Origin of the sequence: Klebsiella sp. Ech2A, assembly GCF_030078455.1 — a bacterium.
GTDB lineage: Bacteria > Pseudomonadota > Gammaproteobacteria > Enterobacterales > Enterobacteriaceae > Klebsiella > Klebsiella terrigena.
This window is the reverse complement of record NZ_JAQGFU010000023.1, coordinates 1-40,694: the sequence shown is the minus strand read 5'-3', so window position 1 is coordinate 40,694 and position 40,694 is coordinate 1. Positions and strand designations below refer to the sequence as shown.

Here is a 40,694-nt window from a genome sequence, read left to right as displayed (position 1 = left end):
GAACGCGGTCGGCAGCCAGCTGAAGGCGGGTAACGACGTGGCCCTCTCCGCCAGCCGCGACCTGAACCTGATCTCTGCTGAAAACACCTCGCTGCTTGAAGGCAAAAACGAAAGCAAAGGCGGCACGGTCGGCGTAGGGATCGGCGTGGGCTCCGGCGGCTGGGGGATCAGCGTCTCCGCCAGCGTCAACAAGGGCAAAGGCAGCGAAAGCGGCAACGGCACCACCCACAGCGAAACCACCGTCGATGCCGGCAACAGCCTCATCCTCAACAGCGGACGCGACACCACCCTCACCGGCGCCCAGGTCAGCGGCGACACGGTTATCGCCGATATCGGCCGCAACCTGACCCTCACCTCCGAGCAGGACAGCGACCGCTACGACTCCAGACAGCAGAACGCCAGCGCCGGGGGCAGCTTCACCTTCGGCTCAATGAGCGGCTCCGCCAGCGTCAACCTCAGCAAGGACAAGATGCACAGCAACTACGATTCCGTGGTGGAGCAGACGGGCATCTTTGCCGGCAAAGGCGGCTATGACATCACCGTCGGCGAGCATACCCGGCTGGATGGCGCGGTGATTGGCAGCACTGCCACCGCAGATAAAAACCGACTCGACACCGGCACGCTGGGCTGGGGCGATATCGACAACCGCGCCGATTTTAAAACCGAGCACCAGAGCGTCGGCTTCAGCAGCGGCGGCAGCATCGGCAGCCAGTTCGCCGGGAACATGGCCAACGGTCTGCTGACCGGCGGGAACAACGAAGGCCACGACAGCAGCACCACCCACGCGGCGGTGAGCGATGGCGACATCGTCGTACGGGATAAGGATAAACAACAGCAGGACGTGGCGAACCTCAGCCGCGACGTGGAGCATGCCAACCAGACCCTGTCGCCGATATTTGATAAGGAGAAGGAGCAGCAGCGCCTGCAGCAGACCCAGCTGATTGGCGAGATTGGCAACCAGGTGGCGGATATTGCGCGCACCGAGGGACAGATTAACGCCATCAACGCAGGTAAGGCCGAGCTGGCGAAGGAAAAGATCAACGAGCCGGAAAAAGGCGCCAGCAAGGAGGACTGGGTGCAATATAACGCTCAGCTGGCCGCCACCGACGGCTATAAGGCCGCGCAGCAGCAATGGGGTACCGGTTCAGCTATTCAGCAAGGTATCCAGGCAGCGACGGCAGCAGTCCAGGGGCTGGCTGGAGGTGACATGGCTAAAGCTCTGGCTGGCGGCTCGGCCCCCTATCTGGCAGAGGTGATCCATAATATGACCACCGATGCCACAGGAAAGGTGAACACAGAAGCCAATCTGATGGCGCATGCGGTACTGGGCGCGGTGATGTCGACAATTAATGGAAACACGGCGCTGGCTGGCGCATCCGGTGCGGTAATGGGAGAATATATTGCCCAGCAGATGTATCCGGGTGTAGATCGAAAAGACCTGACGGAAGAGCAGAGACAAACCATCAGCGCGTTAGGTACACTGGCAGCCGGACTTGCAGGCGGTATTGCCGGTAACAGTACGGCGGATGCAGTAGCTGGGGCACAGGCAGGTAAAAACGCGGTTGATAATAATGCGCTGTCAGCCACAGATGATAAGAAACGACAGGATGCGAAGTGGTCGCTGCCGTATCTGGAAGGGGATAAAAAACATCAGGCTGAGAAACTTATCAGCGACCTGAACGCCAAGGATAAGGCGTTCGATGCGAAGCTGGATGCAGCGTGCAAGGGGCTGTCATCAACCGCCTGCCAGGGAATGCGCCAAGAACTGACAGCGATGGCGAAAAGCTACGACGAGAAACTCGACGGCCAGTATGTCGGTAATATGGGTAATGTTTACAAGGAAGGTAAAGGTCAGGTTGACGCCCTGATGTGGCAGTATGCCAGCGCGGATGCAAAAGCCGAGCGTGAAGCTAACGTTAATCGTATTGCTGAAAACTGGGGGGTGAGTAAGGAAACGGCTGCTAATCTGTACGATGGTATGGCGGTTGTACACACCACGGCGGCGATAGGTGGTGCGGTATACGGGATGATGGAAAAACCGACAGGAGTAGATACTGCCAAACCGTCCAAACCAACTGCCGGAAGAACACCAGAGCCAAATAGAATTGCTGCTGATGAAGAAGCCTCAGGATGGTCGCAATACGACCATTACCGTAATGGAAAAGGTGACTGGAACTGGCCTACAAAGTTAGGTTTTGCTGAGGAACCAGTTCAGGCAACGCTCCCTGTGGGAACGCGTCTTGACAGATATGGTAAAACTAATGGCTCATTCCTATCACCGCAGGGGACTCCACAGGAACAACGTGCTTTAGCTCCGGGCTCGTTAGCGGAACAGTATCATCAATATGAGGTTCTCAAACCATTGCCCGTTATCCAGGGAAAAATAGCGCCTGCTTTTGGTGAACCTGGCGGAGGTATTCAGATCCTGCCTGATATGAAGGAGCGAGTAGATGTGCAGTGGTTATTAGATAACAAATACATTCGGAAGGTTAATTAAGATGTTAACAAATATTAACGATCTTCAGAAACAGGTCGATATGCTGGTTGCAAAAATCGATTTTCCCGCCCAGTCGATCATTCTTCATACTTCACCTGTCGGTGATGGTACACCCTACATTTCTTTTGAGAACGGAAAATATAATTATATCTGTTCCGAGAGAGGTTATGAGTTTTCCAGAAAGGTGACTTCATCTATAGATGAGCTACTTTATTGGATAATCTATGATTTTGTACACGCGGTTGCAGTGGATTATGAACTCTCTAACCGAATTCCAGGAAAAGACAGTCGACGCATATATTTTCATAAGATTATAGAGCTTATGCACATGATAAATGAAAGTTGGGGGCTAAAAGCGCAGAGTCATCTTGATGAGATACTTATTAACAGCCCTTATGAAGACAGTCTTTATCCCTGAACTTACATTTTAAACAACAACATTCCCTCTTCTAGCGGGAATGTTGTTGAGAATAATGTGCTGGCCTCCCGGGATTTGAGTGATTGCCGGACAATGTCAGCGGAAGCCTGTGGTAAAGCCAAAGAATTAAGCCAGAAGGTCTCTCGATAAGGATCTGCCTTCTGTTGAAGATATGCGCGATAAGCTATACAAAAGAGTTATTAAATAAACCAGTGCAGAAAAATACATCTAAACAAGATAACGAAGGTGAAAAATGATTTCATATATCAAACTATTAATTTACTCTTGCATTTTCTGCATATTGGTCTGTTTTATTTTAGGCGCTGGAGCTTCATTCATCGTATATATTAAAAACGGTTACTTTTTGATCCCCGAAGGACAGATAAAACGGGCAATTGTTTTTGGATGCATTGCAGGGGTGGCTATTACGTTAGCAACTATAGTGTTTAATTTAATAGATAAATACAACTCGCGAAAATCGCCTCCTTCAGATCCTGAGTGATCTTCACAAAAAACCCGGCCGCCTGAGCCGGGATTTTACTTTAAAATTCAGTCACGGCTTCGCTTCAGGCAATCATAGCGGGGCTTCTCCCGCCGGATGACCGGCAGGTCACCGGTATCGTTAAGCGCACCGGGGAACGTCTTGATCCACAAGTCCATTTTCTTCTTGCTGAAATGAGCCGCGCTTAGCCCTTCGGCACAACCGAACAGCTCCCGGCTGTTCTGGGCGGTGATCACAATGCAATCTGGCATCACTCTGATTTTTACCGGCATACCCGGTGTAAATCCGGCCTGCGAAAGCCAGTCACCCTGGAGCGGGATATAGTCATGCCGCATACGGTCATAAAACTCCGTGCGGCTAAGCGGTTGTGATGACTCCGTTGTGGATCTATTCTGCAAGTGCTTAACGGATTTTTTACGTAACAGCTCGCAATTTTTACCACTCGTTTCTGATTCATCAGAATCTATTTTGGCAATAGCACTTTCTGGCTTAAAATTCTGCTCAGCCATATTCAACTCCTGCTTAGTTGTCTGTGGTTAGCGGTAAGAAGGTGTTCCACCACCTCCTTACCGCGCTATTTAATAATCTTTCTACCTATTCCATCCTTCCGTTATGACAAACGAAAATTTTTTCTGCCTTCATTATATCGCACTGAATAAAAACACAGTATATATTGAATAGACATTATTGATTATTGCGAAGTGGATTCAGGAAATAATATAACTTCATGTAACGTTGCATTATTAATAAAAGTACGCAATTTTTCTGCATCAGTAGCGGTATTGACGGTATCTCTCCCCAGCCCTCCGCCAAGAATGCTGGACAGTAAAATCCCCAGGATATGGTGCGTCAGACGGTCCAGACAACGGGGTGAACGGCAACACCAAGTGCAGCTATGAGCGAACAATTGTAAAGTTGCTGGCATAACCCACCCTCGAATTACAGGCGTAAGCGGGAATTAAATCAAGTTCTCACTTTGTGTCCTTTTAGCAAATTAACCATGATAACTTCACTCATCAACTGTATATACACAGTTATATTACCCTTATACTCGCCCTTAAAGGCTGTCAATAAATGGGACCCGCTCGTATTTAGTTGCGAAGAGAGTATTTTTTTGCAGTACAGAAGGTGCCCCGCAAGCGTAAAACAGGACGCAGAAGCCAGTCCGCCGAAGCCCGGTCCAGCCGGCTGCTGTGTGATAGGTTCTGTCCCCATCCTGCTAAGCCAAGCCTACTGATAATGCGTGAGGAGCTGCTGTGTGTGGTTGGAGTGAGCTCGTCGAGGGTTTCCCGGGGAAGCAGGCTGTCCGAAAAGGTGAAAAAAAGCGCCGGTCGTCGAGATCAACCGGCGCAAAGAGGCATTATTTTTTGACGGTATCTTCCAGGAAGAAGCGCCCCAGCGGATTTTGGTAAAAACCGTCGATATTCTTGCGGCTGACGTTGCGGTACGGGCTGTAATACAGATCAACCCAGTTTACGTCGGCTTTGGCCATTTTTTGCAGGTCGATATACATCTGCTCGCGCTTTTCACTGTCCATTTCGACGCGCGCCGCGGCCACGAGCGCTTTAACCTGCTCGTTATGATAGCGGGTCATATAGTTCATATTGGCATCATGACCAAGCACAAAGGTGGTTTTCTGGTCAGGGTCAAGAATATCGTTCGTCCAGTACATCACCGAAATATCGTAATCCCCGGCTACCAGCATATCCCAGCTCTGGCTCGGGTCGACTTTTTGTAAATTCACCGTCACCCCGACTTTCGCCAGCTGCTGCTGGAGCAAAATTGCGATTTGCTCATCCACTTCATCCCCGGCGTTAACCACATAGTTCAGCTTCAGATCGGCCGCCCCCGCCGCTTTCAGCATCTCTTTGGCCTTTTGCGGATCGTATGGCCTGCGAAGATTGTCCGCGTAGTGGTAAAGCGCCCCGGCGGGAATGTAGGAGTTCGCCACCTGACCATACCCAAAGGTCACGGTCTTCACGATAGCGTCTTTATCAATCGCAAAGTCCAGCGCCTGACGCACTTCCACCTTGCCCAGCGCGCCGTGAGAATGGTTGATCAGCAGATGGTCTTCCCGAGTGGAAGGATCCAGTTCAACCTTCAGATTGGCATCTTTTTGTAACGATGCAATGCGCGAGAAAGGCACGGTCAGCGCGGCGTCAAGCTCACCGGCCTGCACTTTCAGCATTCGGGTATTATCATCCGGAATGGTTAACCACTCCACGCCGTCCAGGCTGACGTTCTTCGCCTGCCAGAAGTTCGGGTTCTTAACCAACACGATTTTTTCGCCACGCAGCCACTCTTTAACGCTGAACGCGCCGGAACCTACCGGTTTTTCGGCAAAGGCCTCTTCACCTTCCGCCTTCATAGCCTGCTGTGAAACCACCGAGGCGTTCGGCAATGCCAGCTGCGATAAGAATGGCGCTGAGGGCGATTTCAGCGTGACCACCAGGGTGCGCGGGTCCGTGGCTTCAGCTTTAGCGATAATGCTGTAGGAATCGCGCCACAGCGAACCTTGATCATCGCGGATACGCAACAGGCTAAACGCCGCATCGCTGGCGGTCAGCGGTGTGCCGTCAGAGAATTTGGTATCGCGAATTTTAAAGGTGTAGACCTTGCCGTCCGGGGAAATCGTCCAGCTCTCTGCCACGCCAGGCTCCAGCTTAGTCCCGGTTTTATCCACCCGTACCAGCGGATCGAAGACGTTGGAAAAAACCCAGTTGTCGGCATTTTGCGCCGATTTTATCGGGTCAAAAGTGGTGCTGTCCTCCCGACGGCCAATGGTCAATACACCTGCCGCCTGCGCTATTTCGCTCACCACGCTGAGCGTCAGAAAAACGCTCGCCGCCAGTAATTTAACATGCCTGTGCTTCATCAATAGATCCCCCTATCAAAGGAAAAACGGTCTCATCGCCTTCGTGGTTCAATACGCAGGCATAAGCGTGGTCGGCAATCTGCCGGGTTGGTGGTGGTTCGCCGGTGCGGCACTGCACCTGCGCATAAGGGCAGCGCGGATGAAATGCACAACCTGGTGGAACAGCGACGGGGCTGGGCGGCTCGCCCGCCAGCAAATTTTTTGGTAGCGGTTTATCCGGGTCAATTTCCGGGATCGCGGATACCAGCGCGGCAGTATAGGGATGCAGTGGTCGGGTAAAGACCGCTTCCGTAGGCCCCTCCTCCACGATCCGCCCGAGATACATCACCGCGACGCGATCGCAGAGCCGACGCACAATCGCCAGGTCGTGAGCAATAAACAGAATCGCCAGCCCCATCTTCTCCCGCAGCTCCATCAATAAATTCACGATCTGCCCCTGAATAGATACGTCCAACGCCGCGACACACTCATCTGCCACAATCAGCCGCGGCTCGATGGCCAGCGCTCTGGCAATACCGGCGCGCTGACACTGACCACCGCTAAGCTGAGACGGTTTCGCGCTGGCCTGCTGCGTACGCAGACCAACCAGGGTGAGCAGTTCCGCTACCCGCTGAGCAACTTGCGCGCGCGGTACCTTCTGATGAACGCGCAGTACCTCCGCAATACTTTCTCCCACGGTCTGTCGCGGATTTAATGACGCAAAAGGATCCTGGAAAATCATCGCGCTTTGCTGGCGCAGACGGGCGATATCGCTGGTTAAGCCATGCGTAATACGCTGACCTTCGAACCGCACCTCTCCGGCAGCAACCCGTTCGAGCTGCAACAGCGCCCGTCCAAGGGTGCTTTTACCGCTGCCGGACTCGCCGACCAGGCCCAACGTCTCGCCGGGATAAATTTGTATCGTGACCTGGTTAACCGCTTGTACCACTTTTTTCGCTTGCCAAAGCCCGCCGGAAACCGGAAAGGTGACGGAAAGGTTATCTGCCTCAAGCAGCGGCCAGTTAGGGTGAGCCATTATCCCTCCCGCCGGATAAGCGTCGGCAATATGTGATGGCAGGCTGCCGCGTGGCTGTGGCTATCCAGCCCGTAGCGCAGCAACGGCTGGTCCAGGCAGGTCTCATCGGCGCGTCGACAGCGCGGATGAAAACGGCAGCCCGATGGAAAGTGGTCGGCAACCGGCGGCTGGCCGTCGATGGTCGTCAACCTCCCCTGCCCGCCTTCGCTGACCGGCTGACAATCAATAAGTCCGCGAGTGTATGGGTGCAACGGCCCGGCCAGTACTTCTCTCTTACCGCCCACCTCGCACAGTCGGCCGCCGTACATCACCGCAATCCGGTCACAGGTTTGCGCCACCACGCCGAGATCGTGAGTGATCATAATGACCGCCAGCCCCAGCTCAGCGCGCAGGTCGCTCAGCAGGCGCAAAATCTGCATCTGCACGGTCACGTCCAGCGCGGTCGTCGGTTCATCGGCAATCAACAGCGTGGGCTCCGGTGCGAGGGCGACAGCAATCATCGCTCGCTGACGCATGCCGCCGGAGAATTCATGCGGATAGTTATTGAGCCGATTCTGCGGGTCCGGGACCCCCACTTGTCGCAGCAGCGCCAGCGCATCCTCCCGCGCCTGACGACGGTTAGCGCCAAAATGGAGGCGGCGGCTTTCTGCAATCTGTTCTCCTATAGTCATCACCGGATTCAAGTGGCTGGAGGGGTTCTGGAAAATCATGCCGATTTCTCGTCCGCGCACCGCCGACATTTGCCCTTCGCTCAGGGACAAAATATCGCGGCCTCCCAGCAGAACTTCGCCGCCAGTAATCCGCAGTCCGGCCCCCGGCAACAGTCGCATCAGCGCCCGGCAGGTTACGGTTTTTCCCGACCCGCTCTCGCCGACCAGCCCGAGCATCTCACCGGCTTCGAGACTGAATGAGACGTTATCTACCAGCGCGATATCTTCACCACGCGTGACCGTCAGGTGATTAACCTTCAACAAACTCATACGCGCTCCCCTAACTTATCCCCCAGCCCATCGGCCAGCAGGCTGAATCCCATTGCCAACAGCACGATGGCGATCCCCGGAAAGGTGGTTATCCACCACGCGGTGGTGATAAAGCTCTGCCCTTCGGCAACCATCACGCCCCATTCAGCGGTTGGAGGCTGCACGCCGAGCCCGAGATAGCTCACAGAGGCCCCGTTTAGCAGCACCAGTACGCAGTCGGACATCGAAAAAACGATCGCGCCGGTTAGCGCATTCGGCAGCAGATGGCGGAACAAAATGCGCAGGTGTCCATAGCCCAGGCTGCGGGCAGCCAGAATAAAATCTCGCTGTTTCAGCGTCAGTACCTGAGCGCGCACCAGCCTGGCGTAGGAGACCCAGCCCACTATCGCCATCGCAATATAAAAGCTGCTCAGCCCCGGCCCGAGGATGGCAATAATCGCCAGCATCAGTACCAGAAACGGAAAAGCCAGCACAATATCAATCACCCGCATCACCAGCGCATCCACGACGCCGCCAGAATAGCCGGAGAGCGCACCCAGCGTGGTACCGAGCACAAAGGGGAACAGGACCCCCAGTATGCAAATTTGCAGATCGACCCGCGCACCCCATAGCACCCGGGAAAAGACATCGCGACCAAAGTTGTCAGTACCGAACGGGTGCGCGCCGCTCGGCGACAGCAGGCTGGAGGACGCGTCCTGAGCAATCGGATCAAACGGCGCAATCCACGGTGCCAGGCAGGCCACCAACAGCCACAATCCGACAATGGCCAGCCCGGCATATAGCGCCTGCTGGCGCGGAATAATCCGCTGACGCAGACGGGAAAACGTTGCCGTCACCTTCATAGTTTTATCCTCGGATCGAGAGCCACGGTCAGGATGTCCGCAAGCAGGCTGACCACCACGGTGGCAAGGGCAAAGACCATGACCACGCCCTGAACCACCATGTAGTCGCGGCTAAAAATCGCCTTTACCAGCAGTTGCCCGAGGCCAGGGATGGCAAACACGCTTTCGATAACTACAGTACTGCCGATTAACCAGCCGATATTCACCGCCAGCAGATTGATGGTTGGCACCAGCGAATTGGGCAGCACATGTCGCCAGAAGATGCGTCTTTCCCGCTGCCCGCGCGCCCGTGCCGCCACGACATAGTCACTATTCATCTCCACCAGCAGGCTGGCGCGCAGGTTACGAATCAATACCGCTGAAAGCGCCAGCGCCACGGTCAGGCACGGCAGAACCATATGGCGTAACTGGTCTAAAAAATCGCTGCCGTAGCCGGAAACCGGAAACCAGCCAAGCACGATGCTGAACAGCAGAATCAGCATGATACCGAGCCAGAACGCCGGAAACCCCAGCCCGGCGGTGGTAAAAAGACGAATCAGCCGATCGGCGAGACGTCCACGCTGGCGTGCGGCAATCGCCGCTAGTGGCACCGTCAAGGCAATGGCCAACAGGACGCTGCCCAGTACCAGCCACAGCGTTGGTTCAAGACGCGAACCAATCAGCTTCAGAGTATCCACGCGATACACAATCGACTTCCCCAGCTCTCCTTGCAGCAGGTTGCGTAGAAAATAGCCGTACTGCACCCATAGCGGCTCATCGAGACCAAACTGCGCGCGGATGCGGGCCAGCGCCGCCGGAGTGCTGCGGACCCCCAGCAGAATGCGCGCCGGATCGCCGGGGATCGCCCGCACCATCATGAAGGTGATCAAGCTGATGCCGAGCAGAACCGGCAGCAGCTGCAGCGGGCGAAAAAGCAGAAAGCGGTAACGATGCATCAACATCCTCCCGTATCGCGCTGACGCGCCAGAAAATCGAGCAGAACCGGGTAGTAAGCCTGTGGCTCTTCGTAAAACGGCATATGGCTGCTATTGGCAAAAACTGCTATTTCGGCATTCGCCAGTCCCTGCTTCATTTTCAGGGCGCAGGCGGGCGTCAGTTCATCATGCTGCCCGGTGACTATCAGGCACGGCACGCGGATTGAAGCCAGTTCCGCGCTGCGGTTCCACGCTTTTAAATTACCGGTATAGAGGAATTCGTTCGGCCCCTGCATTGTGATGTACGGCCCCGTATTCCAGTCCTCAAGCGATCGCTTAACCGGTTCGGGCCACACATCAAGGCGGCAGACGTGACGATAATTAAGCAGGGTAATCGCCGCCTGATAGGCCGGGTGATCCAGCCAGTCCAGCGCTTCATAGCGCTGCATCATGGCGACGGTTTCTGGTCCCAGCGCACCGCGCAGGCGGTTCAGTTCCTGCACCAGATGCGGCATATCGGCGACGGTGTTTTCCAGAATCAACGAGCGAATTGCGCCAGGATGGTGCAATGCCACTTCAATCGCCAGCCATCCGCCCCACGAATGACCAAGCAGATGCACCTTACCGAGTCCCAGCGCCTGGCGGACGGTTTCCACTTCACGTACGTAGCGCGCCATGGTCCACAGGCTGGCGTCATCCGGCCGGTCGGATTTCCCGGTTCCCAGTTGATCAAAGGCAATCACCCGGTAGCCGTGCTGTTTCAGGCAGGAGTGAGCCTCACGCAAATAGTCGCTGGGTAGCCCAGGTCCGCCGTTGAGGCAGAGGACGGTCTCATCGCCGTCGCCAAATTGATAAGCCACGACGTTATAACCATCCACAGCAATGTTATGGCACTGATCGGGCGCTACTTCGCTCCACATGGTGTGTTCCTCGTCGTCGATGCTGCTGGTGTGTCGTTGCCTTAACGCTAACGACAACGTCGGAAGCTGAACAGTTAGCAAAAATACTAGTTTTGCGCTGCGCCGTAACGGCACCGGAATTGCATGCCTCAGAGCGAGCTATTGACGGTTTTGCACAAATCGTGCCCGTCGCAGGTCTCGTTTAACGTAAAGGGGGTTATATGCGACTGGAGTTTGAACGCCCCGGCAGCACCCGGGCAACCAGCCTCGATGACGCATTCAGTGGGCTTTTCCAGCACACCCGGACGCTGGGATTCGACGCGGTTATTTACGACTACACGCCGGTCCCGCGTTCGCTGGAGGGGGAGCTGATTACGCCATCGCTGCTGAAAACGTGCAATGTACCGGAGGATATGCGCCAGCTATGGTGCGAGCGAGGATATTACCAGGTTGATCCGGTACAACACTGTGCGCTGGAGAGCTGCGCGCCCTTCGTCTGGTCCTATCAACGGCCGGACAGAAGCATGCTGCGCGGCAGGCTCGACGATCACGCTACCGCAGTCACCGACTATATGCGTGAACACAATATGCCCTGTGGAGCAACGGTTCCCCTGCATCTCCCCAACGGCGGATTCGTGACTCTCACCGGCATCCATACCGGCCAGCGTCAGGAACGGGAAATCAGCGCGACCCTCGCGCAGCTGATGCTGATTGCCCACCAGTTCCAGGAGTCAGCCTTTCCGCTATTCGATAGCACCATGCTGACCTGTCTCCACGTGAAGCTAAGCAATCGTGAACGCGAATGTCTGGCGTGGTCTGCTGAAGGGCTCACCGCCAAAGAGATCGCCCGTAAACTGCACCGCTCGGTGGCGACGGTGACGTTGCACCTGAATACCGCAGCCAGAAAACTGGGCGCCAGCAATCGCGTACAGGCGGTGGTACGCGCTCTGCATTACCGTCTGCTCGACAGCTAAGAACTAGCATTTTTGCTAGTGTTCAGCGTTGGTTGTGACCCTTTACCCTGAAAGCCGGTCCACTTAGCAGGGTAAAGATCATTCATGTACACCATTAGCGAAGGCTACGCCCCGTTTCGGGAATACCAAACCTGGTTTCGTATTTGTGGCGACATCCATAGTGGCCTGACGCCGCTGGTCATTGCCCACGGCGGGCCGGGATGTACGCACGATTATGTCGATGCGTTCCGTGATATCGCCCTCAGCGGGCGAGCGGTGATCCACTACGATCAGCTAGGCAACGGCCGCTCAACTCATCTACCGCAGCAGCCTGCCGACTTCTGGCAACCGGCACTGTTCCTCAACGAACTGGATAACCTGCTGCGGTATCTCGACATTGCCGATAATTACGCCCTACTGGGTCAATCGTGGGGCGGCATGCTAGGCGCAGAACATGCTGTGACCCAGCCAACGGGCTTAAAAGCGCTGATTATCGCCAACTCTCCGGCCTCAATGGCGCTGTGGCTGCAGGGCGCAGCAGAACTCCGCGCACAGCTCCCAGCCGATGTCCAGAAGACGCTGCTGGCACATGAGGCGGCGGGTACGCTGGACAGCGCTGAATATAAGGCAGCAAGCGCGGTATTTTATCAACGCCACGTCTGTCGGCTTGATCCCTGGCCGCCGGAAGTCCAGCGCACCTTTGATGCTATGGATGCCGATCCAACGGTCTACCACGCGATGAATGGCCCTACCGAATTCCACGTCATCGGCAGTATGAAAGAGTGGACGATTATCGACCGCCTCGCGCAAATTCAGATTCCGGTGCTGCTGATTTCCGGGCGCTACGATGAAGCCACACCGGAAGTGGTACAGCCCTTTATGGATCATATCCTCGGCGCGCGGTGGGTCATTTTTGAAGCCTCAAGCCATATGCCGCACGTGGAAGAGCGCGATCTATGCATGAAGACGGTGAGTGATTTTTTAAGCAGTGCGATTGTAAGCATCACGCGTTAAAAAAACGGATAAGCTGATTGAAACCGAGTTTGTACTCGATATGCGCATTGAAGATGGTCTTATTACCCGTTTTCGCATGTTCGAGGATAGCCAGGCAGTTTACGAAGCCTGTCTTTGATTTGTAGATATATTTGTTCCCTTCAGACATCCATTCAAACGAGCGTGCAGCGAACTTTTTCGTTATTGAGAGTTCGCTGACTTAATAGCGTATTCAATATTGGCCTGACCCTTATTGAACTATACCTGCTCACATCCGCTCCGGGTACGAAGCGGATGTGAGTGCTGTTGGTCCGCTGAGAGCGAGGAGCGGACATTAAGTGCAAAAGAACAGCAAGGCCCGCCTTCATTCTTACTACTGGCTTATCTACAACTGTTGAATTATTGAGCTACCGTTCTCTGCGAAAAATATCGTCGCATGGGCTCCATTTACCAGAGATATTTGAGGGGGCACGTGACCAATATCAACATCATACAGTACAGGCACAGCAACATCCTCAAAAGCGGCTTTAAGGGCATCCAAATAATTATGTTTAGTCGGGTCGCTTATGTCAGGTGCAGCACTTCTACCTATAAGAACACCATTTAAGTTATCAAACCAACCCTGTAGTCGTAAGCTGAACAATGCGCGTGTTAATTCACAGGGAGCCATTTCAACGTTTTCAAAGTAGAGAACTATTCCTTGAGCGCTATTACTCGCCTTGAAAAAAGGTAAATCCCCAAATGGCGTACCTGCTAATCTCGATATTATTTCAAGACAGCCGCCAATCAGTTTTCCACTAAAGGTGAGAGAAGATGTAACACCATTGAGGCGTTTCCACTGTGTTTTTTGGGTCAAATTGAAACCTTGGTCTGACGCTGTTCCCCATTGATTTTCCTCAACCTGGAATTCTGTCGAGGAGTACTGTTTGATCACGGTTCCCCGATTCGATTCCAGAATATCCCATACAGCCTGAGTGGTGTCGTCTAGCTCTTGTGCGCCAAGATCCATTAGGTTTGGTCCATGCAGAGTAGCCCAGCCCGAAATTGTCGTCAGTGGAAAATGAAGTGTACTAAGATCAGAAAACCCCACAAACCATTTTGGTTCAGAGCGAGCTAACAGATTGAAATCAATCAACTCTAATAATTCCATAGCCAGATCACCACCCCAAGGGGGCATTACAGCTTTGATGTCTGGGTCAGTAAGATAAGACATTAATTCTTCAGCGCGAGAAAGCTTAGTGGAACTTTTATTTTTGTGCTGCGAGCGTAAGCAGCTTCCTTCGCGCACCTGGAAGCCTTTTTTCTTAAGGTTTGCGATGGCGAGTTCCAACCTGGGGTGAAGGTGCTCAGGTACACCGGAAGATGGGGCTGTTACACCAATGACATCCCCGGGAACCAGCCTGGGGGGAAAGATTACATTCATGTATAAACCCTTTTCAAAACATGTGGAAATCCATAATCCATAATTAAAGCTTGTATGTAAAATCAACAGCCGTATCCTCTGTCATTGCCCCGGTAAACTATGACAAAGAGGTAACATTGACTTTAAAATTTAACGACAACAAGACGTTAGTCAGTAGCCAATATCGCGCAAACTGACCCCGGTTTGTGGGGCGTGCGATATTTCAGGCGTGGATAGACGCAAAACGGCAGCGCTAAGATATATGGCTTCTGCTACGGATGAGCAGCGGAGGTTCTGTCGCAACCCATTTCCCTACTCAATAAACTCATTAATGCAATTGACATCCATTCTCATCTATTATTATCCGCACATCGCACGATCCATGGCAGCTGCAACAAGGGAGGTCGTCAGTGCTACTGGCTATCAGGTACGTCTTTGCTTCATGTCCACTCCGTATTACCGCGCTCATCGCCGTTGTATTGCTTCAGGGGCTGATACCGGCCCTCAACGTCTTTATGACCGGCCAGATCATCAATACGCTGCATGCAGCGCAAACCACCGACGGCGAGCTAATGCTGAACGTCGCAGTTTGGTGTGTCTCACTCCTCGGCATGCAGCTGATGCAGCCCCTGGTCAATCTTGTTCAGGGAGATGTCACCGAGATTTCGACCAATTACTTCAGCGCTAAGATCATGCGCCGCATGAATGACTCCTTTTCCCTGAGCCTGTTTGATAACAAGGCGCGTTACGAGCAGCTGGAATATTTGAAAAAAGAAGCCGCCTACCGGCCGCTTAATTTCATCATCTGTATCATTTACGTCATCCGGGCAATCATCATGGCCGGCAGTTTACTGCTGGTTCTGCTCAACTATTCAGGAGCAGGAGCGGCCATTTGCGCGCTCTCCGCCATACCGATGATCGTTATCAATATACGTATTCAGCAGAGATACGTGCGGGACCTATTCCTCACCTCTAAAGATGCGATTGCCATGCGCTACGTATATGGCGTCAGTATGGACAAAAGTTTTTTGCAGGAGATCCGGCTGTACGGCCTTGGAAAATATCTGCTGAATAAATTTAGCGTATCTGCCCGTCATACCTACTCACGCATGCACAAACAGCGCATTCGCGCGCTCATCGCGCCCGTGCCAGCCATGGTGCTGAGCCTGGGGATGCTGTTCGGCGGAGTAACGCTGTTTTTAAGCAACTTGCGCACCAGCGATATTGCCGTGGGCGCGCTGGTGATGGTGTTCCAGTCCATTGTGATGATGAAATCGCACCTCGACGAGATAGCCAACTATGGTTCGAATCTCGTCAGCATGAGCAGTTTTTTCACTCACTATCATTCGTTTATGACGGATAAGATCGAACCGGTGAAAAACGGCCATCTTACCCTACCCGCCGAAACGCCTTTTGCGCTCAGCATTCAAAACCTCCGGTTTCAGTATGAGGGACGTAATCATCCCGCTCTGGATGGAGTTAACCTTGAAATTGCCCCCGGCGAAAAGGTCGCTATTCTCGGCGATAACGGCAGTGGAAAAACAACGCTGGTTAAAATGATTCTGCGCATGTACGCCTTCAGTGAGGGGGCGGTGTCGGTGTCAGGCGTGCCGATCGACAGGCTGGATATTGAAAGCTATCGGAATCAGATCGCCACCGTGTTCCAGGATTACGGAAAATATGAGTTCACGGTGGGCGAAAACATTGCCCTGAATAATTACGACGCTGAAACCCCGTCACTCACGGTTGATGAATTGCTGAAACAGGTAGGGTTCCCGTATGACCAGCACACCCGGCTGGGCAAGCAGTTCGGCGGCGATGAGCTCTCCACGGGACAGTGGCAACGGCTGGCGATTGCGCGAGCTCTATACCGCAAGGCCAGTTTGTTTATTTTTGATGAGTTCTCTTCGTCGCTCGATCCCGAAACCGAGCATCGGCTATTTAATGATATTCTCGCCCTCAACACGACGGTCCTCGCCGTGACGCACAGGCTAGGCAATATCAAAGAATTCGACCGAATTATCGTGATGTCTGCCGGGAAGGTCATCGAAAATGGCGACTTCGCCGCGCTAATGAGCCAACGAGGAAAGTTTTACGACATGTGGCATGCGCAGTTTAAATCGGTGATGGCTTCGCAACCACAGTGCATTTAAATCAACCTGCGGCGCCATCGGAGCCAATACGTTGAAATCAGCAATCTGGAGGTAAGTTTGCAGCTTGAAACCAGGCGTTTATGTCTTAGACCGGTAGTTGCATCAGATGTAGCCGACCTATTCAGGATATATGGCGATCCTGCCACAAACCAATTCAATCCGGCTGGACCTTATCCAGATATTCAACATGCGCAGGCGGTTTTGAATCGATGGATAGACCATTGGGTCGCCAATGGTTTTGGTAACTGGGCAATATCCCTTCTCGACAGTCCAGAAGATATCATTGGCTTCGGTGGGTTGAGCATCCTCAGCTATGCCGATAACCCATTCAATAATCTGGGATATCGGTTTGCAACTGAAGCGTGGGGAAAAGGACTGGCGACGGAGTTTGCTGAATATGCCGTAAGGTATGGGTTTGAGGTAATTAAACTTGCAGAAGTTAATGCTGTTGTAAGAGCAAACCATTTGGCATCGCAAAAGGTTCTGCAAAAGGCAGGCCTGAGCTACATCAGAGATATAGATGATGTCAAAGACGCCCCACCAAGCATGCTATATGCGCTTCGTTTTGATGACTGGCATATAAGTAAAAGCATGCAAGGTTGATAAACCAGAAGATCGTATTGTGAATGCAGCCATAAGAATGAGTCACTTGCCAACTGCTCTCAACTGCATCCCTTAACGGCACTGCAGGATAAGGTGATTTTTAAGACAATCAATTAATCTAAAGCCCCTTAACTACGGATTGACAAGCTATGACAATTCAAACACCGCAGGCAGTAACGGAAGCTTTTTTTCATCGTATAGCCACAGCAGAAAATGTTAATGAAATAGCTGAACTGGTTAGTGAAAATGTAGACTGGCTGGTCGCTGGAAATACTCAGGTAGTACCCTGGATTGGCCGCAAACACGGCAGAAAGGGTGTAGCCGAATTCTATGCGCAAATCCGGGCACAGATTTCATCAGAACATTTTGAAATCAAAGATATCCTTATCAAAGATAAGCATGTAGTGGCTACCGGTGAGCTTGCATCACGCGTTAAAAAAACGGATAAGCTGATTGAAACCGAGTTTGTACTCGATATGCACATTGAAGATGGTCTTATTACCCGTTTTCGCATGTTCGAGGATAGCTACGCAGTTTCCGAAGCATGCATTTGATTTGTAGATATATTTGTTCCCTTCAGACACCCATTCAAACGAGCGTGCAGCGAACTTTTTCGTTATTGAGAGTTCGCTGACTTAATAGCGTATTCAATATTGGCCTACCCCTTGTTCTGTCATACCTGCTCGCATCCGAGTACTGTTGGTCAGCTGAGAGCGAGGAGCTGACGTCAGACCTGAAAAATTGTCATTTACCTCTGATTCCGCTTTCAGCGCTGTTTTGACCGCAATTATCAGATGGCCGACAGATTATCGAATCATGCGCATGGCCCCGGGAGACTTGCCCGTCACGCGTTTAAAGGCCCGGCTAAAGGCTGCTTGCGAGGAGTATCCCAGCCGTTGCGATGCGACGTCGACGGTGATTTTCTCTGACGACAACCAGCGAACAGCCAGGTACATCCGCACTTCAGTTGCATACCGCAGCGGTGGTATGCCGATCGTTGCCTGAAACCGCTCTGCGAATGCAGATCGGGAGATATGCGATTCGGCAGCGAGTTCAGCCACGCTCCAGTCCCGGTTCGGTTCGCGGTGAATCGCCAGGATGGCGCGAGCCAGGCGCGGATCACGCAGGGCTGCCGCCAGTCCAGGGCTATTATCGCAACCGCTTTCCACCCAGCCTCTGATAAACATTGCGGCAACCACATCAGCCAGCCTGGCGAGAATGCCAGCATAGCCTACGCGTCCGGAACATATCTCACTCTTCATCGCATCAAGTATATGCATAAGCCCCGGCCAGTTCGTGCCATTCGCATCGGCAAGCATGATTTCAGGCATCACACCTGCCAGCCTTTGCATGCTCCCCAAATCGATCTCCATACAACCAAAAAACAGGATGGCACCTGGCGTTTCCTGGGTACTGGGACAGGTATCAAGCCCACTCACATTTTCATCCAGGGGGGCCGCCTCAAAATCATCGATATCCAGCACGTCAACGGCGGTTGCCGACAACAGCTGGTGCTCGCCTCCGCGCGGAATAAATACCGCCTCCCCGGCCGAAAGCGCAAGACAATTGCCATTTGCTGTTTGAAGCACCACATCCCCCACGGCGACATAGTGCAGGTATGTATGACCGGGCCGACTGGTGAATTTCAAACCAAAAGTATGGCCTGTCTGAATTCGGCGATACTGCACGCCTTTAAGCCGCAGACCGGATAGCAGTTCGCTGATGAGTGTAGATGAGAGTGCGAAGGAGGATGACTCTGACATATTCGGGTTTTGGGTTAAAAAAAGAGGTTTTTAGAGCATAGATCATCCAGGCCCGGTTGCATAGACTTCGATTTTTCATACAATTTGTCAGGAAAAGCAGTGATGACTAATGAAGCGTGTGTAACAGCCTGTAAAGCTGAATTGAACAACGATAAACCCGCCTGGCGGGCGGTATTTTCATTGACCTTGGGGGTTTTTGGCTTGCTGACCGCTGAGTATCTGCCTGCAAGTTTATTAACTCCATTGGCGCAGGATTTAGACGTATCGGAATCGATGGCCGGTCAGGCCGTTACGGTTACGGCGATAATAGCATTATTTGCCGGACTACTGGTGCCTCGATTAACGCGCATGCTGGACAGGCGTACCGTACTGCTCAGCTTCACTGTGCTGATGATCGTTTCAAACCTGATGGTGGCATTTGCGTGGAACATTGGAATGCTGCTGACAATGCGGGTGCTGTTGGGGATTGCGCTGGGTGGATTCTGGAGCATGGCGGCGGCGGTTACGATGCGACTGGTGCCGGAGACGCTGGTTCCGCGCGCGCTGTCGATTATTTTTAGTGGCATAGCGGTAGGCACTGTTGTTGCTGTACCGCTGGGTAGCTATCTGGGCGGGCTGTTTGGCTGGCGTAGCGCCTTTCTTGCCGCCGCCGGAGTTGGGGCGATCACGTTAATTTTTCAGTGGTTCACGCTGCCCGGCATGGCGCCAATTGTTCGTAGCAAAACATCATCGGTATACGTCCTGCTACAGCGGCCAGGTGTTGCTTTGGGCATGCTTGGCTGCGTGCTGGCACACACCGGGCAGTATGCGCTTTTTACATATATACGACCTGCGCTGGAAGGCCTCGCTCATATTGAAGGTGATGAGCTGGCGCTAATGTTGCTCGGATTTGGACTTGCCAACTTTTTCGGGACGCTGTCGGCAGGCTGGTTGATGGAACGCAGCCTGCGCCTGACGCTCATCGTCATGCCCGTTCTGGTGGGGGTCGCGGCGCTGGGCATGATCACAATTCCGATATCGATAGTCGGGCTGGCGATACTGGTCATGCTATGGGGATTGGCATTTGGGGGCGTGCCGGTGGCGTGGTCAAACTGGGTTACGCGCACTCTGCCAGATGAGGCAGAGAGTGCAGGAGGCATGGTGGTCGCGGCAGTTCAGTCCTCAATTGCCGCAGGTGCCGCAGTAGGTGGTCTGGTATATGGCTTCAGCGGCATAACTGGTGTATTCATTACTGCAGGATTGATTATGCTAAGTGCCGCGCTCGTTATTGCATCCCGAGTCAGAGTTCCTTCACTAACTGAAAGCTCTTCCAGCAGATCATTTCACTGAAAATTATAGCTCCCGAGCTGCGGACTCCTTTGGCCGTCAGCATCATGATGACGCGACTGACGTATGGTTGCTTGATGGCCTCTCTAATCGTAGCCGCGGCGGCATCAAGAGAGGACATCGTAATACGTGATAGTCAACTTAGGGTGCACAGCCACGCTTTTTTCATCCATGAATATTCCAGGGCGCGATATAACCCAATTCAGTTGGCTTTCAGTCGCCGCGACGTTCGCCCTCCCTTCCCCCGCATATAATTGCCCAAGTTGCGAAGAGGCTTTTACCTCTTCCGGCCATAGTAAGTGCGGATTTATCCGGTTACGTATTCGAAAATTACTTGTTTGTGTTCAGTAAAAAATGACAGTGAACCAGACAGCCTTTGAAGGCCGCCTGAGCGAAAAGCAGACGATTATAGAGTAACGGATCGTTTATTTATTAAGAGCGGGGCCGCTGCCATTTTCCCCACCTATGCAGTGAAGCTTTGAGTCTCTGCTTCCGGAAATGATGGGGGCTAAATTCAGTAATGTACTAGTCCACCGTCTACTGCGTACTGGCTGCCGGTAACATAGGAGGCGTCATCGGAAAGGAGGAAAAGCGCAACTGCAGCAGCTTCTTTTGCTGTTCCTACCCGGCCGAGAGGTACCTGGCTGACCACAAAATCCTCAAACTGCTGACGCGACTCTTCAGGCATAAAATGCCTGAAGTTAGTTTCAACCGGGCCCGGTACCAATGTATTGGCGCGGATACGACGTTCAGCCAGTGCAGAGGCCCAGCTTTTAACCATAGCGACAATAGCGCCTTTCGTTGCGGCATAGAGGCTGGTCATTGCTGCACCTTCATAAACAGAAGAAGATGAGGTGACAAGAACAGACGCACCTGGATTGAGTGATCCAGAGAGGGCTGCAAGCTGTAGCATCGGACCACGGACATTAGCATTCATCATACGAGTAAATGCATCTGCCGTTACAGACTCCGGCGAGCCAACCTCTGCGAAGCCGGCATTAAGCCATAATCCGTCAAGTGAACCCCAGCCGCTTATAGCTGCCTGAAGATCACTTATATCTGCTTCGCTGGCAGCATCGTTTTTCAGAATAAGAGATGACTCAGGCAGCAGGCTTCGGGTGCGCTCCAGTCTTTCATCATTGAGCCCGGTAATGGCTACCTGACCTCCCTCACTAACAATGCGCAGTGCACCTGCTAGTCCCATACCGCTGGTACCGCCAGTAATTAATATACGTTTTCCCTGAAACCTGCTCATGATTACTCCCTCTTTGGCTTTAAATCATCTGTTAACTAACGAAAAATAAACATCAGCCGTCATCTGTTTCATCACGTAACGATGACATTTCTGCTTTAACGTTCGCTACTGGCACTAAACGGCCAAAAACGGATACCTGGTCTGCTATGAGCGAAGAGCAGTCGTTTGGTCTTCAAATCATTTGCCTTCTTTTACTGAAGAATAGCACTCATCCACTTTCCCGCGGGGGACATGTTAAGATGTGCCTCCCTGAATCTCCCATCACGGGGATTTGTTCATTTTTTTGAGGAGAAAATATGCACACCGTGGGCATATTCTGTGGTTCTTCTGAAGGCTGTACACCGGCGTACATGGAGGCTGCTCGTCATGTTGGTAGATGTTTAGCTGAACAGAGTATAAATATCGTTTATGGTGGCGGGCGCGTTGGTTTAATGGGTGCCATAGCCGACTCAGCTCTCGCATATGGTGGTCATGTAACGGGTGTTATTCCAAAATCCTTGCTGGAACGTGAAATTGCCCACACCGGGTTGTCCGAACTGCAGGTGGTGGATAATATGCACCAGAGAAAATCTGTGATGGCAGAATTAGCATCCTGTTTTATCGCATTACCCGGTGGTGCAGGAACTGCTGAGGAGATATTTGAACAGTGGACCTGGGCCCAATTAGGAATACATGATAAACCCTGTGCGTTTCTGAACGTTAATCACTTTTACAATCCTCTAAGAGTGATGGTACATCAGATGGTAAGTGAAGGTTTTATGAAACAGGATTATGCCGATATGCTTCTTTTTTCTGAGAATTTGCACGATATTATCGATTATTTTAAAACCTATACACCACCTGCTTCAAAATGGACAACGTGGAACGGAAATCACCATGCTTGAGCAAAAAACGATTCATATTGCTGCTGCGGTCATGATGGATGACAAAGGGCGATTGCTTCTGGTCAGGAAGAGAGGCACCGTGTATTTTATGCAACCCGGAGGGAAAATTGAGCCAGGAGAAGACGCTCGCTCAGCACTGATTCGGGAACTCAGGGAAGAGCTTAATCTTGAACTATCACAAGAAGAGCTTATCGCGCTTGGCGAATTCACAGATAGCGCTGCTAACGAACCCGGACATCTGCTTCATGCCTGCATGTTCAGCATGGAAAGGCACATTCAGGATGTGAAGCCCGCTGCTGAAATTGAGGAAATTCTCTGGTTATCTCCTTCCAATATCTCGTCCAGTCAACTGGCACCGCTAACGTTAAACAAAATTGTCCCACACGTGTGGCCATCAACACCGTAGGCAATCTGTTGCCCGGTTTCATATAGCCACCTCTACTATCGTCTGGAAGGTGGCTATATGATTATAAAAGTCCCTCATCAATGAACCCTACCTGATGTTAGAAACTTCCGCTATTGGCACGGAGCGGACAGGCTTACTGGGCCAAAGGTCCGCTGTGAGCGACAGCAGACATGAACACTTCGTATCACCAGACGACATCGTACGCGTCAGACTCACTTCAGCAGTAGTCGTATTCCCAAAAAGGCCATAACGCCTCCGCTGAGTTTATCTATAAACTTACGATATTTAATGTAAGCCTGACGTGGCCCGTCAGTTGATAATAAGCATGCAACGACTGCATACCAGAGCACATCAATAACGAATGCCATTGCGGGCAGGATGATGTACATAACAGGCTGAATATTTTTGCTAAGCGCTGCGGAAAAAATACTGGCAAATACCAGCGCAGTATGGGGATTGCTTATTTGCGTAAAAACGCCAGTCATAAAAGCTTTTGAGACGCTTACTTCCTGCGTACCGGCAGAATCATTAAAACGATTTGAAGGACGACGAAACATTTTCAACGCCAGCCATAAAAGATAGCAACCGCCTGCAACCTTAAGTCCTGTGTAAAGTGATGGGATCAGAGTCAGCAGGGTGTGGAGACCTGCTAACGCTATTGCAGCAAAAACAGACGCACCAAAACCCATACCTGCAGCAACAGATAAAGCCGCCCGTCTCGAACTGGACATGGCCATTCGGGCGACGAGAAGAAAGCTAGCTCCCGGGCTCATTGCACCAAACAGGATGGCTACGCCAATAGCAGAAACCGCGATCAAATCACTTGTCATTTATATTCTCCATAATTAATCAGTGTCAGACAGCTCCCTCATTGCTCGAACCGCACACCCTATGAATTTCTCCCAGTTAACAACATAACACTATGCCAACAACGTCCGCTTCTGATACTTAGCTGCCAGAGTAGTGTGCTGAGCCCGCCTCTGGCGAAAAGCTGAAGCTAGCCTTACACCGGTGTGTCGAAAGAATCCAAAAGTGACTGGTCTGGTTTAGCGGGATACTTACAGATGCACTCTTAGCCCGGTTCTCAGGTTTTAGTCTGACCTATACGTCATGATTATTAAAGAGTTACCTTCCCGGACAGGTAATATGTTACATCGCCGCCTTATACCCCAGTAATGTAATGATCAGCTCCTAACCGGAGCCAAAGAGCGATTTATTTAATAAAGCATATGGGTGGCTGTTTTTCACAAAAATGCGTGATTTGTGATAATAAAATCATAAATTTGTAACAAGAAATAAACATAGCGCTTCTATATTGACCCCTTCAATTTTTGGGGGGAGTACCATGCGTAACTGGAGTGAGCCTAAAAAGAATAAAGCCCATATCGAACTGATCCCAATGATCGATGTGATGATGTTTTTACTGGTTTTCTTTGTCCTGATTAGCCTGAATGTGATCCCGGCTCTGGGCCTGAAAACCCAGCTGCCGTCGGCCAGTAGCGCCCAACAGCTTAAACCGCAAAAAAAAGCCATTATCACCCTCGGCGCCGGTGAACAGCTGCAGCTGGACGGCCAACCGCTGGCCCTTGATGCGTTGGTGAAGACCCTAAAGCAACAGCAGCAGGAAAGCCAAACCACCACCATTATCGTGAACAGCGATAAAGAGGTTGCGGTGGAACGCCTGGTCGCGGTGATGGATACCTTACGTCAGGGCGGCTTCTTCTCCATTTCCATCGCCACACGGAAGCAGTGATATGTATCTGCTTTATCGCTCACGTCACGTTGTTAGCTGGCTACCCGCGATAGTTATCGCCGGATGCTTACTATTCGTCAGCCAGCATGCCGTGCTGCAGGTTAAACCGCATTATGACGATACGGTAATGGAACTGTCGCTGGCCGAACCCGAACCGCCGCAGCCGGAGCCCGTCCCGGAACCTCAGCCAGAACTGCCGCCGGAACCTCAACCTGAGCCGGAACCGATTGCTGAACCCGTCGTTCCTGCCCCGGACCCCATTATCCAGGCCAAACCGATTGTTAAGCCGAAACCTAAACCCAGGCCAAAACCGGTCCATGGGAAAGCACCCAAGCCGCAGGAGCGCGTGGCTCAGCAGCCCGCCGCCGTTCGCAGCCCGGTGAGTAAACCAGCCGCGCCGCCTTCTCCTCCGGCGCCGAAAGCGAACGCACAGGCGGTGGAAAACGGCTACCTGCAGGCGCTGCGCCGCGAGCTGGAGCAGCGTAAACGCTACCCGAGCGGCCGTCAGGCTTCACTGGAGCGCCCGCAGGGCAACGTTGAGATCTGGCTGGAAGTCGACCGCAGCGGCAGAGTGCTTTCTTCCGGTATTGCCAGCAAGGCCCCGAGCATGTTGCTCAATCGCGCAGCGCTTAGCTCTTTACAAAGTATCAGCCAGCTGAAGCCCTTTCCTGAAGAGGCCTTTGCCGGACAAAGAAGCAAAAAATTTACCGCAACGTTTAATTATCAGGCTCCATAAAGCCTAATTAATCATTTGTTTTTTATAGGAAAAGAAATGAAGAACTTTAATTATTCTGGGATTGCGTTAGCCGTGGTGTCGGCATTGTTATCGGGTTCCTCGCTGGCGGCGGAAAGCAGCGATGTGGGAGAGATTAACGTCAAAGGGCAGTCGCTTGGCGGCGGTCTGATGGTGCAGGAAGACAGCAGTAAAGCGCGATCCACTCTGACTAAAGAAGCCATGGACAAAGCTCCCGGCGCCAGCAACGCCATCGATATGCTGAAATATACGCCGGGTATGAACGTCAACAGTAATGACGCCAGCGGCCTGAGCGGTATCGACTACACCATGCGCGGGATGAACTCCGATCAAATCGGCCTGTCGATGGACGGCATTCCGATTAACGACTCGGGCAACTACGCGGTTTATCCGAACCTGCTGGGCGATGCGGAAAACCTTGAGCAGATCTTTGTTACCCAGGGCTCTTCCGAAGCGGATGGTCCGCATATCGGTTCCAGCGGCGGTAATATTGGTCTCGTCACAAAGCGTCCAGCGAAAGAGTTCGGCGGCTTCGTCAAGCAAACGCTGGGGAGCAATAATCTCAGCAAAACTTTTGCCCGCCTGGAGACCGGTGAGTATAACGGCTTCAGCAACTGGCTCTCATACTCGCATACCGAGGCCAAAAAATGGCGCGGAGAAGGACGCCTCTATTCTGATAAGTTCGAGATGAACTCACTGTACGAGGATGGGAACGGCAACAGCAGTAACCTGATCATGAAGTATAACCGCCAGGATAACAGCAACTACAACACCCTAAGCAAAGCGCAGTTTGAAGAGGATACGCGCCAGGACTACTCAACCACTCCGGCCTATAACAACAAAGGTCAGCTGAACAAATATTACAAGCTTAACCGTAACCCGTTTGAAACCTTCACCCTCTCTTTTTCACAAAGACTGCAGCTGCGGGACAACCTCGCGTTGACCGTTCAGCCCTATTACTACTGGGGTAACGGCGGCAGCTTTACCGGTCAAACGGCCTCGGTGCTGTCTAATACCTCCGATAAAGCCGGACAGTACGACCTGAGCAATTTAAGTTCCAATACCTATTACCGGCCTTCGTGGACCCAGACATGGAGACCGGGCGTCACCACCAAATTGAAGTGGGATATTAACGACGAGCACAGCCTGGATATCGGCTACTGGTATGAGCGTGCGCGCCAGTCGCAGACCCAGCCGTTTATCAGCATTCAGGATGATGGCAACCCGGCGAACGTCTCCGGTAAACCAGGCGGATCCGATCAGGTGAAAGACGCCAACGGCAACACGGTACAGGGCCGTAACCAGTACACCATCACTCCGGCGCAAAAAGTATGGCTTCAGGATACCTGGTTCGTGACGCCGGACTGGACGCTGGTGGGTGGGCTGGCGTATCAGTACGTCGAGCGCATTGGTGATAACAAAGGCAGCCTGTATAACGCCCCGGAAAAACGTAAGGCGACCTATCATGAATTCCTGCCGAATTTTAGCATCAGCTACAAGCCGGATATGGAAAACCAGCTGTTCTATAACCTGACGCGCAACATGCGTACGCCGCCAAACTACGTGCTCTATAACGTGGGCGATTCAATCAGCACCAAGCCGGAGCTGAGCTGGAACCACGAGCTGGGCTGGCGTTTCCAGCGTGAAGATATGCTGCTGAGCGCGACGCTTTTCTATATGCGCTATACCGACCGTCAGATTTCGACCACCAATGCTGACGGCGACTACGAAATGATGAATATCGGCAGCGTCGAAAGTAAAGGCATGGAGCTGGAGTGGAGCGGTAAGCTGCCGTACAACTTCAACTACTACACCTCTTACACCTACACTCATTCCGAACAAAAAGATGACATTGTCAGCAACGGCGGTAATCCACTGCCAACGGCGGGCAAAACGGTACCGAACGTCCCGAAAAACATGCTTAACATGTCGCTGGGCTATGACGATGGCCTCTATTACGGCAGCTTCGGCGGTAAATACGTCAGCTCGTTCTATGGCGATTTGACCAACGATGAAAAAATCGGCGGGCGCACGGTCTTTGATGTTGCCGCGGGCGTTCATCTGCCGGTGGACAAAAAGATTGTTAAAAGCGCCACCCTGCGCTTTGGCATCGATAACCTGTTCGATAAACAGTACCTGACCTCCGTACGCTCGACGACCTTTAACGCGGCTCCTTACGATGGCGTGAAGGCCAGCACCCCGTATTACAACGTCGGCGAAGAGCGCACCTTTAGCGTTTCGCTGGAAGCAACCTTTTAATTAACCGGAGGGCACTTTGATGGATGCCAACCTGATTCACGACATTATTTTCTACGTTATGTATGCCGCGCTGGCGATCGCCGTGGTGATACTGGTCGAACGCGGTCTCTATTTTTCGTGGGCCCAGCGTCAGGCTCAGCGCTTTGAGAAGGCGTTGACGCCGGACGTCCGCCGAGTGTCGGACCTGCCGGAATCGCTGACCGGGCGCAATAGCCTTCCGCTGACCGTTATTCTGCCGGTACTGGAGAAAAAACAGACGGCAGAAGACCGGGAGGCGATGAGCGATTTGATTGACGCCCAATATCTGCTGAGTAAACCACAGATGTCGCGCGGGCTGTGGATGCTCGAAACCGTGGTAACCGCCGCGCCGTTGCTGGGTCTGCTGGGTACGATACTGGGGATTATGGATACCTTTAAGGCGCTCTCCGCCTCTGGCGTCTCTGACGCCAGTATGGTTTCCGCCGGGATGGGCACCGCGCTATACGCCACCGGTCTGGGGATTGCGATAGCGCTGCTGTGCCTGGTAGGGAATAACTACCTGCAAAGCCGCATGGAGCGCATTAACGAGCTGCTGAAAGTGCTGCTGATCCGCGCCGGAAGCCCGGTCAATCGTCCGGAACAGGGCGGTAATCGCTGGGAAGGGCGCGAGGCGCAGCGCTATGCCTGATTATCGTCGATACGGGTGGCCGGGAGGCCGCCTGATGAGTCTGGTCGCGGGCGCCTGGATGCTGTTAAGCCCGCCCGCGCAGGCGGAATTCTCGATACCAGGCTACGAGCTGGTATATAACGCGCCGCAGGAAACCACGCTGCAGAATAATGATTTGCGCAATGCTGCCGAAGTCTGGCAGCAGATGTTTGACTCGGCGCGCAGCCATATCGATCTGGCGCAGTTTTATGTGGCAAATGAAAAAGGCTCTCTGCTGGACGGCGTGCTGAACCATCTACGGGCCGCCGGAGAACGGGGAGTGAAGATTCGTTTTCTGATGGAGGAGAAGGGAGTTGGCCTTTCGACGCCGGAAACGCTGGCGGCCCTGAAAACGATCCCGAACCTCGAGCTGCGGATTATTCCGTTCCATCGGCTGACCGGGGGGATTGTCCACGCCAAGTATCTGCTGGCGGATGGCAAAGAAGCCTTTGTCGGTAGCCAGAATTTTGACTGGCGCGCGCTGGAGCAGATTCAGGAGACCGGCTTGCGAATCAGCGATGCGCAAGCGGTGCGGCAAATTCAGGCTATTTTCGATCAGGACTGGCAGGCGCAGGCCCTGCTTGAGGAGAATAAGCCGGTGCCGAAGCTGGCATGGCAGGCTTCGGAGTCGCCTCCGCAGGGCAATTATCTGGTTGCCAGCCCGCGCGATTATAACCCGAGCGGGGTGATTGACTCGCAGGTTGAACTGCCGCGTCTGCTGGCCAACGCCAAATCGCGGATCCGGGTACAGGTGATGGATTATGCGCCGCTATCGTGGGGAGAAAAGGGGAAGCGTCCCTTTTACGCCCCCATTGATAACGCCCTGCGCAGCGCGGCAGCGCGTGGTGTACAGGTTGAACTGATGGTTGCCAGCTGGAATCTGAAGAAGCCGGATGTGTTCTGGTTAAAGAGCCTGTCGCTGGTGCCTAACGTTCAGCTGAAGGTGGTGACGATCCCTCCCGCAAGCCGTGGATTTATCCCGTTTGCGAGGGTGGTTCACAGTAAGCTGATGACTATCGACGGCTCGACTGCCTGGGTGGGGACCAGCAACTGGAGCGGGGGCTATTTTGATAACTCGCGTAACCTTGAGCTGGTGCTGAATAGTGCGCCGATGGCCGAGCGTGTAGATGCGCTTTACAGCCAGCTATGGAACAGCCGCTATGCGGAGCCGATCAAGGTTGATTTTGATTATCCGCTCCCCCACCCTGCCCGTGAACACTAATAAAAACGTAGCTGATGATTCAGGCGGGTACTCTGTGATTACACAGCCCGTCTTACCTGAACGATACATACCTGTACAGAAAGATGTTGCGGATTGCAAAACGCCTTCATGCCCAAGTAATGGATGATGATGGTACGATTTACAGTGACGAATCACAGTTGAAGTATGATCCCTCAAATAACGCTTAAAGTCTGCTGTTGGCTGGCAGAGGATAGGCTGACTGGTCCTCAGGTCTGCTATGAGCGAAGAGCGGGAGATTTGAACGCATACTTATATCGCGGCGCCTTGAGTAATAGAAAACTGTTCACTTCAGCTGGCTTAATGGATAATGACAAATTTCAGCCGATGACTGATAATTACTAGTTGTTAAGTAACATCAGGGCTGAAAGAGGCTATATGTTACTATAATAAAAATGGGCTCTTGAGGGGTTAGGGATTATATAGTTATGAGATTTTATGGCATCGATTATCTACAAATGCAATCTAGCATCAATGATTATTTAAAATACATTGTTATATTTAGTGCGTTATTTATCCTGATCGTTGTTTTTAGCCTGTATATGCGCCATCGTCTGCAAACGAAATACCGTGACTTAACGATCATCGTTTTCTTATTTTTACTCTTCATTTCTGGTGTTCAGTATGCAGATTATACCGATAGCCAAAATATACACTCCCAATCATCACAAATGGTTAACTTTATTAGGTTGTTATCACAAGAAAAAGGAGTGAGTGTCAATTCTATATTCTCCAGTTCAATACAACTTTCGGATGGCATTATCGTTAAAGTTAATGATTTTTATTATCGCGTTAACTTAAGTCCGGATCAAAAAACATACAGCTTAGCAGAGGTTTCGTTAGTAACCCCAGATATAGAAATCATGAAAAACTGAGGATTGGAAATGATAATTTATACACCTATCATAATAAAATTGGGACTGGGAATACTGTGCTTAATTGTTCAAATAAATCTCATGGGAAAAGGAAATCTGGCCCCTTCATCCGCAATGGATCAGGTTCAGAACTATGTGCTAGGAGGGATTATCGGTGGCGTAATTTACAATGAATCGATAACAGTACTACAATTTGTTCTAGTATTAATCATATGGACTTTTCTCGTCTTTGTTCTCAAGTTTTTAAAAGAAAATAATCGATTAGTTAAGAGGGTTCTTGATGGGAAGCCTATTACTTTGGTACATAATGGCAGTGTTAATGTTAAGGAATGTTTACGCAACGGTGTTTCTGCGAATGATTTGATGTTCAAATTAAGAGCAAATGGCATTTACGAAATAGAACAACTTAAACGCGTGGTTCTTGAACAGAATGGTCAGTTAACAATTATACAATGTGGTGATGAAAATATACGCTATCCAATTATAGTGGATGGTTTGGCCAACCATGATCTGCTCGAAATACTTAACAAGGATAGTGACTGGTTAGAAAATGAAGTTATAAAGCAAGGCTTCAATAAAATCAGTGAAGTATATTTAGGTGAGTATTTATCAGGTAGAATTAATTTATACGGATATGAAAAGTAATATCCCCCCCTCTACTAAAAATCAATACTAAATTGATAGTATTGATTTTTAGTAGAGGGGTAAGTGTCAGTATCAGGAGGCTGCCATTTCTGATGTACCTCTATCTCAGCGCACTAGCATCAACATCCGCTTTATGGCACAAAGCAGACCCGGTCACTGAGCCGAAGGTCCGCTGTGAGCGAGAAGCGTAAGTTAGAATTTGGCATGATTACCCGGATGCAGGACTAACATTGGCGTCTGATAAACAATGGAGAACAGGTCAGGGTGACCAACTCCCTTCTTATTCATACAGTACGGGCAAGCGAGCATACGTGTTTATCTTAACTCGTTCACTTTAAGGCTTCGTCTCTGCCGTGATACCAGGCTTCAAAAGCATCGGGGGTCATCGGTTTGGCCAAAAAATAGCCCTGAACTTCATCGCAGCCCAGCCTTCTTAAAATATCAACGGTACTGGCATCCTCGACCCCTTCGGCCAGAACGATATAGTCGAGCTGTTTGAGGAGTGTGATAACGTTGCGAACAATGATGCGGCTGGCCTTGTCGCGAGCAACCTTACTCACAATAGAGCGGTCAAGCTTGATGATGTCCATCGGGATTTGTCGCAGGTAATTAATGTTGCTGTATCCGGAACCAAAATCATCCAGAGATATTTTAAATCCGCGTAGTTTGAGCATGTCCAGGCCGATAAGTGCAGCGGGGCTTTCCAGCATCTTCTCGGTCTCCAGACACTCCACCCCCAGCAGGGCGGGCTCCAAACGCGCATCCAGCATTTTCTGTTCCAGCTCATCGGCGAAATCTGGTCTTGAAAAATCACTGGCGGCCAGATTAATCGACACGGGTAAAGAAAGTCCACGGCTTTGCCAGGCACTCAGTTGCACAATAGTGTGATCGATAACCCACGCTGTGAGCTCACGCATCAGGCTGGTCTTCTCGACCAGAGGAATAAACATACCCGGCAACACTTCGCCGTTTTTAGGGTGTTGCCATCTCAGCAACGCTTCGGCCCCCGTCACACGCCCTGTCACCAGTGAGATTTTCGGCTGATAAACCAGATATAAGCCCTGGTTTTCATATATAGCTTGTCTGACTTCGGTAAGAAGGCTGAAATCAGCCTTCTTACGGGTATCCAGTGCGTCATCATAGACTGTAAACCGGCGCCCCTGACTTATTGCTTCATGCAATGCGCTGACTGCACGTCGCAGAATTTCATTCGATGTCAGAGATTTATCGCAAAGCCCGGAGTCACCCATGTGAATATCCAGATCAAGGGGGACTTCAGGGGTGATCCTGGCCTGGATCCCCTGCAGGCTTAGAGAGATATCTTCTAATGTCAGAGCTTTCTGCTTATGGGTAAAAAAGGCAAATCGTCCGACTGCCACGGCGTAGAGCAGTCCTGCTAAAGGTAGGCGGGTCTGCAGTTCTGCGACCATATTACGAAGTAGATTTTCTACGGCAGTCATACCGAGTGAGCGAGCCATTTCGTAGGCTAATGGCATATCAATGCAATCAATGATGACGAGCCTGAATGCGCCTTCAGCTGAAACCTCGATATCCTTCAGCAGTCGCTGCCGGTTTGGTAATAGCGTGACTATATCGATGTAGCCGACGGAGTGCCACGAGGCCAGAAAATCCGATATAAGGCCTGCCATCTTTTCAAAAAGATCGAGCTGCTCGTCTGAAAGTTCCCTGGGCTGAGTATCGAGGATACACAAGGTACCTACGGGTACTCCATCCTGGGTTTTAAGTGGACACCCGGCATAAAAGCGAATGAATGGAGCTTCTTTTACCGCGTGATAGTCACGAAAGGTAGGGTGCTGATGAGTGTCATGACAAATGGATGTCTTACTCTGTTTCAGGGTCTGTACGCAAAATGCCTCGCTCAGGCTGGTTTCCGTAACGGCAACATTCTGGGCGGATTTGATGTATTGCTTTTCATCATCGAGAACAGAAACAAAGCCCATCGGCATGTTCAGCAACTGGCATATTAGATGAGTATATTTTTTTAACGCGTCATCCCGACCCTTATCAGGATTTTTCAACAAGTCGATTGCCGCAAGTCTTTTGCTTTCATCTCTGCTGAGATCGGTCAACATAGCAAGGCATCCCCTGGTGCAGTAGGCTTTTCGGTTGTTCCACACTCGCAGGTGGCATGTATCATTCTTCCAATGGCATGTTGTAATACATACGCTGTGACCTGCCTAAACTCTCACATTAAAATGTTTCCCGTTGATTGTCTCCCGGAAATGTCGCCCCTGGGCTACCCTGTCATTCTGCCCATCAGCCAAAGACTGTCATCTCACATGCTGAATGCGAGATATTTGACCAGCAGCTATGAGCGATTGACCTGTTCCCCATTGATTAATACATCAGCGGCATTAGCAACATCCGCTAATGGCACAAACCTGCCCAGCAATATCTTGACCCGGACGTGGTATAAATACTGCCCTGTCACATTAATCTATTTCGTACTACAGCAGCATGCTCTGCGAAAAATACACAATAAAGTACCTTCCGGTGGTATGGTTATGCTCTCGCCACTTGAGAGGAAAAGCTAATGATTGTAAGGACCTGGCACGGCTGTGTTCCGCTTGAACATGCGGAAGGTTTTGCGAAACACCTGGAAAAAACAGGCGTGGAGCATTCAAGGAGCATACGCGGAAATCGAGGCGCGTTTGTGCGCAGGGAAAGCCAGGGGAACTGGGAGCATTTCTTTTTGGCAACTTACTGGCAGGATCTGCATTCGGTAAAAGCCTTTGCGGGAGAAAACTATCACGTGGCCGTGACTTATCCGGACGACGAAGCATTTGAGCTCCTGTCCGATCCTTACGTTTTCCAGCATGTTGTAGACGCTATTTCACCGCTTTGACTTTATTTCCGGGGCTCCTGACTATCGGTTACCCGGACTTGCTTCAATATTCGTATTAATCCAAAACGCCAACGTCCGCGCCGAACGCAGCCCCCTTCAGTCACCCAACGACATCGGCTTGCTGCCTCCGGGAGGCAGGCCGAATAACTTACGCACCCAGTTAAGAAACGCGCCGTAGGGCCGTCCCAGGCAAAGCATCATCAGCGCGGCGCCGAGAGTGCCCCGCACCAGCCCGCTTCCCGAAGCACCGCTGAAGGCAATAATCAACGCATAGATCGGCACCTGAAAACTGACGAGAGCTGCGCTGTCCCAGAGCAGCTGAGACACCCGACCGGGGCCGGCGCGCCGCATCAGCCAATCCCGCCAGATACCGTAGGGCCTTGCGACAGGAATCATCAGCGCCGCCCCCAGCAGGCGGGCGTGAAGAACCTGCTCCCAGGTCATACCGGCAATCATACGTTCATTAATAATGCCGGTTGTCGTGAAGAAGAGGATCAGCGCAGCGGTATCTGCAATAAATGCGGTCCGACGCATCGACCGTTCCGGGGGTTGAGGCAAGTTACGTTTCCTGTCGTGGTGGGAGGATTAAACGCCTTCTCATTCACCGAGAAGCCTAAAACTATAGCATACGGGCATTCTGCGGGACCGCGGCCGCCCTGAGACCCGCCGTAACCGAAACCATTTACCTGCCGCTCCCTCCCCCCGGATTACCGGCCTGCCAATACTTAGACGCGCCTGCTGAAACCCATTTAAGATAATTAATCGCATGCTCAGCGCACGCCTCGCCACTGCCCGAACGGCCAGGATGTCGCACTCTGAAATGTGCAAAAAAAGATAAGAAGCGCCCGTTACGGGCGCCTCACCAGGCCGGCACAAAGATGCTGGCCGGAATATTGGCTTTGAATGGGATAAGACTATGGGTTCACAGGTATCCGCAGCGGAAGATTCTCTCCTGCGGCACGGGTCGTTCGTCACCTTTTGGCTGGCGCGCACCTGTTCATCGTTTGGCTTTCAGATGTTCTCGGTTGCCGTTAGCTGGCAAATTTACGCCATCACCCACAGCGCGATGGCGCTGGGGATGATCGGCCTGATGCAGTTCCTCCCTTCAGTGCTGCTGGCCCTGCCCGCCGGACACCTCGCGGATCAGTTCGATCGCCGGCGCATCGTGCTGCTAGGCCAGCTCATCGAATGGGCGGCGCTGCTCGGGCTGGTGGCGCTGACGCTGCTGCACTGGGCGGATAAAGTTGAGATTTGGGGGCTGGTCTTCTTAATCTCGGTGGCAAAAGCGCTGGAGTGGCCGGCGATCACCTCGATGCTGCCGGCGCTGGTGCCGCCGCCGATCCTCGCCCGCGCGATGGCGGCCAGCTCCGTTGGGGGACAGGCGGCGGTAATTATCGGCCCAACCCTGGGCGGCCTGCTGTACGTCGCCGGTCCGGAAGTGGTCTACGGCGTCTCCGCCCTGTTCTATCTGTTCTCGATTGTGCTGGTGAGCCGGCTGCGCTACGAGCGGCCGCCGCAAACCCGCCTGCCGATGAACCTCAAGAACCTGTTTGCCGGCGTCCATTTTATCCGCGAGAGAAAAGACGTCCTGGGCGTGATCTCGCTCGATCTGTTTGCCGTGCTCCTCGGCGGGGCGACGGCGCTGCTGCCGATCTTCGCCCAGGATATTCTGCACACCGGCCCCTGGGGCCTGGGGATGCTGCGCGGGGCGCCATCGGTCGGCGCGCTGCTGGTGGGCGTCTGGCTCAGCCGCAACAAGCTGGAGAAGAACGTGGGCCTGATCATGTTCGCCTCGGTGGCCGGCTTTGGCCTGGCGACGCTGGTGTTTGCGCTCTCGACGAAGCTGTGGCTCTCCATGCTGGCGCTGGCCACGCTCGGCGGGTTCGATATGGTGAGCATGGTCATTCGCGGCGCGCTGGTGCAGCTGGATACGCCGGACGATATGCGCGGCCGGGTGAACGCGGTAAACGCCATCTTCATCAATACCTCGAACCAGCTCGGCGAGTTTGAGTCCGGCCTGCTGGCGGCGTGGATGGGCGCGGTGCCGGCCGCGGCGCTGGGCGGGATTGGCACGCTGGTGGTGGTGGCGATATGGATGACCATTTTCCCGCACCTGCGCAAACGGCAGAAGCTGGAAAATGAAGGCACGACCTGATATCAGCTGATGCCGCGTGCTTTATGCGCGCAGCCGCAAACGTGCTGCCGAAATAATATTGACGCGCGCGGCTGCGGCCAAAAATTCTGGCTAAGCTCTTTCTAAAGAAATAAGCACCAGAAAAGAGATCCCGGATGTGGCAAGCGAGTCTGCGGTTATCCCCTAAAATTTAGCGCCGGCGAAAGCCGGCGTATTTATATCAGGCGCGGATATCATCGTATTCGCGGGTATTATCAAACTCGTGTTTAGCAAACGGACATAGCGGGATAATTTTACGCTGCTCGCCGCGCATTTTTTCCACTACCTTGGCCACCAGCTTTTTACCCACGCCCTGCCCTTTCAGGCTCTCGTCGACGTCGGTATGTTCAATAATGCTGAGATGCTCCCCGGTGGGGACAAAGACAATTTCGGCGACCTGATTGCCCTCGGCGTCATTGACGTAAAACTTGTTGTGGCCTTCCAGTATTTCCATCACGTCCTCACTTATTTTTGGCGATACTTCAGGGCGCCGCTCGGGCAGGTATCGATGACGCGCACGACCGTGGCGGCATCCACCTCGTCCGGCGCGATCCACGGCTTACGTTTCAGATTGAAGAGCTTCGCGCTACCGCGTACGCAATTCCCCGAGTGCTGGCAGATTTCCGTATTGAAGTAGACATCGATTTTCTCTCCGCTGTAGACGCGAAACCCCGCGTCCAGTAGCTGCTTATCCATGACATTGCCCCATTGTTTTTATTGTTCAGACCCTAAGCATAGTCCTGGCGGAAGGCGCTGACTACGGGCAGCGGCAGAAACCCTTCGCCCCTATTTCTCCGCCCCTGCCATCATTAATGCAAAATAAATGCGTTTATATTCACCCGCTTTGTAAAACCCGGCCTCAACCGGCGGCAGAAATATAGAACTTGAGTCTTCCTGATTGCACCCAGTGAGATTAAACTCATTCCATATGATATGAGCGCTCAGGAGCCCTCCCTTGAATCGAATAGTGAAACTGGCCCCTCCGGCACTATTATTAACCGCGCCTTTCATTTCCGGCTGCTCTTTATCACCGGCGATCCCGGTATTAGGCGCCGCATTTCCCGGCTGGTTCTTCTGTTTATTGGGCGGCGTATTTTTACTCATTCCCTGCCATATCCTGATCGTTCGCCGGGGCTGGCAGCCGCGATTTTCGCCGCTGGTCTTCAGCTACCTGGCGCTGATGTTCCTGTTCGCCACAATCCTGTGGTTCCTCTTCTTTGTTAACTAAGCCGCTATGACAAACTCCAGCCCAAGCGTATTACGGAAAAAGTGGCCCCTGCTGGCCCTCGTCCTCGCCGCGATCGTGGCGCTTATTGTGGTTATCTGGCAGCTCCAGACCTCGCCGGCCACCAACGACGCCTACGTCTATACCGACACCATTGACGTGGTGCCGGAGGTGAGCGGGCGGATCGTCGAAATGCCGATCCGCGACAACCAGCGGGTGAAGAAAGGCGATCTGCTGTTCCGCATCGATCCGCGCCCCTACCAGGCGATGCTCGACGACGCCAAAGCCCGGCTGACGACGCTGGATGCGCAAATCATGCTGACCCAGCGCACGGTTAAGGCCCAGGAGTACAACGCCCAGTCGGTGGCCGCCGCCGTCGAGCGCGCCAGGGCGCTGGTTAAGCAGACCACCTCTTCCCGCACCCGCCTCGAGCCGCTGGTGCCGCAGGGCTTTGCCTCGCAGGAAGATCTCGACCAGGCGAGAACCGCGGAAAAGGCCGCCCGCGCCGAGCTGCAGGCGACGCTGCTGCAGGCGAAGCAGGCCTCCGCCGCCGTCTCCGGCGTAGACGCGATGGTTGCCCAGCGGGCGGGGATCCTGGCGCAGATTGCGCTGGCGGAGCTGCATCTTGAATTTACCGAAGTCCGCGCCCCCTTCAACGGCGTGGTGGTGGCGCTGAAAACCACCGTCGGCCAGTACGCCTCGGCGCTCAAGCCGGTGTTTACCCTGATGGATGACGACCGCTGGTACGTGATCGCCAACTTCCGCGAAACCGATCTTAAAAACGTCCGTCCGGGCGTTCCGGCGCGGGTTACCGTGATGACCAACCACGACAGAATCTTCTCCGGAGTGGTGGATTCCGTGGGCTCCGGGGTGCTGCCCGAAGGCGGGAGCGTGATTGAAGGCCTGCCGATCGTCCAGAAGAGCATCAACTGGGTCCACGTTTCCCAGCGCTTCCCGGTGAAGATCGCCGTCAAAGATCCCGACCCTGAACTGTTCCGCATGGGCGCCTCCGCCAGCGCCGTGCTGCAGCCGCAGTAAGGGGACGGCATGCAGAACTTCTGGTCGTTCCTGAAGCGGGAACTCCGCGATGTGCCGGGCCGGGCCAACTATACCCTGCGCCTGACGCTGAGCTGCGCGGTGCTGATCGTCCTGTTTATGACCCTGCAGATCCCCTTCCTGGCCGTCGCGCTGATCGTGGTGTTTTACGTCAGCCAGCCGAACGTGCTGATGATCAAGCTGGTGAGCGTGGTGTTTTTTATCACCGTCAGCGTGGCGCTGGGCTGCGTGCTGCTGATCATCAAATGGACCTATGATTATCCGCTGATCCGCCTGGTGGCCTCGGTGCTGCTGTTTTTCGGCGCGATCTACCTGATGCGGGTGCTGGGCAAGCTGGGGCTGGCCTTCTTCGTGGTGGCGCTGGTGGTGATCTACGCGCAAACCTTCCCGTCGATGACCAGCCAGAGCGAGATCCTGGTGCGCCTGCTGCTGTGGCTGTGGGTGGTCATTAACACCGCCATCGTGGTCACCCTGCTGGTGAACGCCTGTTTTCAGCAGGCGTTTCCCGGCTACCAGCTCAAGGCGCGGATCGTCGTCCTGCTGCGCCAGGTTGCGCAGCTGCTCGTGCAGCCGGGGCCGCTGAAAAACCAGCCGACGTTTAAAGAGATCGCCGAAAACTTTGCCCAGCTAAACGGCCTCTATAAGCAGGCGACCCGCTCCAGCCCGGAGATGGCCGCCGACCCGCAGGGGTGGCAATCGCTGATGGCCGCCGCGCTGCACTGCTATCACCTTGCCGCGCTGCTTCAGCCGGGGAATGACCATCCCGCCGAGCGCCGGCAGCTCTCCGCCGCGCTCTCAGCATTGGCGGAGAACCTGCGCGCCGACGCCCTGCCCGCGCGGCCGGAGATCGTCGCCCGGGATAGCGCCAACGGCGTGATCCTCCAGGAGATGGCCGCCACCCTGGACAAGCTGGCCCGCGGCGAAGCGGTTGCGCTGCCGGCCGGGGAAGAGGAAAAGGCCCCGCTGCTGCTGCCCGATGCGTGGACCAATCCGGCCTACCTGCACTTCGCCCTCAAAACGCTGCTGGCGACCCTGCTGTGCTACGTTTTCTATACCGCCGCCGACTGGCAGGGTATCCACACCATTATGCTGAGCTGCGTGATTGTCGCCCAGCCGGGGCTGGGGGCAACCCTGCAGAAAACCTGGCTGCGCATCGGCGGCGCCCTGCTCGCTACCCTGCTGGCGCTGCTAATGATCGTCTACGTTCAGCCGCACACCGAATCCATCGTCGGGCTGCTGGCGATGACTCTCCCGGTAATGGCGCTGTCGGCGTGGATTGCCGCCGGCTCGGAGCGCATCGCCTACGCCGGGATCCAGATTGGCTTTACCTTTTCGCTGGCCTTCCTCAACTGGTTCGGGCCGCTGGCTAATCTCACCGAGCTGCGCGATCGGGTTATCGGCATCCTGCTCGGGGTGCTGGTGTCGTCGATCGTCCACCTCTACCTGTGGCCGGATAGCGAAGCCCTGCCGCTGAAATCGCGCCTTGCGCAGCTCTACCGGCAGATTGCCGGCTACCTGCGCGCCGGGGATGATGAAGTCAGGCTGGTGCCGCTGTTTCACTCCCTGAACGGCGCCGAAACCCTGATGCATCGGGTGGCCGCAGAGCCGCTCAACGCCTGGGCCCATCCGCATCCGGAAGCCAAAGCCTGGCCGGTCAAAGCGACCTGGCTTCAGGCCCAGGAGATCGTGCGCTTGAGCGAAGGCTACCGGCTGTACGCCGCGCCGGGGGATGATTTTCTCCCGCGCAGCGCCGCGCAGCTTCAGGCCTACGCCGAGGATATCGAGCGCCAGCAGCCCGCACCGGCGCCGCCGCGCGCGCTGCATCCGGATCCCCGCAACCCCTTTGGTCCGCCGCTGGCGACGCTACTGACGACGTTACCGACGTGGTCGTCCGCATCTTCAGATCTTCCGCGACAGGCAGATAAGTCATGAGAAAAATGGACACCGCAGCCCGCTACCTGCGCTACTCACCCCTCGCTTTCCTCCTGCTCGCCGGGTGTGCGCTGATTCAGGACGATCCTTCTCAGGTCAGGATCGTCAACCCGCAGCAGGCGGAGCTCGCGCAGGTGATTCATCTGGCGAACAGCGGCTGGCCGACGGCCAGATGGTGGGAAGGCTATGACGATGCCCAGCTCAACATGCTGGTGAACCGCGCCCTGCAGAACTCCCCGACCATGCAGGCCGCCCGGTTGCGCATTTCGCAATCGCAGTCAACGGTAGAGCTGGCGCAGTCGGCAATGGGCGTGCAGGCCACCGCGGTGGCGGCGCAAAACCGCCTGCGGGTGACCAACAAGCAGTTCACCTGGCCCTACTCCTACTCTCTGCCGGTCGATAAAAACGGTCCCTGGTACACCCTGAATACGGTAGGCGTCGGCGCCACGCTGAATATCGATCTCTGGGGAGCCGACCGCGCCCACGTCGCGGCGGCCATCGGCGAGAAGAACGCGCGCCAGGCGGAAACCGCCGGTATCGAGCTGGATCTC

General features: G+C 53.4%; 38 protein-coding genes. 23 read left to right on the top strand and 15 right to left on the bottom strand.

Annotated features, from left to right (window positions below; translation table 11 throughout):
- The coding region (locus PFH44_RS07680) for a hemagglutinin repeat-containing protein (RefSeq protein WP_283824718.1) at positions 1-2,497 on the top strand (2,497 nt) is incomplete at its 5' end.
- Between the two features lies 1 nt (position 2,498).
- Positions 2,499-2,915 (top strand): Imm63 family immunity protein, encoded by a 417-nt coding sequence (locus PFH44_RS07675; RefSeq protein WP_283824717.1) that lies wholly within the window; start codon positions 2,499-2,501, stop codon positions 2,913-2,915.
- A gap of 549 nt (positions 2,916-3,464) precedes the next feature.
- Here the strand turns inward: PFH44_RS07675 and PFH44_RS07670 are convergent.
- The 7 genes from PFH44_RS07670 to PFH44_RS07640 all read right to left on the bottom strand — a co-directional run bounded on the left by PFH44_RS07670 (position 3,465) and on the right by PFH44_RS07640 (position 10,963).
- On the bottom strand, positions 3,465-3,926 hold the full coding sequence (locus PFH44_RS07670; RefSeq protein ID WP_283824716.1) for a SymE family type I addiction module toxin: 462 nt from the start codon (positions 3,924-3,926) through the stop codon (positions 3,465-3,467).
- Between the two features lie 851 nt (positions 3,927-4,777).
- Positions 4,778-6,292: an ABC transporter substrate-binding protein gene (locus PFH44_RS07665; RefSeq protein WP_045857290.1), complete on the bottom strand. Its 1,515-nt coding sequence runs from the start codon at positions 6,290-6,292 to the stop codon at positions 4,778-4,780.
- On the bottom strand, positions 6,273-7,307 hold the full coding sequence (locus PFH44_RS07660) for an ABC transporter ATP-binding protein (protein ID WP_045857288.1): 1,035 nt from the start codon (positions 7,305-7,307) through the stop codon (positions 6,273-6,275). The genes PFH44_RS07665 and PFH44_RS07660 overlap by 20 nt, the downstream gene beginning before the upstream one ends.
- Positions 7,307-8,287, bottom strand: coding sequence for an ABC transporter ATP-binding protein (locus PFH44_RS07655; RefSeq protein ID WP_045857286.1), 981 nt, complete (start codon positions 8,285-8,287; stop codon positions 7,307-7,309). The genes PFH44_RS07660 and PFH44_RS07655 overlap by 1 nt, the downstream gene beginning before the upstream one ends.
- Complete coding sequence (locus tag PFH44_RS07650) at positions 8,284-9,129, bottom strand: ABC transporter permease (protein WP_283824715.1); 846 nt, start codon at positions 9,127-9,129, stop codon at positions 8,284-8,286. The genes PFH44_RS07655 and PFH44_RS07650 overlap by 4 nt, the downstream gene beginning before the upstream one ends.
- Complete coding sequence (locus PFH44_RS07645; RefSeq protein ID WP_283824714.1) at positions 9,126-10,064, bottom strand: ABC transporter permease; 939 nt, start codon at positions 10,062-10,064, stop codon at positions 9,126-9,128. Before PFH44_RS07645 ends, PFH44_RS07650 begins: the two co-directional genes overlap by 4 nt.
- Positions 10,064-10,963: a proline iminopeptidase-family hydrolase gene (locus PFH44_RS07640; RefSeq protein ID WP_045857280.1), complete on the bottom strand. Its 900-nt coding sequence runs from the start codon at positions 10,961-10,963 to the stop codon at positions 10,064-10,066. The genes PFH44_RS07645 and PFH44_RS07640 overlap by 1 nt, the downstream gene beginning before the upstream one ends.
- Positions 10,964-11,163: 200 nt before the next feature.
- Here PFH44_RS07640 and PFH44_RS07635 point away from each other — a divergent pair, with 200 nt between their 5' ends.
- On the top strand, positions 11,164-11,916 hold the full coding sequence (locus PFH44_RS07635) for a helix-turn-helix transcriptional regulator (protein WP_045857278.1): 753 nt from the start codon (positions 11,164-11,166) through the stop codon (positions 11,914-11,916).
- Between the two features lie 84 nt (positions 11,917-12,000).
- Positions 12,001-12,909, top strand: coding sequence for a proline iminopeptidase-family hydrolase (locus PFH44_RS07630; protein ID WP_045857276.1), 909 nt, complete (start codon positions 12,001-12,003; stop codon positions 12,907-12,909).
- Between the two features lie 364 nt (positions 12,910-13,273).
- On the opposite strand, the gene PFH44_RS07625 is transcribed toward PFH44_RS07630, so the two are convergent.
- Complete coding sequence (locus PFH44_RS07625; RefSeq protein ID WP_283824713.1) at positions 13,274-14,311, bottom strand: S66 family peptidase; 1,038 nt, start codon at positions 14,309-14,311, stop codon at positions 13,274-13,276.
- A gap of 389 nt (positions 14,312-14,700) precedes the next feature.
- On the opposite strand from PFH44_RS07625, the gene PFH44_RS07620 reads away from it, so the two are divergent.
- From PFH44_RS07620 to PFH44_RS07610, 3 genes are all read left to right on the top strand, one after another.
- Entirely contained in the window at positions 14,701-16,443 is a 1,743-nt protein-coding gene (locus PFH44_RS07620) for an ABC transporter ATP-binding protein (RefSeq protein WP_283824712.1), read from the top strand.
- A gap of 57 nt (positions 16,444-16,500) precedes the next feature.
- Positions 16,501-17,046 carry a GNAT family N-acetyltransferase gene (locus PFH44_RS07615; RefSeq protein ID WP_283824711.1) on the top strand — a complete coding sequence of 182 codons (546 nt, stop codon included), beginning with the start codon at positions 16,501-16,503 and terminating at the stop codon, positions 17,044-17,046.
- A gap of 149 nt (positions 17,047-17,195) precedes the next feature.
- Positions 17,196-17,600: a nuclear transport factor 2 family protein gene (locus tag PFH44_RS07610; protein ID WP_045857269.1), complete on the top strand. Its 405-nt coding sequence runs from the start codon at positions 17,196-17,198 to the stop codon at positions 17,598-17,600.
- A 252-nt stretch (positions 17,601-17,852) separates the two neighbouring features.
- Here PFH44_RS07610 and PFH44_RS07605 read toward each other — a convergent pair whose 3' ends face one another.
- A complete protein-coding gene (locus PFH44_RS07605; RefSeq protein ID WP_045857266.1) occupies positions 17,853-18,809 on the bottom strand; it encodes an AraC family transcriptional regulator in 957 nt (318 codons plus the stop codon).
- 102 nt (positions 18,810-18,911) lie between these two features.
- Between PFH44_RS07605 and PFH44_RS07600 the strand changes: the two genes are divergently transcribed.
- On the top strand, positions 18,912-20,138 hold the full coding sequence (locus tag PFH44_RS07600) for an MFS transporter (RefSeq protein WP_283824710.1): 1,227 nt from the start codon (positions 18,912-18,914) through the stop codon (positions 20,136-20,138).
- A 511-nt stretch (positions 20,139-20,649) separates the two neighbouring features.
- On the opposite strand, the gene PFH44_RS07595 is transcribed toward PFH44_RS07600, so the two are convergent.
- Positions 20,650-21,390 (bottom strand): SDR family oxidoreductase, encoded by a 741-nt coding sequence (locus PFH44_RS07595; protein WP_045857262.1) that lies wholly within the window; start codon positions 21,388-21,390, stop codon positions 20,650-20,652.
- A 296-nt stretch (positions 21,391-21,686) separates the two neighbouring features.
- On the opposite strand from PFH44_RS07595, the gene PFH44_RS07590 reads away from it, so the two are divergent.
- A complete protein-coding gene (locus PFH44_RS07590; RefSeq protein ID WP_045857260.1) occupies positions 21,687-22,274 on the top strand; it encodes an LOG family protein in 588 nt (195 codons plus the stop codon).
- Positions 22,267-22,680, top strand: coding sequence for an NUDIX hydrolase (locus PFH44_RS07585; protein ID WP_045857258.1), 414 nt, complete (start codon positions 22,267-22,269; stop codon positions 22,678-22,680). The genes PFH44_RS07590 and PFH44_RS07585 overlap by 8 nt, the downstream gene beginning before the upstream one ends.
- Positions 22,681-22,892: 212 nt before the next feature.
- On the opposite strand, the gene PFH44_RS07580 is transcribed toward PFH44_RS07585, so the two are convergent.
- The gene (locus tag PFH44_RS07580; RefSeq protein ID WP_045857255.1) at positions 22,893-23,510 is read right to left on the bottom strand and encodes a LysE family transporter; all 618 of its coding nucleotides are present in this window, start codon (positions 23,508-23,510) and stop codon (positions 22,893-22,895) included.
- Between the two features lie 515 nt (positions 23,511-24,025).
- Here PFH44_RS07580 and PFH44_RS07575 point away from each other — a divergent pair.
- The 7 genes from PFH44_RS07575 (at position 24,026) to PFH44_RS07545 (ending at position 30,891) form a co-directional block, all read left to right on the top strand.
- Positions 24,026-24,433 carry an ExbD/TolR family protein gene (locus PFH44_RS07575; protein ID WP_045857253.1) on the top strand — a complete coding sequence of 136 codons (408 nt, stop codon included), beginning with the start codon at positions 24,026-24,028 and terminating at the stop codon, positions 24,431-24,433.
- A 1-nt stretch (position 24,434) separates the two neighbouring features.
- Positions 24,435-25,169, top strand: a complete 735-nt coding sequence (locus tag PFH44_RS07570) for an energy transducer TonB family protein (protein WP_283824709.1) — start codon at positions 24,435-24,437, stop codon at positions 25,167-25,169.
- Positions 25,170-25,205: 36 nt separating this feature from the next.
- Entirely contained in the window at positions 25,206-27,446 is a 2,241-nt protein-coding gene (locus PFH44_RS07565) for a TonB-dependent receptor family protein (RefSeq protein WP_283824708.1), read from the top strand.
- Positions 27,447-27,465: 19 nt separating this feature from the next.
- Positions 27,466-28,113 carry a MotA/TolQ/ExbB proton channel family protein gene (locus tag PFH44_RS07560; RefSeq protein WP_045857250.1) on the top strand — a complete coding sequence of 216 codons (648 nt, stop codon included), beginning with the start codon at positions 27,466-27,468 and terminating at the stop codon, positions 28,111-28,113.
- A gap of 34 nt (positions 28,114-28,147) precedes the next feature.
- Positions 28,148-29,353: a phospholipase D-like domain-containing protein gene (locus PFH44_RS07555; protein ID WP_406627079.1), complete on the top strand. Its 1,206-nt coding sequence runs from the start codon at positions 28,148-28,150 to the stop codon at positions 29,351-29,353.
- Positions 29,354-29,799: 446 nt separating this feature from the next.
- Positions 29,800-30,246: a DUF3290 domain-containing protein gene (locus tag PFH44_RS07550; RefSeq protein WP_045857246.1), complete on the top strand. Its 447-nt coding sequence runs from the start codon at positions 29,800-29,802 to the stop codon at positions 30,244-30,246.
- A gap of 9 nt (positions 30,247-30,255) precedes the next feature.
- Positions 30,256-30,891, top strand: a complete 636-nt coding sequence (locus PFH44_RS07545; RefSeq protein WP_283824707.1) for a DUF421 domain-containing protein — start codon at positions 30,256-30,258, stop codon at positions 30,889-30,891.
- A 329-nt stretch (positions 30,892-31,220) separates the two neighbouring features.
- Here the strand turns inward: PFH44_RS07545 and PFH44_RS07540 are convergent, their stop codons facing one another.
- Positions 31,221-32,984 (bottom strand): sensor domain-containing phosphodiesterase, encoded by a 1,764-nt coding sequence (locus tag PFH44_RS07540; RefSeq protein ID WP_283824706.1) that lies wholly within the window; start codon positions 32,982-32,984, stop codon positions 31,221-31,223.
- Between the two features lie 461 nt (positions 32,985-33,445).
- Between PFH44_RS07540 and PFH44_RS07535 the strand changes: the two genes are divergently transcribed.
- Positions 33,446-33,757: a hypothetical protein gene (locus tag PFH44_RS07535; RefSeq protein ID WP_283824705.1), complete on the top strand. Its 312-nt coding sequence runs from the start codon at positions 33,446-33,448 to the stop codon at positions 33,755-33,757.
- Between the two features lie 96 nt (positions 33,758-33,853).
- Here PFH44_RS07535 and alaE read toward each other — a convergent pair whose 3' ends face one another.
- On the bottom strand, positions 33,854-34,291 hold the full coding sequence (alaE, locus tag PFH44_RS07530; protein WP_283824704.1) for an L-alanine exporter AlaE: 438 nt from the start codon (positions 34,289-34,291) through the stop codon (positions 33,854-33,856).
- Positions 34,292-34,673: 382 nt separating this feature from the next.
- Between alaE and PFH44_RS07525 the strand changes: the two genes are divergently transcribed.
- Entirely contained in the window at positions 34,674-35,912 is a 1,239-nt protein-coding gene (locus PFH44_RS07525) for an MFS transporter (protein WP_283824703.1), read from the top strand.
- 199 nt (positions 35,913-36,111) lie between these two features.
- Here the strand turns inward: PFH44_RS07525 and PFH44_RS07520 are convergent, their stop codons facing one another.
- A complete protein-coding gene (locus PFH44_RS07520) occupies positions 36,112-36,384 on the bottom strand; it encodes a GNAT family N-acetyltransferase (RefSeq protein ID WP_041147122.1) in 273 nt (90 codons plus the stop codon).
- Positions 36,385-36,395: 11 nt separating this feature from the next.
- The gene (gene yjdI / locus PFH44_RS07515) at positions 36,396-36,626 is read right to left on the bottom strand and encodes a 4Fe-4S mono-cluster protein YjdI (protein WP_283824702.1); all 231 of its coding nucleotides are present in this window, start codon (positions 36,624-36,626) and stop codon (positions 36,396-36,398) included.
- Positions 36,627-36,885: 259 nt separating this feature from the next.
- Between yjdI and PFH44_RS07510 the strand changes: the two genes are divergently transcribed.
- From PFH44_RS07510 to PFH44_RS07495, 4 genes are all read left to right on the top strand, one after another.
- Positions 36,886-37,158 (top strand): YtcA family lipoprotein, encoded by a 273-nt coding sequence (locus PFH44_RS07510; protein ID WP_128877237.1) that lies wholly within the window; start codon positions 36,886-36,888, stop codon positions 37,156-37,158.
- A gap of 6 nt (positions 37,159-37,164) precedes the next feature.
- Entirely contained in the window at positions 37,165-38,193 is a 1,029-nt protein-coding gene (gene mdtN / locus PFH44_RS07505; RefSeq protein ID WP_283824701.1) for a multidrug transporter subunit MdtN, read from the top strand.
- Positions 38,194-38,202: 9 nt separating this feature from the next.
- Entirely contained in the window at positions 38,203-40,143 is a 1,941-nt protein-coding gene (locus PFH44_RS07500) for an FUSC family protein (RefSeq protein ID WP_283824700.1), read from the top strand.
- Positions 40,140-40,694: TolC family protein (locus tag PFH44_RS07495; RefSeq protein WP_283824699.1), on the top strand; the 555-nt coding region annotated here is incomplete at its 3' end. The genes PFH44_RS07500 and PFH44_RS07495, both read left to right, overlap by 4 nt.

Bases quoted from the DNA above. Each gene is read 5' to 3' on its own strand.
- PFH44_RS07675 (WP_283824717.1), top strand. From the start codon at position 2,499: ATGTTAACAAATATTAACGATCTTCAGAAACAGGTCGATATGCTGGTT.
- PFH44_RS07670 (WP_283824716.1), bottom strand. From the start codon at position 3,926: ATGGCTGAGCAGAATTTTAAGCCAGAAAGTGCTATTGCCAAAATAGAT.
- PFH44_RS07665 (WP_045857290.1), bottom strand. From the start codon at position 6,292: ATGAAGCACAGGCATGTTAAATTACTGGCGGCGAGCGTTTTTCTGACG.
- PFH44_RS07660 (WP_045857288.1), bottom strand. From the start codon at position 7,307: ATGGCTCACCCTAACTGGCCGCTGCTTGAGGCAGATAACCTTTCCGTC.
- PFH44_RS07655 (WP_045857286.1), bottom strand. From the start codon at position 8,287: ATGAGTTTGTTGAAGGTTAATCACCTGACGGTCACGCGTGGTGAAGAT.
- PFH44_RS07650 (WP_283824715.1), bottom strand. From the start codon at position 9,129: ATGAAGGTGACGGCAACGTTTTCCCGTCTGCGTCAGCGGATTATTCCG.
- PFH44_RS07645 (WP_283824714.1), bottom strand. From the start codon at position 10,064: ATGCATCGTTACCGCTTTCTGCTTTTTCGCCCGCTGCAGCTGCTGCCG.
- PFH44_RS07640 (WP_045857280.1), bottom strand. From the start codon at position 10,963: ATGTGGAGCGAAGTAGCGCCCGATCAGTGCCATAACATTGCTGTGGAT.
- PFH44_RS07635 (WP_045857278.1), top strand. From the start codon at position 11,164: ATGCGACTGGAGTTTGAACGCCCCGGCAGCACCCGGGCAACCAGCCTC.
- PFH44_RS07630 (WP_045857276.1), top strand. From the start codon at position 12,001: ATGTACACCATTAGCGAAGGCTACGCCCCGTTTCGGGAATACCAAACC.
- PFH44_RS07625 (WP_283824713.1), bottom strand. From the start codon at position 14,311: ATGAATGTAATCTTTCCCCCCAGGCTGGTTCCCGGGGATGTCATTGGT.
- PFH44_RS07610 (WP_045857269.1), top strand. From the start codon at position 17,196: ATGACAATTCAAACACCGCAGGCAGTAACGGAAGCTTTTTTTCATCGT.
- PFH44_RS07605 (WP_045857266.1), bottom strand. From the start codon at position 18,809: ATGTCAGAGTCATCCTCCTTCGCACTCTCATCTACACTCATCAGCGAA.
- PFH44_RS07600 (WP_283824710.1), top strand. From the start codon at position 18,912: ATGACTAATGAAGCGTGTGTAACAGCCTGTAAAGCTGAATTGAACAAC.
- PFH44_RS07595 (WP_045857262.1), bottom strand. From the start codon at position 21,390: ATGAGCAGGTTTCAGGGAAAACGTATATTAATTACTGGCGGTACCAGC.
- PFH44_RS07590 (WP_045857260.1), top strand. From the start codon at position 21,687: ATGCACACCGTGGGCATATTCTGTGGTTCTTCTGAAGGCTGTACACCG.
- PFH44_RS07585 (WP_045857258.1), top strand. From the start codon at position 22,267: ATGCTTGAGCAAAAAACGATTCATATTGCTGCTGCGGTCATGATGGAT.
- PFH44_RS07580 (WP_045857255.1), bottom strand. From the start codon at position 23,510: ATGACAAGTGATTTGATCGCGGTTTCTGCTATTGGCGTAGCCATCCTG.
- PFH44_RS07575 (WP_045857253.1), top strand. From the start codon at position 24,026: ATGCGTAACTGGAGTGAGCCTAAAAAGAATAAAGCCCATATCGAACTG.
- PFH44_RS07570 (WP_283824709.1), top strand. From the start codon at position 24,435: ATGTATCTGCTTTATCGCTCACGTCACGTTGTTAGCTGGCTACCCGCG.
- PFH44_RS07565 (WP_283824708.1), top strand. From the start codon at position 25,206: ATGAAGAACTTTAATTATTCTGGGATTGCGTTAGCCGTGGTGTCGGCA.
- PFH44_RS07560 (WP_045857250.1), top strand. From the start codon at position 27,466: ATGGATGCCAACCTGATTCACGACATTATTTTCTACGTTATGTATGCC.
- PFH44_RS07555 (WP_406627079.1), top strand. From the start codon at position 28,148: ATGAGTCTGGTCGCGGGCGCCTGGATGCTGTTAAGCCCGCCCGCGCAG.
- PFH44_RS07550 (WP_045857246.1), top strand. From the start codon at position 29,800: ATGAGATTTTATGGCATCGATTATCTACAAATGCAATCTAGCATCAAT.
- PFH44_RS07545 (WP_283824707.1), top strand. From the start codon at position 30,256: ATGATAATTTATACACCTATCATAATAAAATTGGGACTGGGAATACTG.
- PFH44_RS07540 (WP_283824706.1), bottom strand. From the start codon at position 32,984: ATGTTGACCGATCTCAGCAGAGATGAAAGCAAAAGACTTGCGGCAATC.
- PFH44_RS07535 (WP_283824705.1), top strand. From the start codon at position 33,446: ATGATTGTAAGGACCTGGCACGGCTGTGTTCCGCTTGAACATGCGGAA.
- alaE (WP_283824704.1), bottom strand. From the start codon at position 34,291: ATGCGTCGGACCGCATTTATTGCAGATACCGCTGCGCTGATCCTCTTC.
- PFH44_RS07525 (WP_283824703.1), top strand. From the start codon at position 34,674: ATGGGTTCACAGGTATCCGCAGCGGAAGATTCTCTCCTGCGGCACGGG.
- PFH44_RS07520 (WP_041147122.1), bottom strand. From the start codon at position 36,384: ATGGAAATACTGGAAGGCCACAACAAGTTTTACGTCAATGACGCCGAG.
- yjdI (WP_283824702.1), bottom strand. From the start codon at position 36,626: ATGGATAAGCAGCTACTGGACGCGGGGTTTCGCGTCTACAGCGGAGAG.
- mdtN (WP_283824701.1), top strand. From the start codon at position 37,165: ATGACAAACTCCAGCCCAAGCGTATTACGGAAAAAGTGGCCCCTGCTG.
- PFH44_RS07500 (WP_283824700.1), top strand. From the start codon at position 38,203: ATGCAGAACTTCTGGTCGTTCCTGAAGCGGGAACTCCGCGATGTGCCG.